This window comes from Ilyomonas limi, assembly GCF_005233845.1.
In the GTDB taxonomy this organism is placed as follows: Bacteria; Bacteroidota; Bacteroidia; order Chitinophagales; family Chitinophagaceae; genus Ilyomonas; species Ilyomonas limi.
In genome coordinates this window covers 230687-288357 of sequence record NZ_SZQL01000003.1, presented here as the reverse complement: position 1 = coordinate 288357, position 57671 = coordinate 230687, and the positions used below count along the sequence as shown (strand labels likewise).

Sequence of the window (57671 nt, the reverse complement as noted above, 5' to 3'; positions counted from 1 at the left end):
ATCGGTACACAATCCTCTTCCGTACATCCCGGGTAAACAGTAGATTCGTAAATAACAATATCACCCACATTTAATGCTTTACCTACTGTTTCACTTGCTTTCAGCAAAGGGATAAGATCCGGTTTTTTAAATGCATCAATGGGTGTTGGTACAGTTATAATATAAATATTTGCATCTAATAAATCTATTGGATCGTAAGAAAACTGTAAGCTACTGGTTATCTCTTCTTCCTCTAATACCATAGACTCCTCCGCAACTGGCAGCAGAACATTTTCTGCTGCCAGTATCTTTTTTAACTCTTTCCGATCAGCTTCCTGAGTCCTGTCGTACCCAGTTCTCAGCTCCTCTATTCTATGTTTATCAATATCAAAGCCTGTTACCCGATACTTTTTTGCGAACTCCATAGCGATGGGTAAACCAACGTATCCAAGCCCGATCACGGCTATTTTATAGTCTTTTACCATAACATTTTGTTTTTAAAATATGATAATGTTTATTAGAGTAAGTAGCACAGTTAATTTTGATTATGGTAGGCTACTCTTCGTTAAGATTACTTTGCATATATGTTATACATTTAGCTTATTACTTGCGCAGTTTAGCAAGTTATTACTGGTAATATAAAGAGTATCATTCCGCCAAAACAGGGTGTATAGAGATCTATTTCCAGAATAACAGGTGCATTATATATAATGCAATAAGTTAGGTACTATAGCTTGCTATTAGGATGTTCAAATTGTAACAATCACTTTAGTTTTCTCATCTGCAGGCACTTTCTCAATATGTGATTTTTGCACCTTTGCCGTCATAGTATATCCTAGCGAAGGAAGTACTACTTTAACAGAGTGGTTCATTACTGCAATTACTTTTCCTTCTATAGATAATAATGGTCCATCTATAATTCTTACTCTATCATTTATATTCACTTCCGCTTTTTCCAGTTGCACATTTTGGTAATCATTCAGGAAATGTTTAATAACTTCTATTTCTTCCTCTTTAATAACCGCAGGTTTGCCAAGCCAATGCACCAGATTCAACACCCCTTCCGTTTGTTTTACTTTCAGGTGATCTGCTTCTGTTACTCTTATGAATACATAGGAAGTAAATAGGGGTTCCTGTACCATTTTTTTGCGGTCACTCCATTGCCGGCATACTTTATTTAATGGGCAGTATTCTTCTATGCCTTTCTTTGCCAATAAATGTGCTACTTTCTTTTCCCATTTCGGCCGTGTGTAAACTGCATACCATTTTATTTCTTTATTCATAAGGATTTAATCGTTTTTATTTTTGACAGGCTCCGCCCAATCCAGTCACAGGGAGCTTTGTGTACCGAGTAATTTTTAAACAATAAAAAACAAATGATAACAACTGATTTCAGTTGTAGCAAAATGCTTGTACTATATATAACTGGCCTTTACAACTTCTACAAGCATTTTAATAAACTATCAATCTAAAACAAGCAAAGGTTAATTTCTCTTTTATTAACTAAACAAGTCTATATGGTTTCAGACTATTTTACCTAATCCTTTAATAATTATATTTTTTTTGTTTTCTACATAGCTATAACCATAGCTATAACCATTATTATATCTGTTGAATCCCTTAGTATTTACACCGTTCAGAACGATGGCTATATTTTTTAAATTTTTTACCCGGCTATACTTATCTAATTTCTGCACAAACATTCTTGGTGTAATACTCTGGCGTATGATATATAAAGTAGCATCGCACAAGGGGGATAGAATGCTTGCATCCGTTACCGGATTCATCGGCGAAGTATCTATAATAATATATTCAAATGCGCCTGCCAGGTAAGTAAATAAGTCCTCTATTTTACCATTTAACAACAATTCTGACGGGTTGTTGGTAGCAGGACCAGACGGTATAAGAAATAGATTAGGGCTATATTCAGTTCGCTTAATAATGGCTTCTATTTCCTTTTCTCCTTTTAAGTATTGACTGATACCCTCTGTTTCTGCCATATTAAGCATACTGGCCAATGCTGGCCGGCGTAAATCTATATCTACTAATGCTACTTTCTTATTCGCTAATGCAAGGCTCATAGCTAAATTCACTGCCACAAAACTTTTTCCTTCTGCAGATATTGATGATGTAATCAGCAATCGCTTTTTACGAGCGTTAATGCCCAAATAGCCTAGTGCAGTACGTAATTGCCGGAACTCTTCGGCAATAAGGCTACTGGCATCCTCACTTACCACAACAGGCGTTTTAAAATCGCTTTTTACCAACTCTCCTACAATAGGAACAGATGTATATTTTTCAATCTCATTTCTGGAAGAAATATTGGTATTAAGAAAGCCTTTCACTTCTATATACGTAGCTCCAGATCCTACAGCTACAACAAGTGCAATAAGGTAAATAGTCAGCTTATTTGGGCTTACCGGGTATTTAGAAGCGATGGCACTATCCACGAGCCGGCTGTTAGCTACTGCAGAAGCGTAGGAAATAGCTGCTTCTTCCCGTTTTTGCAGTAAAAAAGTATAAATATTGTTTTTAATTGACTGCTGCCGGCTGATCTCAAGTAATTTCCGTTCTTTTGACGGTATGCTACTCAACATAGAAGTGTATTTGCCATTAGTAGTTTCCAGATCTCGTTTACCAGCTATTAAGCCCTTGCGCTGGCTTTTTATGTTGTCTAATATGCCCGGCTTTATTTTGCTTATCTGGTCGGTTATTGAAACCAGTATTGGATTATTTTCCGGAGCAATTTTTTTTACTTTTTCATACTCCAGTTCTGTATTGTATAGTTTCTCCAGCAAGTTGGATAATACAGGGTCGGTAATACCAAAAGTAGAAGGGACGATACTGCCTTTACCACCTTTGCCCAAAACGTAATTTTCAACCTGGTCTAATACTGCCAACTGCATGTTGAGGTCGCCAATCTTTTGATCATTTTCTCCAACATTTTGTAAAAATTGCTTTCCCTGCGCATCTATGTCCACTATCTTATTTTGTGTCTTAAAATGCTGCAAATTTGTTTCTACAGAATCAAGCTCTTGCACTACGTACTGCAAGCGGTTTTGTACAAAAGCAAGTGTATTGGCAGCCAGTATATTCTTCTCTACGACAGCTGCGCGGTTATAAGCCGCAATCAGTTCATTTACAATAGCTTTTCCCCGCTGCGGCAGCTCGTCTTTAAAACTTATATTCACTACTGTAGAAAGCTTGTTTGAGGCTGAAACCTCCAGGGTCGCCACCAAATCATCCGCCACATACTCAACTGGCACAAGCGAAAAATATAAGGTGTTAGCAGTGCGCGATGGCTGGTGCCCGTAGTTTGGATTGGGCATAAACTTCAATACACCATAAGGGCTGTTGACCCACTGTAGCAGCGGGTAAGCAGTATGGTTAATAACCACCTGTTGCTTGCCGGCATTATAAGTAAAGTTTACTTTATTAACTGCTTCGATCGAGTCCGGGTATTTTGCCACTATTTGAACAGGGGAAGCGATATAGGCAGAACGATCTGTAAATCTTCCTTTTTCACTGACAGGTGCATACAGGTGCAGTTTTCTTACCACTTCCTGCGCTAATGTTTGCGATTTAATGACTTCAATTTCATTTTCCACCAGTTTTTTAGAGCTGAACACATCAAGCGATTCAATCATTTTGGAGTCGTCCATACCTTTCTGTTCATCTTTAATGATAATCGTTGCTTTCAGCTCATAAACCGGTACCTTAAACTGCAAGTATAACAATGCACCTGCCCCGCAAAGTATAAGTAATACTAAGAACAAAGGCCAATAAGAAAGGTATTTTAATAATAGGGGCCGAAGCAGGTTATCCTGCGGTTGTTCGGACTCTAATATATTAGGCTGCATTGACAGTTTATTTAATTTTATTCGATTTAAAATGGGTACACAGGTGCACTTAGCTTATTATCTTAGTACCTCTATATTTTAAGAGCTTTTCCTCAGGTTGTATAATTCTTTATACTTTTTATGGGTTAGTTTACAATAATGCGATCAGCTATAATGGTTAAAAATGACAGTCCACTTAATATAATAGGCAGCAATTGCCTGCTTTGACTTACACTTGTCACTTTATTTTTATTGGGCTCTACATATACTACGTCATTCGATTTTAAATAATAATAAGGTGAGCTAAGCAAACTTTCTGAATTCAGGTTTAGCCGCTGTACTATTTTTTGTCCGTTTTCTTTTCGCAACAACAGTACATTATCGCGCTTTCCATATATAGTCAGGTCGCCAGCCATGCCAATAGCTTCTAACAAGGTTACCTGCTCATTTGGTATAGTAATAACACCCGGCTTACTTACTTCTCCTAATACCGTAACATGAAAGTTTAAATACCGTATAGTTACAACCGGGTTGAACAATAATTTCTTTTCTTCTAATTTATGTGTTATTAAATCTTTAAGCGCTTCTTTAGAAAGGCCTGCAACACTAAGAGTGCCCAACATTGGAAAATCAATATTTCCATCCTGGCTTATAAGATAGCCAACTGCTTGTGACAGGGTACTACTGGAGAGATCGCTGGAACTGGCTGGTGTATTAGCTGCGTTAAATATAGTTGTTACTTCTGGACTTAAGCTGCTTACCGATATACTCAATAAATCACCTTTCTGAATCACCGGCTCCAGGCCATCCACTAATGCCGGCAGCACTGTATCTGCTATATTATTAAAATAAACTGCCTTTTTTGTGTTGACACAAGAAGTAAATAAAAATACGAACACACATGGCAATACAATACCTGAGAAAAAAAGACCTCTTTTTTCCATTGACTTGATTTTGAATATTGCATTTATTCAACGACTGTTGACTTGATTATTTCTCAATAGGGGTGGCAGATAAATTAATTCTTCTTGTCTTTAATTCCTTGTTTGTGCTTTAGGGTTCCTTTATACCTGAAAGTTTAGGTGCCAGCTATTTGTGCGCGAGTTTTCAGTAGGTTGGAAACTGTATCTCGGTACTATAAAAGTACATAACAATATAATAACAGATACTAAATGATATTAAAAAAACATTAAAATCCCAAATAGAGAACCAAATACTAATCGGAGATAAATATTATAATAAAATTTGCCAGATTGGCATTTTCATTTCTATTCTGAACAAAGAAGGGGCTAAATCAATTACTGTATATGTAAGCTCAAAAAGCTTCAAAAATAAAAAGCAGTTACGAAGCACATTTCATAACTGCTTTTTATTTTGCCAAACAAATAATGTATAATTGCTTTTGGGTATTAGTTTTTGATCCTGCTACCCAACAACCGCATACCTACGTAAGCATTCACCATTTTACTGTCGCCCAGGGCAGTTAATAGATTGGACGAGCCAACGACCAGTTTGCCTATGCGCAAACCTACACCGGCATCAAAGCCGGTCATATTATTCACCTGCACAGGCACATACAGTCCTGCAAACGGCGTTTCTATGCGGGGCGTAAGTATTACACTGTTTGAAGTATTCATCTTATATACATCGTTGCTGTTGGCAAGCGATAAATGAGTGGCAAGATTAATATAAAAACCTTTGTTGAAATGATAATCTACTTCCGTCATCAGCGTAGTAGGAAGGCTTACTTTGTACCTGCTGCTGTTGTTTGCATTCGTGGGTATAAAGAGTGCCGGGTTGGCATCAAAAGCTGCTTTAATATTATCAATATCTGTATTTAAAGCATCCAGATTGAATTGGTCGGAACCAGTAATGCCGGCGGTATAGCTTCCGCTGCGTTTGGGGTCGCTTTTAAAATGAATGCTACCCGCATCGAGCAATGCCACCGAAGCTCTTATTTTATACCTATTTTCGCTGCGTTTGCAGCTGCCATCAGCCAGTTTATAACGTTCGCTATTGGGGCGATATTCGTAAGATAATCCAATGTCGATGCCTGCACCTGTACCATTAAATTTCGTCAAATCGTTAACCGATAGATTGCCTGGAGAAGCACCCGCAAAACGGAGGTTAATATCTCCCGAAGCATTACCAGCAAAATAGCTGTCTTTAGTAATATCCTGACTAAGGATGGCATTGAGGTTGTGCGCACTAATAGATGCATTGGAAATGCCACCCAGGTATTTAAGGCTGATGCCACCTTTGAAGAAATGGTTGTCACTTTTATACAACACATTTGCCCAGGTGACACCTGCTTCCATCCAGCCGGTAGCAGCTACCTGCATGTTGTTGTTGGTAATGTTGAGCGAAGCAGGTGCATCATCGCCTTTGATGGATTGCAGCAAAGTGCCATCTATGCTGCGCAGGTTGCCAAACACCCGGTAGCGTGTGGTAAATGCAAATGCTGTTTTGCTGTTGATGCTAAATAAAAGCGACGGCCCTAATATATCCACATTTACCAGTGCGTTGGCGTTGCTGCTGCCATACAACTTATTCAGCACTTCATCGCCGTTGAAGTTTTTGGTAAGGGAACTAAGCTTGTACGAAGCAGCATCGTTGTACACCGAAGCATTTAATTGCACTAGATTAAAATCCCAATGGTAGCGGCTGTTTGCGGCATACGCAGGATTGAAAAACACGCCATTAACGCCGGCGTAATTGCCAGAGCGGCAGCCAATAAATGATTGTGCCTGTACGATGGTAATAATAAGTAACAAAGCAGCGAGTGATAGCATTGGTTTCATAGTAATATGGGTTTAGCGTGATGAATAATGTTTAAGATCGAGATCTTACCGGCTGAAGGCCGGCGTTTATTTAAGCGCCGGTTCAGCCTTTGGAGAAAGGGTTAGGGCTTCCCATTCTTTGAATTGTATATGAAGCAATAATCTGCGTAACAACAACTCAAAAGTAGCCAGGCTGTAACTTGTGTACAATGTGAGAATATCGGATTTAAAAAGGGTGTTTTTCACGTGTGTTTGTGTGGAAAAAGCGGTTTGGTGGAATGAAATAATTTGGGAAAATTGTAGGAGGAATTAAATATTTAACCTTTAAAAACAAACAACTATGAAATTGCAAAAGTACAGTATAATGTCACTTTTAGGCTTTGGTATAGGAGCACTTACAGGTTTGCTTTTCAGCTTAACCGCTTGTAAAAATTCTAATTCTGATTCCATAGCTGGAAAGCAAACTGATGTAGATACTAATTTCACTTTTGGAACAAAAAATACAGTGTCAACGGATGATCAAAAAAGAGAGTTTGAAAAGATTTTAGGACAACCTGTTGATCCCGTAGAAGTGAAAAACCTAGTAATAAACTTTCGTAAAATTTATTGTAGTAATAGTACAACGGATAAACAGATACCTTATGCCGTGTGTTTTACCATAAGCGAATTAAGAGCGTTATTTCATCTGATAGATTCCGATTTAAATAATATACCGGTTGATAAGCGGGGCGTTGCATTCATGATTGGTTTATATCCGCAAAATGAAACAAGCTATAGAAAGAATAGGGCTACAATTATAGCCGTGGCTACAAAGTTTGAAAAAAGTGGTACACAAGAAGGTAGAGTTACTACTTTAGATAACGAAGTCATTCATTTGCTTAAGCCAAGTATACCAGTGACTATAGCAAATACACGTGCTTATGATGTTGGTCATATTTATCCATGATTATAAGTCAATTCTAAATGCAGCCTTTACTTACGCCATACTTTATTGCAGAGTGTATTGCTTTTTTATGTAGTTTATTGTTATTTACAAAAAACGTAGATAAGTATTTCCGTGTTTTTACATTATATTGTTTTCTGGTAATTGTTAATGAGACTCTTTCTACATTACTTATACAAGACTGGCATTATTCTTCTAATCATGTGCTTAATAATTTTGCAATTTTGGTGTTTTTTTTATTTTATCTTTTTAGCTGCTATAAGGCACTTCTATCTGTAACGAAAAGAAAATTTATAAATGGCTTAATGGTACTGTTTTTATGTAGCTGGTTGATTGAAGTTTATATAAATTCGATTTATGTGTTAGTTGATTATACATTAATATTCGGATGCATTTTAGTTGCAGTTGCTGCTCTTCTTTATATGATACAGCTTTTGAGCAGCTTGGAAGTTGTGCATCCTTTAAGACAAATGTTTTTTTACGTTGCGAGTAGTTACTTATTATATACCATTCCTTTAGGGATCATATTTGTGCTTCATAAATACTTTGCTTATATTAGAACTCCAGTAGAAAAGGATTTTAGATATTTCTTTTCTATCATTATGAATGTCTCTAATTTATTAATGTATTTACTGTTAAGCATTTCTTTTATAATAGCATGGCAGCAGCAGAAATTATCAAAATAGTTTTCTTTGCATCTTTACTTGCGGTTTTGCTGCTATTGTTTTTTATTATGATTATTGTTCAATATAGAAATAGGTACAACCATTATATACAGGAAAAGTTAGAATTACAAAGCCAATACAACGAAGCCCTCCTACAATCCCAGCTCGAAACCCACGAATCCACGCTTCACCAGATAAGCGAAGAACTGCACGACAATATTGGGCAGCTACTCAGCAGTACCAAGATGCTGCTCGATGTTACCGGAATGAATTTAAACAATACCCCCGATACGTTCAAAACTGCCGAAGCCACTTTGAACAAAGCCATCCAGGATTTACGCGCTTTATCAAAATCCCTCAATAAGGAATGGCTGCACCAGTTTAACATTGTAGATAACCTGAAAGCTGAAACAGAGCGCATTAATACGGCAGGTACTATCCATATACAATACACTACGTCTGCTACTTATTTGCCCCTACAGCCAGAGGCGCAGGTGATGCTCTTTCGCATTGTGCAGGAAGCATTGCAAAACAGCATCAAACATGCACACGCGCGCGATATTGCCATCCAGACTTCATCTACTGATGAACGCATTATAGTAACTGTAGAAGACGACGGCATTGGCATTAATCAGGACGGCAAACCTTTAACCGGCGTGGGTATTCTCAATATGCAACACCGCACCAAACTGCTGGGCGGCACCATTGCCTGGAACAGGCTACCCAACCGGGGCACACAGGTGCTCATTACCTTGCCTGTACAACAAGAAAACAGGTAAAAGATAGATGACGGCAGTCTACATAAGGGCATCCATTTTAAACTTTAAATCTAATTGCCTATTGTCTCTTGTTTCTTTTCCCTTTTCTTAGGCATCTTTTTTGAACATAGCTTAACTGCTTCATTATTAAAAATTTACTTTTAGCAAATTTTATTAAGCTATGGATCCGGTGCCGCCTCTCCGTCTTAAACAAATTTCATTTTATCTGCTGCTTGTTGCTTTAGGCGTTTTAATACTTTTTAAACTTTCGGCTTTTATTCCGGCCTTTTTAGGGGCAGTTACCTTTTACGTCATTATGCGCAGGAGCATGATGAATATGGTATATAAACGCAAGATGAAAAAAAGCTTGTCTGCCACTATTCTTATTGTTGTATCTGTCCTTGTGGTGCTGGTTCCATTGTGGGTTTTTACTACGCTGGTAGGGCATAAAATTACGGACGTTGTTAAGCACTCCAATCAGGTATTAGCTGTAATACAGCATTTTTCTGATACGATGAAAGCAAGATACGGATTGGAAATATTATCGGTCAATAACATTGATAAGGCAGGTAATATGATTACTACGATGCTGCCCAATATATTAGGCGCTACTTTTAATACACTTACTTCTGTGCTGCTAATGTATTTTATGCTTTATTTTATGCTTACGCAATGCAAAGAAATGGAAGCAGCCCTTATCAAGTACATACCGCTTAAGGATGAAAATGTGATATGGCTGGGTAAAGACCTGCAGGAGCTCACTTTCAACAATGCCATAGGTGTGCCGCTCATTGCCTTTGCGCAAGGCTTCGTAGCATTGACAGGATACCTGATTTTTGGCGTTCCTGACGCCTTGTTTTGGTTTGTGCTTACGGTATTTGGCTCTATGCTGCCTATTATTGGTGCAGCAGCAGCTTACGTGCCGCTGAGCATATTATTGCTGGCGCAAGGCCCTGCGTGGAAAGGCATTGCCGTGCTTATTTATGGGCTGGCAGTAGTGGGGCTTACCGATAATGTATTCAGGTTTGCACTGCAGAAAAAGCTGGGCGACGTACACCCGCTGATTACCATTTTTGGCGTAGTGCTCGGCATTAATTTATTTGGTTTTATCGGGCTTATTTTTGGGCCTATTCTTATCTCCCTTTTTGTACTCCTGGTGCGTATTTATGTTAATGAATTTGGTAGTAAGCAAACCAAACGTTAATATCATTTCAGCCTCTTTTCATCCTTATTTAATCGTTGTACCTTTGCAGTCTCACAATAAAATGGTTGTTTTGAGCATTAATATGTCTAAACAACCATTTTTCTAATATCAACTAAATAAGAAAACATAATGCGGAGATTTGTTTTATTGTGTTCCATTTTCCTTTGTTCCTTTACCACAAAATCTACTACAGAAACAGGACCTAATGATGGAAAACATTTTCCTTCTTTATTGTCCGGTAGTACAGCATCTGCTGCCCACAGCCTGGTAGATTCGTTGTACACCAACATTCATCTTGACGAGGCTGGTCTTGGCCGCGAAGCCTTTTTTAAAGCCTATCAAGGCTATCAATACCTGCTGAGCAAAAACAAACTGACTAAAGAAAACATACTTACTATTTGTGATTATACGCAAAGCAGCAGCCAAAAACGCCTGTATGTAATAGATCTCGCAGCCGGCAAGCTGTTATTTAACACTTATGTTGCACACGGACATAATTCCGGCGGCACCATGGCCACCTCCTTTTCCAATGTAAATAGCTCCAATAAAAGCTCAGAGGGCTTTTTAGTAACTGCCGAAACTTATGTTGGGCATAATGGCTACAGCATGCGTTTTGACGGAATGGAGAGAAATTTTAACGGTAATGTGCGCGACCGCGCTGTGGTAATGCACGGCAGCGATTATGTGAGTGCAGAGCGTGCTGCCAATGGCGCTATGATGGGACGCAGTTGGGGCTGCCCCGCTGTTTCGCGCACAGATTGTAACCAGATTATTGATAAAATAAAAGGTGGAAGTTGCTTTTTCATCAATACCAGCGATCCTGTTTATGCACATAGCTCCTCTATATTGAATGCCCGTTTTGAATGGCCGTCTTTAACAATGCCGGAGCTTCCCTTGCAGGAAATAACAGTGGCTCCTCAGCAGTAAGCGGTAAACGTATTTACAATAACAAGTCTTTATATAAGCGCACCTGAAAGGTGTGCTTATATATTTGCCGGTTGAAGCAACCATCGTCATTGCGAGCGAAGCAACCGGTGGGTAGTTTAGAATCACTATCGATAGTTAAATTGGATGTTTATAATAAAGTTAGTATTCATCATTACAGGGTCATTATGATTTTACTATAACCCAGAGATTGCTTCGCTTCGCTCGCAATGACGGACATAAATCTTAAAAATTTACTCTACCACCTGCATCAGTGTGGCAAATGATACCAGGCTGCCCTCCCACTTTTCAAGGCTTTGATGCTCTATTTGCGGCAGGTACAATTCCAGGTAGCGGTTGTAATCGGCTTTACTTTGCGCATACAACTGCAGTGCATAAGTAGGTCCTTCCGAATCATCTGTTTCCAACAGCTGTACCAGTTGATATTTTTCAAAGCATCCGCTCTCCATAGCATATGGTAAATAAGTTTCGTACATCCAAAGCAGCCATGCATCGTGTATCTGCCACTCAGCCTGCATCGTGATGTTATAAATGAGCATCGGTATTAGTGTTTTTTTGGTTAATATCTTTTATCAATGCAAAAGAAAAGTAAATGAGCATTAGCAACACTGCAATAATGATGCTCCAAAGCAGCCAGGTATGTATGTGATTATCAACATTGGTTTTTGTACCGGCAGGCACAGTAATTTTTTCAATACTTTTTATGGCTAATACACGAGTGCCAGCACGAATGCTATCGCTAAAATACTGCAGGTCGTAAGCCGGCGTGTTTAAAGAAGAATCGCCGAAAAACAAGCTGTACTTTTTTCCGGCATCCAGATAAGCAATCACAGCAACAGGCAACTGGTAAACAGCTAATTTATTTATCCGGAGTGGTGTATTATCGAGATTGTTAATCACCAGCAACAATGTATTTGTTTTTACATGCATGTTGATGGTGATACTGCTATCGCGGGAGGTTACATTGCCTGACGCCAGCAGTGCATTATCAGAGCCATCATACAAAGTAAACGAGCGGTTGAAAAACTTTGCTCCGCTTAGCGAAAACCGGAGCTTATTAATCTGGTAATATTTACCAAACAGCAGTTGTATATAACTTTTTTTATCACTGCTGTCGTGCTGCATGATGGCAGGCTGTGGAAGAGCGTCAAAACTGTTATTAGCAGTGGTTTGCTGCTTTAAAATATAGGAAATCTCTTTACCTGCATCGTCTTTTATCCGTATGTCTCCAAACTGCGGCTGACACTCCGCTACAACAGCCGGTGATAAAGGAATGGTATAGAAGCTGCTTTGCTGCACACTATCAAGCGTTGCTTTATAGCGAAAACTTTGAGCTGTTGCATAAAAGCAAAACATGCTTAACATTGCCATTAATACAAAGCTGTATTTATGCACCTTGCTTCTTTTCATCTTCAATAATAATTTTTTTCAATCGCTGGTACATAAAGGAAATAATAAGCAGCAATACACCTAAGCAAAAGAAAGCAGCTATTTTGCCAGCTATAGGTATATTACTAATGTCGTAAATAAACAATTTGAGTAAAGTGATGGAGAATAGCGAAAGCGATATAATGCGCAAAGTTTTATACTGATGCTTCATACCCAGCCACATAAAGCCAAAGGAGCATAAGCCCCACAATACGGGCAGCACTACTTTTACAAACACCCGATCTATCTCTGCAGCATTGGTATGTGCAAATAACAGATTGTTCATTAGCAGATACACTTCTGCACTTAGATAAGCCACTACAGTGCCGCACAAGAGCCATGCAGCTATATTTTTTTCTTTGTTTTGCCGCGTAACATTAGTTAATCGATATATGATGATCGCCAGCAGCAATGCACTTATCCAATGCCCGGCAAAGAGGTAGCTGTATGCACTGTTCTCTTTTAAGAATAATACATTTTGTATTTGCACGGTAGCAGATAGTTGTGTAAAATACAGCATAATACAGGCAGCTAATACCGCCACCCGAAAGCGATTGCTCCAGGTAAAGCGGGTAAACCGCTTAGTTATTAAAAACAGTAATAAAACAAAGGAAAAAATATATAGCTGTATATACAATAAGGCAATGTTGGTAAAAGGAAAACGATGGCTGAACTGGTAGTTTGTTTCAATGATTCCGCCTATAAAAAGCAACGCAATAGCAATAAAACGAAACGTATTTGCCGGTACAAAATCGCCGTACTTTTCGATGTTGGTTTTATGCAACAAAAAGAAAAACAGGTAAGAAGCAGCCGCAGTATATACAGCCGTAATAAACCCTCTATTGATTATAACAGGAAGTAAAGAGGAATTATCGGATACCGGATAAAAAGAAACATACACATTTACCCAATCCATCAGCAGGCTGATGAGCATAGCAGTATAAACAATAAGCGAAGCATACCGTACAATAGATATGTTGGACTTGATGTACAGCCAGCAAAGCAGCACTGCTTCTGATGCCCAGAATAAAGTAATAAAATGTCCATGCAATTGCAATGGTGCCGTAAGTGAAATGAACGTGAGCGTGATGCCAATAAGCAGGTATAAAATATTTTTATCAAGATTGTTTTTCTTAAATAAAAAGTACGTTGCAGCAAGGTTAAACACCGCCATTACTGCACTGAATAAACCATTGTAAGCAGTGGCGTTCATCTTGTTTAAACAATACAATCCGGCACTAAAAAATAAACAGGTATTCAACAATAAAATACCAAAGTCAAAAGCCAGAAACTGCTTTCGTTCTTTGATATTGTTGGCAATATTGATGGCAAAAAATAACAGGTAAAAAATAGCTGCAAACAACAACCCATTGGCATATACACTTTTGTTTGTTGTATCGGGTAAAGATGCCAGCCAGGAGCTAAAAAGAATAACGGTAAAAAGAAAGGCAGTTACATTTAATATACGCCACGTTTTATTGTAAGCAATAATGAGTAAGCCGGTATTGAGTATAAGCAGATAAATAAATAAAGTAACATAATTGCCGCTGCCATTGCTTACCAAGAAAGGTGATGCAAAGCCACCCACTAAAGCAATAACTGCCAGCTCCTGCCGGTTGTACAGTAATGCCAGCAATACTGCAAATGCCGTAATTACCAGCAGTATGATGAATGCTACCGTTTGAGAAAACAAATGAAACTGCTGGTATGCCAGTGTGATGGTAAAATACAATACAGCCAATCCACCACCAGCCAGTACCGAGCTAAAAGCATGATAATTTTTACGCAGCCGATGTGCCACACCTATCAATATACCGCCGCATACAATGCCAATGCTCACTCTTCCTACAGCGCCAACCCAGTTGTTGTCTATGGCAAACTTTACAAAATAGCCAATAGCCAGCACCAGTATGGCAATACCAATTTTACTAACTAAGTTTTCGCCAATAAACTTTTCCAAATCCGGGTTGCGCTCAAAGAAAGTAGGCTTGGGTGGCTTAGGTGGCGCAATATTGCCTGTTGCTTTTGATGATACTACAAACTGCTCTTCTTTTACTGGCAGTGGCTCTTGCCGGGTGTAAACAACCTCTGGTGCGGACGTATGTTCGGGTTCTTCTTTAGGCAGCCAGTCTTCTTTTTTGGAAGTTAGGGATGGATCGGTTACGACCTTAAAGCCGGAAGCCCATTCTTCTTCTGGTTCCGGCTGAATAATAGGTGGTACTTGCTTTTTTTCTTCGGCAACAGTAGCGGCAGGAGGTAGGGCAATCTCTTTTCGTAAGTGTATTAGTTCCTGCTCTAATTGTTGCAGTTTACGGCTTGTACTGCTTTTAAAAGACAGCAGTATAATTAGTATAATAACCAGCAGCAATACAACAAGGATCATCATGCGTTATATGTTTTGGTGCAAAAAGAATAGCGTTTACCAACAGCTATCGCTTGCCTGAATTTCCTGATAAACATACAATTAATAACGCATATTTCCCTATGCTTGCTTTATACTATCTCCACATATATCGGGCAATGATCGCTGTGCTTGACATGTGGTAAAATCTGCGCGTCTTTTATGCTTTCTTTCAGGTTATCTGTAACGCTAATGTAATCTATACGCCAGCCCTTGTTTTGTACTCTTACCGAAGGAAAACGCTGACTCCACCAGGTGTAATGATGCAATTTATCGGGATGAATATGCCGGAAGGTATCTATGTAGCCACTACCGAAAAAGTTGGTGAGCCAGGCTCTTTCTTCGGGCAAAAAGCCGGAGTTCTTTTTATTGCCTTTTGGGTCGTGAATGTCTATTTCTGTATGTGCAATATTGTAGTCGCCGCAAATCACCAGTTGGTGTTTTGTTTGGCGTAAACATTCCAAATATTGATGAAATTCATTCAGCCATTGATATTTGTATTGCTGCCGTTCGTCGCCACTGGTACCGGCAGGAAAATACGTACTGAATACACTGATATTTCCAAAGTCGGCGCGTATAACCCTGCCTTCATAATCGCTTTGCTCAATCTGGCTGCCGTATTCGATATGGTCGGGTTTTATTTTGGTAAAAACAGCCACGCCGCTATAGCCTTTTTTTTGTGCCGGATACCAGAAGGTCTCGTAGCCTAATTCTTCTATTTTGGAGCAATCCACATCGTCTTTACAGGCTTTTATTTCCTGCAGGCAAATAACCTCTGCAGGGTGCGTAGCCAGCCACTCAATAAAGCCTTTGTTGATAGCCGCACGAATGCCATTGACATTATAAGAAATAATACGCATGAATAACCATTTTTGAGCGGACGAAAATAAAATAAACGACAATGCGGAAAATTGATTTGTTTTAAAATTCCGAAATTTGAGGTATGGCAATGACGAAAGAAGAAATATTGGCAACCATTAAAGAAAAAGTATTGAGCATAGTACCCAATGCCAAAGTAATGCTGTTTGGTAGCCGTGCCCGCGGCGATTGGCATGAGGAAAGTGATTGGGATATTTTAGTGTTGACGGAGCAGGAGGTAACGCATGAGCTGAAGGAGGAGATTCATGAGGCTGTTTGCTCTTTTGGTTTAGATAACTTCTTCTGGATTGATACTGTTGTTAATACAAATGAATGGGAAGAACATCCAGGCTGGTACTCCTTATGGCTTTCAACAAAAAATGACCTTGTTGCATTATGAGTAGAAAAGACGCTGCTATACAGTTAAAATTTCAACAAGCGAAATCGGCACTTGCAGAAGCAGAAATTTTGCTACAAAACAGATTTTATAATGGGGGCAGTTAGCCGTATGTATTATGTCTGCTTTCATACAACATTAGCATTGCTGCTTACTAAAGATATAACACCTAAAACACATAAAGGCGCCTTAACAGAATTGCATAAGGATTTTGTGTTGGAAGGTGGGTTTGATAAAGCAAAAGCAGACTCCTATAAGACTCTGATGCAAGAAAGTCAAGAAAGTGATTATGGTGATTTTATGGCAATGACAAGAGAAGAAGCAGACCAATTGTTACTTTCGGCCAAAGAGTACATTAACTACATCACTTCCCTCCTTACTTCGCCCTAAACACGGGGTAACGCAAATAATCCGGCTCCATATATGGCGAATGGCGGAATATAAAATCTAATTGTGCTTCTGCATTATTGGCAAATGCAGTATCCATTTTTTTCTTTTCTTCCAAAGCTGCTTTTATAGCAGGATGCGATTGCAAAAAGTTAGCGGCCGTTTCTTCAAACACGTAATCTGAAAAATATTCTTTTTGCCCCAATATCGCATCGAAAAAGTTCCAGGTAAAATAGCTGTCATCAGCAGTTGGTTCAAGTGTTTCAACCAAAAAACGATTGGCGGTTTGGTTCAATGGAATATAATAATCGCCTTTACGGAAATGAATAGTATCGGTGTGTGTTGAAGTAATAACATTCGTATTAAAATGGTGCCCCTCAAACGGGCGCGGTGCTGCTTTATAATCTTCTATTTTATACCATTCTACGTTAATGGTCGTATCGTGTGCAAGCGGTGTCATTATTACTTTATTTGCTTTCAACCTGTCTATCACTTTCCACCAGCCTTGCGGTATAATGTAGGCTTTAGGTTTATCAATAAAAACATCGGCTTTATACTCGTTGTAAAATGGAATTGCTTTGGTAAAGGGCTTATTTCTATCGTAATATAATACCTGTAAGCCTGAAACGCTACTCCTTCTTTTGTCGGCTTCGTAACCTTTAAAAACAATCTGTGATGGCTGCGTGCTATCCACTTTCCAATGCAAGGGAAACTGTGTTTGTATAATCATCTTTTGCTTTGCTTCCTGCCTTAGTTGCGTAATGGCTGCACTGTTAGCTGCCGTAAATTCTATAAAGCTTTTCATCAGGGCAAGGATCGCTTCTACACGTTGTTTGTAAGGCTTTAGCATGTGCGTTTCGGGCATGAAAGCAAAGGTGTTCCAAAGTGCTGCATAACCGCTGCTGTAGCGCGGGCTGTCCCAAAATTCCGCCCAGCCAACATCGGGTGTGTTATCGCCAAAATGATTGACATATGGCACCAGATCATAACCTTTTGCTTTCATCATATTGTAAATTGCAGGCTCCATCGTTTTATTCAAATATTCACCTAAAATGCCACCTAACTTGTTACGCTGCGAAGAAAGCAGCGTAATAATATGTTGATAATCGGCACCATTGCTTACATGATTATCTATCTGAATATCGGGATCGAGCAAATGGAAAATATGGGTAAAAGCCAGCGCGTTTTTAGAATCGCATTTAATGAAGTCTCTGTTCAAATCTAAATTCTCTGCATTGCCGCGAAAGCCGAATGCTGCCGGTCCGTTTTGGTCAACCCGGTAGTTTTTGCTCCGGTTTAAACAGCCACCAATATTATACACCGGAATGATGGCTAACACCACGTTATTTGGTAGTTTGTATTTGCCTTCTACCATATCTCTTACGAGCAGCATGCTGGCATCTATGCCATCCGGTTCGCCGGGGTGAATACCATTGTTAATAAACAGCATGCTTTTGTTTTTTGCTTTAACAGATGCGATGTTGAAATCTTTATCGTCACTCACCAAAATTAAGTGCAGCGGAAAACCGGAATCGGTTGTATCCATCGCTTGCATGCTTACAATAGAGGAAGCCGCATCCAGCTTTTGCCACCAATTTATAATTTGAAAATAAATGGGTGTTTGTGTGCCGCCGGATTGTTCGAACAAAGTAGTGGTGTGTTGTGCCTGTGACGAAAGAAAAGAAACAACAAAAAACAGTATAAAAGAATAGCGCATCCGGAAGTAGTTTTTGTAAAAGTATAGCAGACGGCTATAGTTATAACAAATAGTTGTATTGGCTTCCTTTATCTACTATTAAGTTTGCATAAGATAATTGATGGGTGTTATATGAAAGAATCAGAACGTATTATTCCTGCAAAAGAACATGTGTATCTTGATGGCCCGCACAGCCGTGGTTATGAGTTTGTTTTTCTCTTAAAAGTAATGTGGCAGTTCTTTATCGGCATCCGCAAACTGCATTTCGAAAATCCCTGTATCACCGTATTTGGCTCGGCGCGGTTCAAAGAAAATGATCCTTATTACAAAGCCGCCCGTGAGTTTGGGAAACGTATTGCGCAGCTTGGATTTAGTACGATGACGGGCGGTGGTCCCGGTATTATGGAAGCTGCTAACCGCGGCGCTTTTGAGAATGGCGGTACTTCTATTGGTTGCAATATTGTGCTGCCGCACGAGCAAAAAGAAAATCCTTACCTGCATAAGTCTATTACGTTTGACTATTTTTTTGTCCGTAAAACACTACTCATCAAATATTCTTATGCTTTCATCATTCTGCCCGGTGGCTTTGGTACGATGGATGAATTTTTTGAGACACTTACATTGGTGCAAACCAAAACCATTACGCAGTTTCCTATTGTATTATATGGAAAAGAGTATTATAAAGAACTGATGGAAGCCATACAGGATATGGCAAAAAGGGGCACCATTTCACCGGCAGATATGAATCTCGTATTGCTCACCGATGATATAGACGAAGCAATGAATCACATCCGTACTTACATTACTACCAATTACAAAATTGTGCCACGCAAACGTTTTTGGTTGTTGTTTGAAAATGGTAGGCGGGCATAAATGAATTGATGAGATGACAGTTGAAAAACGTTGATTGATAATCTTATAAATTATTAGCATCCAATTATCATTTTGCCCTGCCAACTTGCTTCGTTACTTCTCCCCGCTAACAATTACTTTTGTTCTCATTACTAATTTTTTATTTTATTGTTGAAGATGATTAACAGAAAGGTAGCGCCTCCTATACAAGACCCCGTTGCGTTTGATTTGCAGCTAAAGCCTTACGATTACTATACGTTGGATAATGGCACGCCGGTATATGCTGTAAATGCCGGCGCGCAGGATGTACTGCTGATAGAGCTTGTTTTCTTTGCCGGTAACTGGTATGAGCAGCAAAATCTAGTAGCCGCTACGACCAATTTTTTATTGAAAAATGGTACGAGACAACGTAGTGCTTTTGACATTAATGAACATTTTGAATTTTATGGCGCATACCTCAACCGGCGCTGCAACAGTGAAACAGCTACACTCAGCCTGCATTGTCTTAGCAAGCACGTAAACGAACTGCTGCCGGTAATTGGCGAGTTGCTTACCGAAAGTATTTTTCCCGAAGAAGAATTAGATATTTATAAGCAAAACCAAAAGCAGCGACTGCAAGTCAATTTGAAGAAATGCGATTTTGTAGCCAACCGGCTAATAGATGAATATCTCTATGGCTTTAATCATCCGTACGGGCGCTATACTTCTACCTTGGCGTATGATGAACTGGAGCAGGAACAATTGCTGGATTTTTTTAGGCGTTATTATACTAATGGCAGATGCCTCCTTTTTGTAGCCGGCAAGCTGCCCGATGATATAATACCACAGCTTAACAAAAGCTTTGGTACATTGCCTTTTAATAAAGAATCATTGCCTCATTTCAACCATCCGCCACATCCTGCTGCCGAAAAAGTGGCGCGCATCATCAACGATGAACAGGGCGTACAAAGTGCCATCAGGCTCGCTACGCCTTTCCCTAACCGTCATCATGCCGATTATCCCAAAGCGCAGGTACTCAACAGCATTTTTGGGGGATATTTCGGCTCGCGCCTCATGAGCAATATCCGCGAGGATAAAGGCTATACTTATGGCATTCACAGCCATATAGAAAACCATATACAAACAAGCGCCTGGGTAGTAAGCACCGAAGCGGGAAGAGACGTAACCAAAGCCACCATTAAAGAAGTGTATCACGAAATGGAGCGCCTGCGTAATGAGCCTATTGGCGAAGAAGAACTGTACCTCGTGCGCAACTACATGATAGGCACCCTGCTTGGCGATATTGATGGACCTTTTCAGATCATCAACCGCTGGAAAAATTATATTTTACATGGATTGGAGCGAGACTATTTTTATAAGAGTTTGGAGGTGATAAAAACCATCACTGCGCAGGAACTGCAGGCATTAGCCAATAAATACCTGCAGCCCGAAAAATTTTATGAGTTGACTGTAATATAAAATACATGCGTTTTATAGGTAAAATATTAGTAACCGCCATGGCAGCATTAATTGCCTCTTATTTGCTGCCGGGCGTTACAATCCACAGCGGTATTACTGCTATTATTATTGCCCTGGTGCTGGCATTATTAAATACGTTTATAAAACCAATTTTAATTATATTAACCATCCCGGTTACTGTATTTACATTTGGCTTGTTTTTGTTGGTGATTAATACCATTATCATCAAATGGACGGCTTTTTTGGTAGGGCCAGGCTTTACCGTTGAAAACTGGTGGGCAGCTTTTTGGTTTAGTATCTTATTATCTATTGTTACGTATATTATTGAAGTGCTTATAGGAGATAAGACCAGGGAGCGAAGAAGATGACAGTTGTTGGATGACAGAGCAAAAAACTGCAGATTTTTGTGCTGAAAGCTGATACCTTAAACTGCGTATGAAAAGATATATTACCGGATTTTATTTTTCTTTACCTGTACAATTGTTCCTGCTGCACTTCAGGCGCTACCAGGTATTGCTCATATTCTGGTATGTATTGTTTGCTACGGTAGATGGCAATTTTTTGCAACCTTATGGCGCCGATACGTTGTACCTGGCACCGGAATATTGGGGCAGCGTTAATACTTCGAGTATGACACTTACCGGCTTTGCTATTGGCATTTTTGTTATGAGCTGGAATATTACCACCTTTATTTTGCACACCAAACATATCCGCTTTCTGGCTACTACGGCACAGCCTTTTTTAAAATTCTGTATCAACAATGCCGTAATACCGCTCGCCTTTCTTATTTTTTATTTTATAAAAGCCATTAAGTATGATGCCTACGAAGAACTGATACCTGCAGGCAGAATCGTTGTATTGATGAGCAGTTTTTTGGCAGGTTTTATTATAGCCATTTTCATTGCATTTGGTTATTTTTTTGGTGCTGATAAAAATATTTACCGGCGCTTAAGGGCTACCATTACCAAAGCCAACGAGCAGTATTCTACCGCTATTCTCCAAAATCCATTGCCGCTTTACAGAGGTGAGATACGCGTGCTGTGGTTCTTCAGTGCCAGCCTTGGATTGCGTAAGCCGCGTGATGTGCGCCATTACAGTGAAGAGTTTTTAAATACCATCTTCAAACAGCACCACCTTGCAGCGGTACTGGCAGTGTTGCTGGCCTTTATATTCCTGGTAAGCGTTGGTTATTTATCAGACAGTACTATTTTTCAGATACCCGCTGCTGCAAGCATTACTATATTTTTTGCTATCCTTATTGGCGTAGCAGGCGCATTTTCGCTCTTTTTAAAGTCCTGGAGCATACCGGTTATTATTCTTTTATATCTTATCATCAATGCACTTAACGATAGCGGTGTTATAGACCTCCGCAACCGGGCGTATGGCATTAATTACAATAAAAACCTGCCTGCACCTGCTTATACCAAAGAAGCTATAGAAGCTATGGCTTCACCTGCCAATATGGAAGCGGATAAACAGGCTTTTTTACAAACATTGAATGCCTGGAAAGCGCGGCAAAAAGAGGATAAGCCGGTAATGTTTCTCATTGATGTAAGTGGTGGCGGTAATCGGAGTGCTGCTTTTACCATGAATGTATTACAACGCCTCGATAGCGTTACGCACGGCACTTTAATGCAGCATACCATGCTCATCAGCGGCGCTTCGGGCGGCATGTTGGGCGCTACTTATTTTCGCGGTTTGTATTTTGAAAAAGTAAAAGGTAGCAACATCAATCTTCAGAACCATCAATATGCCGAGAATATCTCGCGCGATTTGTTGAATCCGCTGTTCTCTTCGTTCATTACAAGAGATATTATGGGTCCGGCTGCCACATTCAATGCGTATGGATATGAGTATGTAAAAGACCGTGCCTATGCCTTTGAGCAAAAGTTCAACCACAATACCAAAGGCGTGTTGAACAAGCGGCTTGCCGACTACCGCGATGCTGAAATGCAGGCGCAGATACCCACCATTATTTTCAACAGCACCATCAGCCGCGATGGCCGCAAAATGATTGTAAGCACGCGCCCGTTGCGCTTTCTGATGCAGGCATATTTTGATACTACGAAGGTATCGGCCAAAGAGATAGATGGGGTGGATTTTGTTTCTTTTTTTAAAGATAGAAATCCGCTTAATTTGGGTGTTTTATCGGCATTGCGCATGAATGCTACTTTTCCGTATGTACTGCCAAGCGTGTGGCTGCCCAGCGACCCGGTGATAGATGTACTGGATGCAGGTTTGCGCGATAATTTTGGGCAGGAGACCAGCTTTCGTTTTGTGAGCGTTTTCAAGGATTGGCTGGAGCAAAACACCAGCAAGGTAATTGTATTGCAGATACGCGACCGGCAATCGGGCGATTGGGACCGCCCGTTTGAAAACAACAGCCTGTCGGGTTTTATAACCAAGCCGCTGATGCTGATGCAATCCAATTGGTTCAGAATACAAACGTACTACCAGCTTGGGCAGTTGGATTATTTGTCGGAGAGCATGGGTCAGCATTTTTACCGGTTCAGCTTTCAATATATTCCTTCAAAAAAAGATGCCAGCGCCTCCCTTAGCTTTCACCTCACCGCCTCGGAAAAAAAAGATATTGCTGCTTCGCTCAACAGCAGCATCAACACCGATACATTTAATGAAATAAAAAGATTAATGGAAAATAAATAGTTTTGAAACTACAGAGGCTCCGGAGTAAACCACAGCGGATTTTTCTATCAATTTCATCAGCAAAAAATAGAAAAATCATCATGTAAAAGCTACTTTTCCTGCTGCGCCGTCGCAATCAATACCGCGCCGCCAATGATTAAAATACTGCCTGCTACTAATTGCCAGGTTAGTTTTTCTTTTAAAAACAGCGTGGCAAAAATAACTACAAATACCAGCGCGCCGCGGTCTATAGAAGTAACCGCGCCCGCGTTTCCCTCCTTTAAAGCGCGGAATTTAAACAGCGAAGACAATGCGGTAGCCACACCGGCACCGGCAAGAAACAGCCAGGCTTGTTTGTCTATTTTGCCTACTTCATTCTGATTGCCCTTGTATAAAACCGGGCTCCAGGAAACGATAAGAATAAGTACAGATTGCAGAGCAAAAGCAAGCACCGGATTTACATTTTTTACACCGGCCTTGGTAAGTATAACCGAAACGGCAGCCATGAGCGCATCGAGAATGGCGAAGATTAACCACATAAATAAGCTGTTTTTTAACTGATTGATTACTTAATACAAAACAATACCAATGTTTATTTATGCTTCAATTAATACCTTTACAGCCTTTTATCACAAGGAATACCATGAGTTTTGCCGATAAATATGAAGCCGTCATCGGGCTGGAAGTACATGCGCAGTTAGCTACTGCCAGCAAGTTATTTTGCGGCGATAGCACCGCATTTGGCGCAGCGCCCAATACGCATGTAAGCGCCATTACGCTTGGCCATCCCGGTACTTTGCCCATGACCAACAAAAAAGCGGTGGAATATGCCATTAAAATGGGACTTGCCTGCCACTGTGAGATAGAGCGCTACAACTACTTCGCCCGCAAAAACTATTTTTATCCCGATTTGCCCAAAGGTTACCAGGTATCGCAGCACACCACGCCTATTTGTAAAGGCGGATATGTGATGATTAAAACGGAAACTGGCAACCGCGATATTCAGCTCAACCGTATTCATCTTGAAGAAGATGCGGGCAAAAGTATTCATGATATTGAGGAAGACTATACCTGCGTGGATTATAACCGTGCCGGTACACCGCTAATAGAAATTGTAACCGAGCCCGACCTCCACACTGCCGATGAAGCATACCAGTATGTGACCGAAGTGCGCCGCCTCGTGCGCTGGCTGGGCATTTGCGACGGTAATATGGAAGAAGGTAGCTTGCGCTGCGATGCTAATGTTTCGGTGCGGCTGAAAGGTGAAACAAAGCTGGGTACCAAGGTGGAGGTAAAAAACCTTAACTCCATCCGTAATGTGAAAAGGGCAATTGAATACGAGATTACGCGCATGATTAATCTGCTGGAAAAAGGCGAACGCATTATACAGCAAACACGCAGTTTCGATGCTTCCACCGATACTACGTTTGCCATTCGCGATAAAGAAGAAGCGAACGATTACCGCTATTTCCCCGAGCCGGATTTATCGCCATTTCATCTTTCGGAATCGTTTATACAAAATATACAGGAAGCACAGCCTGCATTGCCTTACGAGTTGCAGGAAAAATACAAAGTGGCAGGCTTAAGCGAATACGATGCAGCGCAGTTGTGTACCGAAAAAGAAATAAGTGATTATTACAACAAAGTAATAAAACACACTACCCATTACAAGGCGGCTGCCAACTGGATAAATGGCCCGCTGCGCCAGCATGTGAATGATGCAAAGATTACATTTGACCAATTGCAGCTTTCGCCATTACAATTAGTTGCACTTATACAAATGGTGGAAGATGGCAAGGTAAACTTTTCGGTGGCTTCGCAACGTATATTACCCGTGTTGATTGGCAATGAAGAGCTAACACCACTGGAGGTAGCTACTGAGATGAACCTATTGCAAACGAGCAACAGCAGCGAGATTGAAAATTGGATAGATGAAGTAATAAAGAACATGCCCGATAAAGTAACCGAATATAAAAGGGGCAAAAAAGGCTTAATTGGTTTGTTTGTTGGAGAGGTAAAAAAAAGGAGCAAAGGCAAGGCAGACCCAAAAGCAGTAACCGATTTACTCCAGCAAAAATTAAACGCTTAGCATTTAAATTTAGAAGCATAAAGGCACGAAGAAAAAGGTCACACAAAGGTTATTCATATGCTTTACTATTCTTTATGAACCTTTGCGCCTTAACGGTTAAAAAATTAAACAACACAATCACTTTGCAATAATGACGAAGAACATACTTATAGCGGCCATTGCAGGCATTAGCCTGATGGCCTGCAAGCAACACAATGGCAATGGCGAATTTACTGTAAACGGTAAGATTTTGCATGTACAAAAGCAACCTGTCTATTTAAGCCACTTACCGTCCGACGGCAGCGAGGTGCAGATTGTAGATTCTGCTACGCTTGGTGCTGATGGCTCGTACAAATTAAAAACTATTGGCAAAGAAGAGGGCCTGTATTTTGTAAGCGTTCCCAGCGGGTTACAGGCTTTATTCATCAACGATAATGACGATATTACGGTGAATGTTGATTCGCTCAATGCGCGTCATCCCGAGATAAATGGCTCTGATGCCAGTACCAATCTGTATAAATTTATTACCACTTTTATACAAAAAGATTCCTCTATAGGAGCTGCCTACCAGCAGGCACAGCAGGCACCGGATAGTGCAAAGCAAATGGCTGTAAGCAATGTGCAGGGACAGGTAAAACAACTGAATGATTATATTAAAAAAACGGTTGCTGAAGCGAACAGTCCGGCTTTGGTGCAGTTTGCATTGGGCCAGGCTGCCAATATGCAAACAATGTCTTTTGACGATTTGTACAAGCTGGCCAGCGATGCTTCTAACCGGTTTAAGGAAAGCAGTGGATTAGCTACCCTGAAGGCAAGATTGCAAACGGCTATAGAAGATGCTAAGCCTAAAGCTTACCCGCTCGTTGGCAAACCGGCACCCAATCTTACCATGCAGGATGTAACCGGTAAGCCGGTAAGCATCAGTGATTTTAAAGGCAAGTATCTGCTGGTGGATTTTTGGGCAAGCTGGTGCGGGCCTTGCCGGCAGGAAAATCCTAATGTAGTAGCCGCATATAACCAATATAAAGACAAAAACTTTACAATTCTTGGCGTATCGCTGGACGATGATAAACAAGCATGGTTAGAGGCGATAAAAAAAGATGGATTAGTATGGCACCAGATGAGCGACCTGAAACAATGGGCAAGCCCGGCGGTAGAAACCTACCAGTTTGATGGTATTCCGTTTAATGTATTGATTGATCCGCAGGGAACTATTATAGCCAGCAGTTTGCGCGGGCCAGAACTGGAAGCAAAACTGGCGGAAGTGCTGAAATAAGCATTGATAAAGGACAAAGGAATGTATAGAGGGCTTTATTGGGAACTATGTAAAAAGGGTTCTTAGTAAAGCCTTAGCTTTTTAACTTTATCTATAAGTCTCTTCTTTTAATCCTGTCTGCTATTATTACAAGCTTATTCATTCCAATACTTCCCTAACTTGCCGCATATAATTATTATAACTTTATACACCCATGAAAACAGTATTAGTAACAGGCGCCACTGGTAATCTCGGCACAGCAGTAGTCAATAAATTTTTAGCAGAAGGTTATCGCGTAATTGGCACTGTAAATAAAAAAGCACCAATAAATACTCCTTTTGAGGCAATGTATGTTGACCTTAATGATGAAGCAGATACCGAAGCATTGGTAGATAGTATTGTTGAAAAATATGGTGCTATAGATGTGCTCATAGCTACTGCAGGCGGCTTTGCCATGGGTAATATTCATACTACTAAAAGCAGTGATCTTACCTTTCAATACCAGCTTAATTTTGAAACGGCATATCATGCAGCTAAACCCGCATTCAGGCACATGCTGCAGCGCGGTAGCGGGCGCATTTTTCTTACCGGCGCACGCCCGGGAGTAGAAGATAATGGCGCTAAGGATGTGATGGGGTATGCCCTTTCCAAGTCTTTGCTACAAAAGCTGGCAACAATGCTAAATGAAGAGGCGAATGGAAAAGACGTGGTTACCAGCCTTATTGTTCCATCTATCATAGATACGCCAGCCAACAGAAAAGCAATGCCCAATGCCAACTTTGATGCATGGGTAAAGCCGGAAAGGATTGCAGATATTATTTACTTCTATTGTACCGAAGCTGCTGATGCCATCAGGCAACCGGTTATTAAGGTATATAACGGGTCTTAAGTAAATAGAAGCGCATTAAGCAAGTTTATGTTTGACTTCAGACTAAAAGTTTTTTATACAGTTGCAAAGCGCTTAAGCTTTACTAAAGCGGCTGCCGATTTGTTTATTACACAACCGGCAGTTACCAAACATATACAGGAACTGGAACAATACTTTAAAGTGCAGTTGTTTGAGCGGCAGGGAAACCAGATTAAACTAACACAGCAAGGGCAGGTAATGCTGCAATACACCGAGCAATTGTTAACCATCTACCGGAAGATGGAGTTTGATTTAAACAGCTTCTCCGATACACACAAAGGGGTATTACATCTTGGTGCAAGCACTACTATTAGTCAATACATTATACCTGCTGCACTGGCGGAGTTTCATAAGAAATATAAAGATGTAAAAGTAAAGTTGCTGAATGGTAATACGGAACAAATAGAACATGCACTGCTGAACAACGATATTGACCTTGGTTTAATTGAAGGTAAATCGAAAAATGTAGGTATAAAATATACGGAGTATGTAAAGGATGAAATTGTACTGGTGAGCAATATTCATCATCCGTTAGCAAAAAAATCACATATTACTCTCCATGAGTTAAAACGCATTCCACTGCTTATAAGAGAAGCCGGTTCGGGTACATTAGATGTGATTGCCTATGCGCTAAAAGGTGTCGGACTCCATTTTTCTCAGCTTAATATTGAAATGGAATTAGGTTCTACAGAAGCTATTAAAACCTATCTCCGAAGTTCCAACTGTATGGCATTTCTTTCTGTTCATTCGGTTTTTACCGAATTGTCTAACCATGTTTTCCGTATTATTGATGTGGATGGGTTAACAATTGAACGCTTTTTTTACTTTATTGAAAGGCAGGGTACATCCGAACAGTTAGCTCATTTGTTTATCACTTTTGCCAAGCAGTATAACTTAAAGTAATGACCCATTACTTTTATCAATTTCCTTTCCCCATACTTCTGTTTCACTTTTGCAATGTGAAATCTTCTATTATGGAAGAAATCACATGCGCAGCATGAAACACAATTTTCAAAAAGGCAAAGTAATTATAGCAGGCGCCGGTCCCGGCGATCCGGAACTGCTTACGGTTAAAGCTGCACGCTACTTACAAAAAGCAGATGTTGTACTAACAGACCGGCTTGTAAGCGATGTGATTATGGAGGAGTATGTAAACCCGCAGGCGGAGGTTTTGTACGTTGGCAAACAATGCAGGCGCGGCGCATCTACACCACAGACGACCATTAATGAATTAATGGTAGATTATGCGTTGCAGGGTAAACTGGTAGTAAGATTAAAAGGTGGCGATGTATCTATCTTCTCCAATATTTTAGATGAACTTCAAACGCTGGTTAAGCATAATATTCCTTACGAAGTTGTGCCCGGCATTACTGCTGCCTCGGGTGCAGCGGCATATAGCGGCATTCCTTTAACTGCAAGAAATTATGCTACTGCCGTTCGTTTTCTTACCTGCTATAAAACTGAGGTTATTTCTGATGCATATTGGCAGGAACTTGCAGCAACATCGGATACTTTGGTTTTTTATATGTCGGCAGAAACTGCCGATCATGTGGTTGCAAAACTTACGGCAAATGGCATAGCCGAAGATAAATGGATAGCAGTAGTGGAACAGGCAACCACGCCTTTGCAAACAATATATACGAGCAACTTGTATGAGTTTGCGGCAAAGCAGGGCAGCAAAGTATTCAAATCTCCTTCGCTGCTGATTATAGGCAAAGTAGTTCAACTGCATCAGCAATTCTATTGGTTACAGAATAAAGAGACAACGCAGGAATACTTTGCTCCGGTTGAAGATAAAGCAGCGACCTACCCTAAAGCAGAACGGGCATAATTAACAGTATAAACAAGCATTATGTTAGCATCACCTAAATTGAAATTGGTTGAAGAAATAGTTTCAACGTTTACTAAAGAAGAACTTTTTTGGTTGAGCGGTTATATAGCCGGGAAATATTCAACCACCAATCAAACGAAAGCAGTTGCACCTGCAAAGCCTGTTGTTAATAAGCTTACTATTACTTACGGCACCGAAACAGGTAATTCCAAAAAGCTGGCTTCTGAATTTGCAGCGAAGGCCAAAAAAAGTGGTATTAATGCAAAACTGGTTAGCCTCGATCAATATCGTCTCAATGATTTACCTAAAGAAGAATACCTGCTTTCTATCATAAGCACACAAGGCGAAGGTGAGCCACCTGCTGCTGCAAAAAAGTTTTACGATCATATACACAACAACGGCTTCAGGCTGGATAAACTGAAGTATGGTGTATTGGCGCTGGGTGATACTTCTTACCCGCTGTTTTGTAAAGCAGGCGAAGATGTTGACCTGCAATTAAGCAAGCTGGGCGGTGAGCGCATAGTTCCTTTGCAAAAGTGCGATGTGGATTATGAGAGTGAGGCTAACGATTGGTTTCAGCACGTATTGCAGCAATTGAATAATACGGAGGACACTATCAGCATACAAGCTGCTCCTGTTGTTGCAAAAAAATCAAGCGGCAAAAAGATTTATAATGGAACAATCTTAACTAATATCAATCTTAATGACAGAGGTTCCAACAAGCAAACGCATCATATGGAGATTGCCGGGGATGAGATTGAATATGTACCGGGCGATGCTTTGGGTGTTATCCCCGAAAATCCTCAATCAGTGGTTGACTACATTATTCAATTACTGCAGCTTGATGATAGCAGCACTTTTACTTACAAAGACGAGCAGTTTACAGCTCCGGAATTATTAAAGAAAAAGCTGAATATTATTTATTTACCTGAAAGAGTGGTTGCAAAATATGCCAGCCTTGTAAGCCAGGATATTCCGGCTACCAAAATGGGTTTGCTGGATTTGCTTAGGATTTATCCATTAAAAGATACAAATCAGTTTCAGCAGTTAGTTGACATCTTAGAGCCCATTACACCACGCCTATATTCTATTTCCTCCTCGCCCGAAGCACACAGTGGCGAAATACATCTTACTGTTGCAAAAGACCATTTTGCAGTAAATGATGAGCAAAAATGCGGCTTATGTTCTGGCTATCTTACCGGCTTACCCGAAGAAACGGCATTTGAGTTTTATATTCATAAAAACGCACAGTTCCGCTTACCCGAAGATGATAAAGACATTATCATGATTGGGCCGGGCACCGGCATTGCGCCTTTCCGTTCATTCCTTGCACACAGAGATGCTACAGGCGCTTCCGGGCGTAACTGGCTGTTCTTTGGCGACCAGCATTTTGTTACCGACTTTCTTTATCAAACAGAATTACAAAACTGGCTGGAAACCGGCGTATTAACCAAGCTAAATGTTGCGTTTTCAAGAGATCAAAAAGAGAAAGTATATGTGCAGCATAAAATGCTGCAACACGGCAACGAGCTGTACCAATGGCTTACCAGCGGCGCATCCGTTTTTGTGTGCGGAGCCAAAGAGCCAATGAGTGTAGATGTTGAAAATACATTATTGCAGATAGTTGAACAATTTGGCAACAAAACAACTGCAGATGCTATACAGTTTTTGGAGCAGTTAAAAGAAGAAGGCAGGTATTTGAAAGATGTATATTAATCTATAAAAAAGCGTATTACGCAGCTAATTTTGTTTACAATAAAGTAAACAGAAAGCTGCGTACTTGCAGTATCTTTATCAGTGATAATTAATCTTATGAAGCTGATGAAATTTATTGTGGTGCTGCTGCTTTCTTTTAGTATATCCCATGCGTTTTGCCAGTACGAGGCCATACAGCCGCAAGGCATTTATACCTCCGATTTTAATATTGATGATACCCCGCGTCTCATCACCTATTACATGCCTTTGAATTGGGGTAAAAAGGATTCTTACCCTTTAATAGTGATACTGCACGATGCAAACAGCAATGCCCAAAATACTATCAAAAGTTTAGGAGATATCATTCATGCAAAAGCCGATTCGGGTGATTGCGTAGTACTCTATCCCGATGCAGTTGCAGGGCACTGGAACAGCAAAACAGGCGCGCCTCTTCCTGCTACCGACAGCATTAACGATGCAGGTTTTATCTCTATTATGGTAGATTTTTTTATACAGCAATATAAGTGCGACCCAAAGCAATTATATGTTATAGGTGTTGGTAATGGCGGCGATATGGCTAAGCTATTAAATTGTTTTATTGCGAATAAATATGCAGCTATTGCCAGCATCAATGGAGGAGATAAAGCAAACCCTTGCCCGAACAGCCCTACAGCCAATAGTTTAGAAATAAATGCGCCGCCAAAAGATGCTATTAAACAAGCATTGGATTTTGTGGTGCAGCATGAAAAGCAGTAATATGATTGCTATTATTGTCAATGTTCTTTGCTAACAGTTTTTTGCCGGAGTTCTCCTCCGGCAAAGGCAGGAAAATTTTGTTATAGGTAAATCCATACGTTAGAGTTTGCCATGCTGGCGAGGGAAGTATCTGTGCTTTGCCATAAATGTAGGTATATTTTGAGAGTGATTTTTCTATTAATCTCAGATGCTTCATGCCTCAGCATGACAAGGGTGAAGAACGATTAATAAATCGAATCTTATAAAAGCAAAGGTTCGGAATCTATAAAGAACCCCGAACCTTTTTATCCTTTGTGAACCTTCGCACTTAACGTTTAAAAGCTATTCAAAAAATCACCGCAGCACCATATTCCTATCGGCATCCAATCTTATCAAAATAAATATTAAAATAGTAAAAGTAAGCAGCGAGGAGCCACCATAACTCATCAGCGGCAACGGAATACCCACAATAGGGAAAAGCCCGATAGTCATACACACATTAACCGCAATATGCAAAAACAAAATACTGGCTACGCTGTATGCATATACCCGGCTAAAGGTACTTCGTTGTCGCTCAGCCATGTTTACAATACGCAGCAACAAGAAGAAGTAAATCAGCAAAAAAACAAAGCAGCCGACAAAGCCAAACGCTTCACCCAACGAAGTAAAAATAAAATCGGTATGCTGCTCCGGCACATACTTGCCGCGCGTTTGCGTGCCCTTTAGGAAGCCGCGCCCAAATAAGCCGCCCGAGCCAATAGCAATTTTGCTCTGGCGCACATTATAATCGTCCGGCTTTATTACAACTCTGTTTTCGCTTTCGGCGGTTTGGGCAGCTTTATTCTGGCTGCAGTCGTAATCTTTGCCTACCATGCTGTAGATACGCTGGCTTTGGTAGCACTGAAATACATTATTAAAAATATAAGGCACTGCAAATACCGATATGCCTACGCAGGTGAGCCAAACAAAAATGATAAAAAACAAATAGCTAAGCCTGCGTTTTATTTTTTTAATATTGAAATAAACCACTGCACCGGCAAATAAAGTAAGCGCAATGAAGAGCGTGAGCGGCTGCAGTACCAGCGTAGCCACCACCAAAGCGCCAAACGAAAAGCCTACTACCAATATCCAGCCGGGCAATCCCTCGCGGTACATTACAATAAAAAAAGCAGCATACACCAGCGCCAGCCCGGTTTCGTTTTGTGCTACCGACAACACAGCCGGCAGCATGGCAATAGCGCCAGCCACTATCTGGGATGAGATTTTAGTAAAATCTATGTCTTGCCGCGACATATACTTGGCAAGCGCCAGTGCAGCAAATATTTTGCACAGTTCGGCAGGCTGCAGGTTGAAACCGCCGCCCAATGGTATCCAGCTTTTAGAGCCGTTAATGCTTTTACCTATTACAAAAGTGGCCAGCATCAGTAGTATGCCAAATGCATACAGCAAGTTGGCAAAAGCCGTATATAGTTTACTGTCGCTCAATAAAATAAAAGTGGCCACTACTACGCATATACCTGCAAAAAGTAGCTGCTTACTGTAGTTGGTTTGTCCGGTAAGAAAAGAAGACAGCCAGGGCTGATCGCTATTATACTCTACCATGAAGATACACATAATGCCTACGGCGAGTATAAACGCATACAGCCACACCGTTACCCAATCTATGCCTTTGCTGATAGACCTGTTTTGATAAGTGCTCATTATTGTCTGTTATTGGGCTTTCTTTTATTGTTATCATTATTAGGTATGGCAGCCGGAGAAGTCTTTTGGACAGCCGGAGGCGGTGCATCGCCACTGTCTTTACGGTTGGGCTCAGCCTCGGGGTCAAAAGTTATCTTGCGGTTTTCCAGGCCATTGTCCAGTTTAATGGATGGAATGGTATCTGTTTGCAACTTAGCTGCCTTGGCTGCGCGCAGCGAATCTTTTACCTGATACCAGCGCCTGATGGCATCGGGTAGCAGGTTAGCATTAGCTACGCGGTCCACTTCTCTTTGCCTGCCGGCAGCCAGTGTGTCATTCAGGTATTTTTCCATCATCAGCGAAGCAATAGGACCTGCCCACGTAGCACCATAGCCGGCATTTTCTACTACTACCGCTATTGCAATTTGTGGATTTTCAACAGGCGCATACGCCACAAAAATGGAGTGGTCTTTACCATGCGGGTTTTGTGCGGTACCGGTTTTTGCAGCATAGTTGATACCCGGTACTTTAATATAGGTTGCCGTACCCATCAGCGTTACATCGTGCATGCCGCCCTGAATGGCAGCATACGACTCCTGACTGATGTGCGTAGTAGTGTGCCTGAGGCGGTATTTATTAAAGAAAGCTGTATCGGCAATCGTTTCATTCTCTACACTATCCACAAAATGCGGCGTGTAATAATAGCCACCATTAGCAATAATAGCCATCAGGTTGGCCATTTGCAATGGCGTTGCCAACATTCTATCCTGACCAATACCCAATGTTTCATTAAAGCAACTGCCCCAACGGTCGTTTCCATAATCTCTGGTGTACCGGTTAGTATCGGGTATATAGCCGCCGTCTTCACTTGGCAGGTCAACGCCGAGGCGCCTGCCATAGCCAAAGCTGTTCATATATTCCTTCCACTTGGCATAGCCTTTCTGCGGGCTGCCGTATACCGGGTTATCTACTGCCATGCGATATACTTGTACAAAATAAGAGTTACAGGAGTGTGCCAATGCTATGCGCAGATTGGCAGCATGCCCGCCGCCGGCGTGGGTACATCTTACAGCATGGCTGCAACCATAGTAAGCGCCGGGACAGGGATAACCGTAAGCAGGCGTAATAATACCTTCGTCAAGCGCTATTAAACCACCCAGTGGTTTGAAGGTGGAGCCCGGTGGATATTGCCCTTTGATGGCACGGTTGTACAAAGGCTTTGCTGTATCGAGGAACATGCGGCTGAAGTTTTTTCGCCGCTGTGCACCGGTCAGCTCGTTGGGGTCGTAAGTGGGGCCCGAAGCCATTGCAATGATGCTGCCTGTCTTTGGATTGAGTGCTACTACGCTGCCGATTTTATTAGTTAATAACCTTTCTGCCAGTCGCTGTACTTCAATATCCATGCTGGTGTACAGGTTGCGTCCGGCAATGGCAGCCGTGTCAAAAATGCCATTTTCGTAAGAGCCCACAAGGCGGGCGTGGTTATCGCGCATAAAACGTTTTACGCCACGCTGTCCCATCAAGATTTTTTCGTAAGTCAGTTCCAGACCAGCGCGTCCCGCATAGTCGCCCATTTCATAACCTTCGCCTGCATGCCTGCGCAAAAAGTTGCTGTCTATTTCACCAATATACCCCAGCACCTGCGCTGCTGCATGGTAAGGATAGCTGCGTACTGGCCTATCCTGCAATACAAAGCCATTAAACTTATACATGTCTTCGTTTAGCCGTGCATATTTTTCGTTGGACAGCAGTGGCTCGAACACGCTGGGTTTGTAGCGCGAGTTCTTATAGATGCAGGTCAAAATCCTTTTTTTAAATTCAGCAGTATCAATCCCAAGAATGTCACACAGCGTTGCAGTATCAGTTCCCTTTATTTCGGAAGGCGTTACTACCAAATCGTACATCACCGTGTTTTCGAGTATTGCCCGCCGCTTGCGGTCGTAAATAATACCGCGATCGGGATAGACTACTTTGCGATAAATGGCGTTGTTCTCTGCCTGCAGCCGGTATTCGGATGAAAAAAGCTGCAAATGCAGCAATTGAAGCGTAATGATAAGAAAAACAGCTACAAATATTATTTGAATAATCCTGTTCCTCGATTGATTATAAACCCGCATGTGCTAAAAAGGATGTAAAAGATATATGGTACAAAATACCATTACAAAATTGCTGTTTCGCCAGAGAATTTAAAGATGGCTTCACAAAAAATTATGTAAAGATTTTTATTTGTACAAACGGCATTCCTATACAAAAAAGTATTATAGGGAAAATGTTTAAAGTTTAAGGCTGGGGAGGAAAAGTAGTAGAAAATGCCTCTGGTCTGTTATTCAAAAAGTCCTCCCATGCGTTAATTTGATTATTGCGTTTGCCAGCCTTGGCAAAGCATCCATTGTTTTTAAAAACAGCGCCGTAGTAGTATTACCCCCAAATACCTGCTGAATAAGCCTACCCGCTAACAATCTTTTGGAAAAACGTGCTTTCCATTCTTTGGCATATTGCATCTCCATTTGCGGACGATTGACCTTTTTTTGCAGGAATAAATCAATATTGAGGAATGCCAGTAAAGATGCGTGCATTGCCATACTCATACCGTTGCCGCAAAGTGGTGCAATCAGTCCGGCAGTATCGCCGAGCATGAGGATTCCATTTTCTACCTGCGTTTTTGGTTCAAAAGAAATTTGCGAAATAGCCAATGGCTGCTGGTATAAAAAAGCAGCTCCTGAAAAAATGGCTTTTAGTTGCGGATTTTGCGACAGCAATTCTCCTTCCATTTGTGCAATGCTGCTGTTGTGTTTTTTAAGATTGGCAGCCGTGGTTAAATAGCAAAGGCAGCATTTATCTTCTTCAATTTTTGATATGCCGCAATAACCGTTTTTAAAGTTGTGCAATGCAATTACACTATTTGGGTGCGGATGTTGAATATGATATTTAATACCAATATAGTTATTGAGCTGGTTACTTTTTTGCAGCGTAAAAGCGCGTTTCCATTTTACATCCAGATTGCTGCGCTTGCCATAAGCGCCGCACGCAATACGCGCAGTAAAATTGCCTGCTGATGTAAGAGCAGTAAAGCGGTCATTAGCGAATTGTACATCCTGCACTTTTGTGCCGGTTTTTACTACTGCCCCTTTCTTCAAAGCGGTTTGGTACAGCAGGTTATCCAGTGTGAAACGGCTTATGCCAAAGCCTCCCAAATCTAATGGGAATGGATACAGATTGCCTATTACATCGGTTAAATGCAGTGTATTGATTTGGGGCAAATGATACTGCTGCAACGGCACGCCCAAACGTTGTAAAAAAGGCACACTTTCGTTGCTGATGTACTCGCCGCATACTTTATGAAAAGGATATTCCTCTTTCTCAAACAAAATGGTTGCATAGCCCGCACCGGCGCACTGAATGGCAAGCGATAAGCCGGCAAGACCACCACCGATAATGACTACGTCGTATAAGGTTGTATCATTCATGCCGGTAAGTAATCAAATAGCGGAATGCCCATTGCCATTGAATTTGGTAGGATGGAACATGAGCTTGCACAAACACTTTTTTCCATTCTTTTTTAATAAAGCCACGTGCTACGCTCAGTGGTGCATCGTTCTTTACTAAATAGGATTTCGAAAATAATTGTGTAAGCCATTTGATAGAATAGTACGCTAACGGATGCCGTTGCAAATCATTTATAAAAAAACCAATTGCAGATTGATGTTGCATCCATTGTAATTGCTGCACCAGTTCTTCATTAGTAAAATGATGACAGAATAAACTGGAGAAAATAATGTCTGGTTTGGCATCAAAAGTTACATGGCGATAATCGCTGCAAATCCACTCCGTACAAAGTGGTAAAGTCTTGTTCTTTTTTGCATAAGCAATGCATTCTTCTTTTATGTCAATGCCGGTAAAAGCAACCTGTATGTTTAATTTTTTACACCATTTATAAATAGCCTGGAGATTATCGCCGCCACCACAACCTATCTCGCATACATGCAATTGCTGCTGCCCGTTGCGCAGCAGATTAAAGCCCTTAACTGTAATGCGATGGCCGCCGAGTAAAGCATTAATCACATCCAGTTCGCGCATGTTTTGTTCAATATCGGCAAATGGAATAGCATCGCTATCCAGCAATTCTTTTTGATATGAGCGGTGTTTTAAATTCATTATGCAATCACAGCAGTAAATGTTTCCATAGTCAGTCCCGGACCAAAAGCAACGCCCAAAGCGTGGGAAGACTTTCCGGATTGTTGTTTTGCCTGCCGGCAAATTTTATCCAGCACAAAAAAGATAGTTGCCGAGGACATGTTGCCATACTGCCGAAGCACTTCGCGCGCCGGTTGCGTATTTGCCTCATTCAAGCCCAATTGCTTTTGAATAGTATCAATAATTTTTCTGCCGCCGGGGTGTATGCACCAATGAGCAATATCTTTTTTAGTAAGGCGACTTTGCTGCAAAGCTTCCTCCACCAATGCCGTAATATCTTCCTCTATCAGTTGTGGAACATAGCCGCTTAGCGTCATCAAAAAACCTTTACTGCTTATTTCCCATGCCATATCTTTAATACCCTTAAAAGCAATAGCTGAATGAAAGTTGGTGACAGTAGCAACAGGTTTTATACTTTCATCATTACTCATTAGCAGCGCTGCGCTGCCATCGGCGAAAAGCAAACTGCTGGCGGCATTGTCTGGCGTATATTCCTGTTGAAAATGCAATGTACATAACTCTGTAGCAACAATTAATACATAGGCTTTTGCATCGGTATCACATATCATTTTACCCAGCTTGAGGGCGTGTACACCCGCATAACAACCCATAAAATTAACGGAGGTGCGAAATACATTAGGCGATAATTGCAAGGCTTCTACGAGTTCCAAATCAAGCCCCGGTGCACTCATACCGGTGCAGCTTACGGTAATTAAATGTGTAATGGTTATCGCTTCTTTTATGTTTTTTAAACAGCGCTGTGCTGCTTTTGAAGATAAAGGCAACGCATGTTGCTTATACAACTCCATACGTTTATCCAATGGAGTGTATTCATTACTTTCTATATTAATAAACTGCCATTGTTGTGGCGGCTGGCTAAAATCTTTCAGCACCGAATAACGGTTTTCGATGCCGCTATAGTGATACATAAAAGCCAGCTTGCGCCTGTCTGTTGCATTGAGGTTGTAAGCCTGTTGCATAAACTGCAGGATATCTTTTTGCCGGTGGCAGTATTCGGGTACTGTGGTTGCTATGGAAATAATATTAGCCAATATAGTTTAATATAAATAAGGTGATAAAGGCCAGATTGGTACAGCCTGCAGCGAGCCAATTCATTTGCATCGTATGTTTAAAATCGGCAGCCGCCTTATGCTTCCATACTTGCGTTACCCAATAAAAAAAATAAATTAATACAGGTATGAAAAAGATTTGCAGCAAAGCAAAACGTACCAACTGCAGTGTGTACTGAAAATGGACAAACAATAAGCCAAAAGCAATTACATACATAGTTGCGCAAAAAACAAAAGTACCCCTGATACCCAGCAACATACTGATGGTTTGCACGCCATCTTTGGCATCAGCTTCGTGCTGATATACCTGTGTGATGGGATAAAAACCGCCAATTAAAAATGCTGCTGCCAGGCAGGCAATCCACGGAAAAGGTGTGGTTGTATTGGTATTAGCGCCGTTGTACACCATCCAAAAAGTAAGTGCACCCTGGTTGATAATGACCGTAAGATAACCCCCTACAGCAAAGCGCTTCAGTCTTATTTTTCGGTAGCTATACAATCGCGAACAAATGATATAAATAATAAAAGCAATTGCAAACGGAACGCTGATAATAAATGACAACAATGCTGCTGCAATATCTAATACAACAGTGGTATAGAACAATTGTTTTGTTGGTTGCATTGGATGTTCAATGCCACCAATGCTGCTCTCATCACGATCCATATAACTATTGTAGCCATTGCTGGAGGGATATAAAAACAAGTGCAGTAAAATAAAAATAAGTATTGCTTTAAACAGATTTACCTCCGGCACCATGCTCAGTGCAAACCAGTACACCGGCATGAGAAAAAATGAAAACGGCAGACGCAGCAATTGTATGGTGGAGCGGTGCAGCATAGGCTTGGAAGTGAAGATAAGAAAGTTGTTGGAGGTTAAAGCATTTAACATCAATAGAAGGTAGGAAAAGCTTCTGATACTTTTGTGTAAATAAAACAAACGATAAGTGCTGGAGGCAAAATTTCATTGCCGCGTAAAAAATTAATCCCATTAATGAATACAGCTATTGGCTTTCATCGTTCATGGATACTGTCGGCGCTGTTATCGGAACTTCATTGGCATTGCGTATTTGTATTTTTTTCGGAGACAATACAAACCCTTTTTTATATTGCTGTTATTCGGGGGCTAGCTGCAGTATTTGCTTTTTTTATTGCTTAAAATAAAACAGTCTGGATAAGAATACAATAATTAGGGGTGTTTATATTTTTTACAATTTCATATATGCACTGTTCGCTTTTCCCGCCGGCATTATAGCCGATAAAGTGGGATTAAGAACTATTTTATTACTGGGCTTTTTTTGTTTGTTTGTGTATATGCAGGCTTTTTCATAAATACTAATATGTACTTCTTTTTCGGGTTATTTTTTAGGTATGGTGTATATGCGGCTGCAACAGGCGGTATTTCAAAAGCATGGATTACCAATATCACTGATAAAAAGGATACTGCAACTGCCATTAACACTTTCCCGGCGTTGCAAAGCATTTGTACAATGCTGGCAAGCTCGCGTACCGGGTGGGTTTATCTGGCTTCGTTTGGCGTCGGTGCTGCTTTCATGATAGCCGTATTGTTACTTTGCTCGTAGTAATCTACTTTCTCCCTATTCCGGCACCAGCCATTAAATTTCAATTGCAGCGCAGGAGTATATGATTTTATCTAAAAAAACACCTTTTTTATCCCCGGTTTTATAACAAAAAATAAGCATATAACACTGCCAATTTACTTCTTAAAACCGCTTATTTTCAGTAACTTCGCAGACCTGTAAAGAATTAGTTTTTACAGCCAGATAAGACCGTTATGAATGAAGAAACTTTAGTAGCAGAAGAAGCGCCGCAAACCAAAACCTACGGCGCCGATAGTATCCAGGTATTAGAAGGTTTGGAAGCCGTGCGTAAGCGCCCGGCAATGTATATAGGTGATGTAAGCGTAAAAGGGTTGCACCACCTTGTGTACGAAGTAGTAGATAACTCCATTGACGAGGCCCTTGCCGGCTATTGCAAAAACATCGTTGTTACTATTCACGAAGACAATTCCATTTCCGTACAGGACGATGGTCGCGGTATTCCCACCGGCATCAATACCAAAGAAGGCCGCAGCGCACTGGAAATTGTAATGACCGTGCTGCACGCTGGTGGTAAATTTGACAAAAACACCTATAAAGTATCGGGCGGTTTGCATGGCGTGGGCGTAAGCTGCGTGAATGCCCTGAGTACTACCTTACATGTAACCGTGCATCGCGATGGCAAAATATTTGAACAGACCTATCACGAAGGCAAACCTGAATATGAGGTGCGCGAAATTGGGGTGAGTGATAAAACCGGCACCCGCGTACATTTTTGGCCGGATTATTCCATTTTTCAGGTAAGTACTTATAGTAAAGACATCCTCGAAGGCCGCCTGCGCGAGCTGGCCTACCTCAACAAACGCATACAAATTGTTTTAAACGATTTACGCGAGAAAGATGAGCATGGCGTTACCTACAGTAAAACGTTTTACAGCGAAGGCGGTATTATGGAGTTTGTGGAAATGCTGGATAAAAATGGCAACCGCAACTCGCTCATTGGCAAGCCGCTGTATGTAGAAGGGCTTGATGTTAACTCTAATATAGCAGTAGAAGTTGCCCTTACTTATAATGATGATTTTAAAGAGCATATCTTCTCTTACGTAAATAATATCAATACCATCGAAGGCGGTACGCACGTTACCGGTTTTCGCCAGGCATTAACGCGTGTGTTTAAAACATATGGCGATAAGCAAGGCCTGTTTGAGAAAGCGAAGGTGGCAGTAGAAGGCGATGACTTCCGTGAAGGCTTAAGTGCTATCATATCTGTAAAAGTACCGGAGCCGCAGTTTGAAGGGCAAACAAAAACAAAGCTGGGTAACAGCGATGTAAGTGGTGTAGTGCAAACTACGGTTGCCCGTGCACTGGAAAATTACCTGGAAGAGAATCCAAGAGAAGCCAAGAACATTATTAGTAAAGTAGTGCTGGCAGCGCAAGCCCGCGTAGCGGCTAAAAAAGCCCGCGAAATGGTGCAGCGTAAAACGGTATTAAGCGGTAGCGGACTACCCGGTAAATTGGCCGATTGCAGTGAGCGTGACCCCGAAAAAACAGAACTCTACCTCGTGGAAGGTGACAGTGCCGGCGGTACTGCCAAGCAAGGTCGCGAAAGAAGCTTTCAGGCTATTTTGCCCCTGCGCGGTAAAATCCTCAACGTGGAAAAAGCTATGGAGCATAAGATTTATGAGAACGAAGAAATCCGCAACATCTTTACTGCAATGGGTGTAACGGTGGGTACTCCCGATGACCCAAAAGCGCTCAATATCAGTAAGCTCCGTTATCATAAGCTTATCATCATGACCGATGCTGACGTGGATGGATCGCACATTGCCACGCTGATTCTTACTTTCATTTTCCGGTATATGAAAGAACTGGTGCAGCAAGGCTATGTGTATATCGCACAGCCGCCCTTGTATTTGGTAAAGAAAGGAAAAGAAGCACATTACGCTTACAGCGAGGAGCAGCGTAAAATGTGGATTGAGCGTTTAGCCAACGGCCGCGAAGACAGCGTAGGCATACAGCGTTATAAAGGCTTGGGCGAAATGAATGCCGACCAGTTGTGGGAGACTACCATGGATCCTGCACGCCGTACTTTAAAACAGGTAACACTGGAAAGTGCTGCCGAAGCAGACCGCGTCTTCAGCATGTTGATGGGCGATGAAGTGGCACCCCGCCGCGAGTTTATAGAAACGCACGCACGCTATGCTAAAATAGATGTATAGCTATTAATTAGATTTTACTATTGAATATAAAGCCCCGCCGCAGGCGGGGCTTTTATTTTTTGTGTAAATAAATTAATGCATTGTTTACTTTGCCGTTGTTTGCATCAACTGATATTGAAGAATAGCAATGTGCAATAAAACCATATTTTATTTACCCGATATTCATTCACTTTTACCCACAACCGGTTTTCTCTTAAAATCACTTTCTACATTTATTTTGTTGTTTATCTTTCGTGCCTCAATTATACCAATTCGTGAACAGATTTTTGCTTCTTTGCCTGCTGACCGTAATTATACCATTTTATGTATTTGCACAAAAGAACAATGCCGGTATTCAGTACTTCATTCATAAAACAGCTTTACCTGTAACTATTGATGGTGCTATGGATGAAGCTGCCTGGCAAAATGCTGCCGCTGCCGATAGTTTTTATATGGTGCTGCCTATGGATACCAGTATGGCACAGGTAAAAACGGAAGTACGCATGACCTATGATGACCGTTATTTATACCTCATTGCTATATGTTACAATGCTTTGCCCGGCGCGAATATGGTGGAATCGTTGCGGCGCGATTTTAACTTTGGAAAAAACGATAACTTTTTAGTGTTTATAGATCCGTTTGAGGACCAGACCACCGGCTTTTCGTTTGGTGCTAATGCTGCCGGCGCACAGTGGGACGGCACCATGTACAGCGGCGGCTCGGTGGACCTAAACTGGGACAACAAGTGGCTGTCGGCAGTTAAAAACTACCCTGACAAGTACATATTTGAAGCAGCTATTCCTTTCAAAACATTGCGGTATAAAAGAGACATGCTGCATTGGGGCATCAACTTTAGCCGCAACGATTTAAAGACTACCGAAAAAAGCAGTTGGGCACCTATGCCAAGGCAGTTTCCTACGGCATCGCTGGCTTACACCGGCACGCTGGTGTGGGATGTACCGCCGCCCGATCCGCACAGCAATGTGTCTATAATTCCTTATTTCCTTACCAGCACTGCTAAAGATTACACCACCAACAAATCATCGGGCATACTGGGGCGCGAAGGTGTGGATGCAAAAATAGCTTTTTCTACCGCACTCAACCTCGACCTTACGGTGCATCCCGATTTTTCGCAGGTAGAAGTGGACCAGCAGGTAACCAACCTAAGCCGTTATGAGCTGTTTTTCCCCGAAAAAAGACAGTTTTTTTTAGAAAACGGCGACTTATTTGGCAACTTTGGTTATACAGATGTTCGTCCTTTTTTCTCAAGAAGAATTGGCTTGAATACACCCATTAATGCGGGTGTACGTTTGAGCGGCAAGATTAATAAAACACTACGCATTGGCGTTATGGATATGGAAACGGCCGGTAATGAAGAAATTGCTTCGCCTGCACAGAACTATGCGGTAGTTTCGTTACAGCAAAAGGTGTTTAAGCGCTCCAATATCGGGTTTATTTATATTGATAAAGCGGCTATTAATTACCACCCCACCGGCAGCGATAGTTTAAAGGGCGTTTACTCAAAATACAACCGCAACATGGGTGTGGAGTATAACCTGGCCTCTGCAAATAACGTATTTACGGGTAAGGCGATGATACTAAAATCTTTTACGCCGGGTAAAAGTGGTGACGACCTAACCCATGCTGCCAATCTGCAATACAGCAGCCGCAAATGGTTAATTAACGGTCAGTATGAGTATGTAGGTAAAAATTATACTGCCGAGGCTGGCTATGTGCCACGTACTGGTTTTATTAAGCTTAATCCTTCTATTTCAAGGTATTTCTTTCCTAAGCGCGGCGCTATTCTTACGCATGGCCCGCAGCTTACACTCAACTATTTTTTCGATACCAAATTTCATCGTACCGATTATGAAAATGTGCTGGCCTATCTCTTTACTTTCCGTAGCAAAAGCACATTGTCGCTTATAGGTCAAAATGATTATGTGCGGTTATTACGACCATTCGACCCAACCAATACCGGCAAAGATTCGCTGCTGGCCGGCAGTGAGCACCGTTATTCGCTTACCGGCTTCGATTATGTATCGGCACCGCAACATACTTTTACATATGCAGCTTCTATGCGGTACGGAAGCTACTATGCCGGCGGGCATATATTCACTGCCGGCGGTACACTTGGCTACCGCGTACAGCCGTATGTAAATATTAATATGTATGTGAATTACAACAACCTGATACTACCGCAGCCCTGGGGCAATGTGCATTTTTGGTTGATTGGTCCGCGCATAGATGTAACATTTACCAATACGCTGTTTTTTACTACTTTTTTCCAGTATAATCAGCAGACAAATAATGTGAATATCAATACACGTTTCCAATGGCGCTACAAACCTGCTTCTGATTTGTTTATTGTTTATACCGATAATTATTTCCCTGCACCTTTTGCCGTAAAAACAAGAGCCCTGGTGCTAAAGCTGAATTATTGGTGGAATTTGTAGAAGGTGTTAAATACAAGTATGTTACCGTTTGGCTTTCCCTTTAATTTTTACTCTAACCTAAGCGGATATACTAATGTGCAACCATTGAATAAAGATTAAATGCGCTTAAATATACATTAATTAACAGCATGTAAAATATAGTTATATTATTATCTATGTATTTTCGCTGTAACTCTTGTACAGTTGGAATAAAAATCTGACGTTCTAAGACTCCGTTATTCAATATACAAGCAAGTACAATCGTTTTACGTTAGTTGGCTACAAAGTATTTGTTCATCAGCTAATTCAGCGCAGCTTGTTTTAGTAGCTGATTAACTGCTTATTCAAAATAATATCCAATTCATCCGGTTATCTAAAATTCATGATAATGAAACTGAAACATTGTATTACTGCTTTACTCCTGATCGCAGCAATTAATTTTACACCCACAAGAGTAAATGCGCAAGTTGAATTTGGCGATGAAGGCGGCGATCCGGATACCAACGTGCCCTTCGATGGCGGCATCGGCATCTTAGTGGCTGCCGGTGTGGCGTATGGCATAAAGAAAAAATACGAACACAATAAAGAGCAGCAAGCAGAGAAATAAGCTTATTCAGCGGTATTGAAAAAGTAATTGCAGGGATACTTTTCCAAATTCACTTTTCCAGTTTACTATTAGCCTTACTGTAAGTAGTGCCCCAAAAGAAGCCCGCCATAAGCGGGCTTATAATATGTTTATCAGGAGCCTGGATTAGTAACATTCCTGCTATTTTAGTCTTTATATCTCTTCACAAAATTGCCTTCATAACCCCTTTTTTCATCATCGCTTTATTTATTACTTCCTGCGCACGCCGCAAAGCAATGGCTGTTGGCTGATGCAATACACGCCGTAATGAGCCCATATCGTCGGGTAGTATGTCCCATACGCCCGACCGGTGCCAGGGTTGCATGTGATCCCAATCAGGACGGTCAATTATTGGATACCAGCAAATGCCCCATAAGGGTAGTCCCTCCCGCAACAGCTTAGCACAGGACGCTGCAACAAAAGTTAGCCATTCGGGGCGGTGTACGCCGGGATGGCTGGTTTCGGTAAGTACAAACGGACGGTTATAGCGTTTGTAAGCCTTATACATTAAATCGCTTAACGGTTGCCACCGCGGATCGTTGTTCTCATTCCCCCATGGTAAAAACTGGCCTGTATCGGCAACCCATTGATTGTTATGGTAATAATTAAAGCCCAGGATATCCAGGTATTCCGGCTTGCCGCCTAGTTCGGGGCACATAAACCCGCAAAGCATCTCGGTTACCTGAAACTGAAGCTCGTGCAATGCAGCCGCCTTTTCTATACCTTCTTCATCAGCATCCAGTTCCGGTACAATGCTCGTGAGCGGCTCAGTAGTAAGTATGCGCACATCGGGATCTTCCTCCTTCATGGCTGCTATACCTTCTATATAAGCTTGCATCAGGTGGTATTTTACCTCCCAACCCTGCCCTACGCAATATGGTGAAGTGCCACGCACATCGCCGCCCAGCCAAGATAAAAAGCTGACTTCATTGATAGGCGTAACAATCAGTGTACTTTCGGTATCAATAGAACGGTAGAAGCGAACAAAAGCCCGGCATAACGCCGAAAAGCGTCGTGCAAAATGAGGATGCAACGGTGTGAGATCGTCGGGGAAGCCAAAGTGACAGATATCCCATACCTGCTGTACGCTTTGTGCTTTGGCACACTCCATCATATAGCCTACCGTACTCCAGTCGTACTGGTATGGGCGTTGCTCTACCTGACTCCAGCGGATACCTTCTCTTACCGTTTTAATATCGAATAAATCCAACTGCCGATAATCTTCCTTCAGCATTTGCAAATGCCCGGTGAGGGTTAAAAAATCTACCCTGTTGCCAAAAGCATTTAGTTTATCGGTACACTCATATCCGCCCATCCAAAACGAGGCGAACGGGCTTTGATGAAGGGTATATTCATCATTCATCAAAACAGTCATGATGTTGAAGATTGTTTTACTTTCAAAAATGTACTACAGCGCTATCATTGGCTTGCTTACAGTAATTATAAGTAAGCCAATGCTCATTTATTACTCAATGCTTTACACTTTCGAACTGTTGTTATTATTTTTTATTATAATTTTTATTATGGTGCAGTAATAGAAACCTTATGACCATTTACTCCATTCACCGGCATCGGCATATGCTGTTCTTCGGCCTGCACCAGCTTTTTAAACAGCGTTAGCGACTGCGCCACTACCTGGTCCATATTATAATATTTATAAGTGCCTAAGCGGCCTGCAAAATAGGTGTTGGGCGTAGCAGTTGCCAGCAACTGGTATTTTTTATACATCCTTGCATTTTCCTGTGTGGGAATGGGATAATACGGATCGCCTTCATCTTTTGGATACTCATACACAACAGACGTTTTCGGATGCTTTTGCCCCGTGAGGTATTTAAATTCGGTAATACGTGTGTATAAATGCTCATTAGGATAATTAACCGTGCCCGTGGGCTGAAAGTGTTCTGCATCCACCGTCTCAAACTGAAAATCGAGTGAGCGATAAGGCAGTTTGCCATAGCAATAATCGAAGAAGCTGTCTATTGGCCCAGTAAAGATGAGTGCCTTATGCGGTATCATGCCTATTACTTCTTTATAATCAGTATTTAGCATGATTTTGATGTTGGGATGTGCCAGCATCTTTTGAAATAGCTGCGTATATCCATGCAGCGGCATTGCCTGGAACGTATCGGTAAAATAGCGATCATCTTTGTTGGTGCGGGTTGGCACGCGCGCTGTTACCGATGCATCCAATTGCGAAGGATCGAGTGCCCATTGCTTGCGCGTATAACCCCTGAAAAACTTTTCGTACAACTCCCGTCCTACTTTACTTATTACTACATCCTCCGATGTTAAGATCCGGTCTACCGGCTCTGCCTTCGACTTTAAAAAGGCATCTACTTCATCCGAAGAAAGATTTAGCCCGTATAGCATATTAATCGTATTCTGATTAATAGGAATAGGCACCATCTGTCCATCTACACTCGCTAATACGCGATGCTCATACGGGCGCCATTGTGTAAACTGTCCTAAATATTCAAATACTTCTTTGGAGTTGGTATGAAAAATATGCGGGCCGTATTTATGTATTAAAATGCCATCGTTGTTGTAATAATCATACGTATTGCCGCCAATGTGGTCGCGCTTATCTATAATTAATACTCTTTTATTGGCTTTGCTGGCAAGTCTTTCTGCCAGTACACTGCCCGAGAAGCCGGCACCTACAATCAGGTAGTCAAAGCCTTGCTCGTTTTTTTCTTTCCTTTTATAATTATTGGCAAAAAGTGCCTGCTTTGCCACCAGACGGTCATTAATCAGTTCCATCATCTGCTGCCATGTATTGTCCCACGAATTATTGGCAAGAAATGCATCCGACTTGGCCAACCAGACTGTTTTATCTGTTGCCGCCAATTCCTTTTTGGCCTGTTGTATAAACTCTTCGGGCGAATGAGTTATATGCACCAGTTCTTCCACACCATAAGGATGCACTACATCTCTGATAGCAGTAGAAATAACCGGGATACCGGCAGCCATGTATTCCGGCGTTTTGGTAGGGCTGATGTATTTGGTAGATTCATTTAGCGCAAAAGGTATAATGGCAATATCCCAGCCGCTCAGGTAAGCCGGCAATTCATTGTACGACTTACCACCTAAATAATGTATGTTGTTGTATTTAGGCAAGGTTGCAGGATCTATTTTCACTACCGGACCAATCAATACAAAATGCCAGTCGGGCTTTGCGGCAGCCACTTTTTCAATCAAATCAATATCAAAACGCTCATCTATTACCCCATAAAAACCCAGCCGTGGGTGCGGAATAGCTGTCTGGTCGGCAGGCTCCTCTTTATAATTTCTTGCTTTGGCAAAATGATTTTTATCTATACTGCTCGGGAAAGGATAGATATGTGCATGCTGGTCTTTTTTTGCTTCATACAGGCTGTGCCCGCCGGTAAATACCAGGTCGGCTTTACCCATTAGTTCTTTCTCTAATTCTTTAAGCTGCGGTGGCGCAAATTTGAACGAAGACAACTCATCCATGCAATCATATACCGTAAGCATGGGCGTAAAATGATTGCTGAACTGCAGGGCCATAGGTGTATAATACCAAAACAGGTAACGGCTGATGCTCCGGTCGCTGAAAAGGCGGTTTAATATACTTCGCTGCCTGCTTGCCACATCACCATGAGCACCTTTTTTTAAATGCGGTACCACTACCCACACTTTCTCCTTGCTTTGTTGAATAACATAATCATCATCGGCATCGGTGTACATAGGTTCTTCTATGTAAAAAACACGGTAAACAGAGGCGAACCTGCTGATTAAATGTTGTGGACGCTGATAAACAAAGTTCCATCTGAGATGTGCAAAGCAAATAACATCCATAGAGTGTTTTTCTGTTTTTTAGGTTATATATAAAAATAAAAGATACAAATCCTGCTGATAAGGTAAAACTTAAACCGGCCAGGGGTAATATTATAGTATTCCTAATAATAGTGCCATTTTTTAACATTGATAATGCGTATTTTATATAACGTAAATATTAATATATTGTGGACACTGTGTATTGTGGCATGGCTTGCAGGCGTTTTGCAGCCTCCATCTTCAATAAGTGTACCCGGCGACAAGGGGGTAAACACATTAAAAGGCTTTGTTAGCTTCAAAAAGCCAAGTACGGTACCAACAAAATATAAATTAAGAGTATGTTTTAAACGGGTAGGAATATCACAGGTTGTATTCGGGGCAATTTTTTTGTGTAGTTTAATACTACAATCAAATTCTGCATTTGTCATGCTGACGAAGGAAGCATCTGAGCTTAGTCATAAATCAAAGTTTATCTAATGATGGTATATTTATACTGCACAGATGCTTTGTACCTCATCATATCGATATAAGAATATATAAAAAATATTCAGAACAGTAAGGTGAGATATTACATCACAACTGTTGCCAGACAGAAGCTTCCTATTTTAAACTTCCATCGGTGAGCGTCCTCGCCTGCAGGAAAATAAAATACAGTTGGCGGTGCATTAAGCATCTTTCATCAATTGCAACTGATCAAGTTCATTCGTGATCAGGTCAACTTCATCTTGGCCGAGGCTTATCCGCATTGTTCTGGCATTTTCCTTTGCCTGCTTTGTATTGCGTGCACCAACCAGTGCAATGGTAATGCCCGGCTGTGTTATTGTCCAGCGCAAAACAAGCTGCCCGAGTGTTGCCCCTTTAGCGTCAGCTATAGGTTTAATTTTTTGCAAAAAGGCATCGGTGCGGCGCAGGTTTTCATCTTTAAAAAAGTACAGGTTGGCGCGGTGGTCCCCTTCTGCAAACTGGTAACCCGGCTTCATCTTGCCGGTAAGTAAACCCCGTTCCAATGGGCTGTAAGCAAGGACAGATTTATTATGCTCTATACAATAGGGTACCACATCTTTTTCAATGTCGCGCTTTACCATACTGTAAGGCACCTGATTACTGGCAAGGCGTATGTATTTACGGGCTTCCATTAGTTGCTCCACATTGTAGTTGCACACGCCTGCTTCCCGCACTTTACCTTGTTTTATCAGCTCAGCTACAGTTTCCATCGTTTCCTCTATGGATGTGGTTTTATCAGGCCAATGAATTTGGTACAGGTCAATATAATCGGTACCAAGACGGCGCAGGCTGTCTTCACATTCTTTAATAATGCTCTCGCGGCCGGCATATTTGTAAATGTCAATGTCTTGTCCCTGGTTGTTTTTACTTTTAAAAGCAAAGTCGCCTTTCGCCACATCCCATCGCATGCCATATTTGGTGAGTATTTGTATTTCATCGCGCGGAATGCCTTTAATGGCTTCGCCTACAATTTCTTCGCTTTCTCCCTGCCCGTAGATAGGGGCTGTATCTATTGAAGTAACACCTTCATCGTACGAGGCACGTATGGCAGCTATGCTCTCCTTACGCTCGTTGCCACCCCACATCCAGCCGCCGGCTGCCCAAGCGCCAAATGTAATAGCCGACAATTTAAGGTCGGTAGTTGCTATCTGTCTGTATTGCATATTGGGTATGTTTTTAGTTGATCGTTAAGGGTTTTTTTGAACCATACAATCACGAATGATGTAAAGGTTCGCTAAGATTTATTTACTATTTTTTGTGTTGTTTTGTATTTTCTGGATTTTGTGGTTCAAGTTATTCTTTTTCCTGTAAATATTTCAATATTGCCATTGCATCCTCTTCTTCATATTTATCCAAAGCAGCCTGATAAGTATCGTGCAGGGTATTGGCAAGTGGTGTTGTAATGCCGGTGTTTTTGGCAAGGCGCAGATCTTTTGCATAATTTTTTACCGAGAAAGCCGGTGCATAATTACCCGATAAAATAACCGGCGTTTTGGCTTTGGTAGTACCATTGGCACAGCCACCTTCGTTTACAATGGTTAGCATGTCTTTAGCATCTATGCCATGCTGCTGTGCAAACAAAACCGTTTCTGCCAGCCCTTGCATATTAAAGCCAACCAGCAGATTGATAGCCAGTTTGGCCACACCGGCACTGCCATAATAGCCTAAGTGCATTACCATTTTGCCAAGACAATCCAGTATTGGTTTTGCGCTGTTAAATACGGTTTTAGGACCGCCGGCAAGTACAATTAATGTTGCATCTTCGGCGGGTTTTACACTGCCCGATACCGGTGCTTCTAAGTAGGCTATGCCTTTGTTATTACATTGCTGCGCTACCTGCTTTGTGGTCTCCGGCGAAATAGTACTGGTGTTAATAATTATTTTACTTTGGTTGGAAATAGCAGCTGATAACAATCCATCTTCACCATTAAAAACTGCTTTTACTGCCGCATCGTCCGATACCATTACAAACACCACTTCACAGGATTGCAACAGTTTTGCAGGGCTTTCTGCTGTTTGTGCACCTGCATCGGTCAGTTCTTTTTCTTTACCCGTAGTGCGGTTGTAAACGGTTAATGGATAACCTGCTTTCAACAGGTTTCTACACATGGGTATCCCCATATTGCCAAGGCCTATCCAGCCTAAAGTTGTTTTGCTCATGATAAAAAGTAAAGCGTTATAAATAAAAAGATATTGCTGCTGATGCCCCCGTTGCGTATGCAGTTGCGGCTGTCTGCAGAAGTTATATGCTGATCATGATTTTTGTGCAACAAAAGACGGACAAGTATTTATAAAAATAAATATTAAATGTACACGCAACTTCATACAAGCGTTTTAGAAAAAATGATTGTAGTACAATATAATAAAAACCGTTGCATTGCTGATAGCGGGTACAGGCAAATACCTGTTGCCTTCAAAACCACAACTGGAAATTCAAAAGATACTTTGTTTATAGAGGCTGTTGTATGTGCTCTTCTTTTCGGCCGTAAAAAGCAGCATTACTCACTTATACAGCACACCTAAACATTATAAAACTTATACAAAAATATATCCAACTATTTATAAATAAGAAGACGCTACCGCATTACTTCTGTATTTACCATACCTATCTGATATTACTTTCACTTTCTGCTATTTTGCCAAACGTAACCAGCTTAAAATTATATGCAATAAAAAGGAATACTTCTTTATTTGAGGCTGCTTACAATTTTTAGCACCTTATTTTTGTAGCTTATGATGACAGCAGAGCAGCAGCGGTTAAAGGTAAATGCAGGCAAGCAGGTACCTCTGGAACAATGGGGACCTTATTTATCAGAAAGAGAATGGGGCACCGTACGCGAAGACTACAGCGAGAACGGCGATGCCTGGAATTATTTTCCATTTGATCATGCCAACGGTCGCGCCTACAAATGGGGCGAAGACGGGCTTGGTGGCATTTCTGATTATTTTCAAAACCTATGCTTTAGTGTGGCGCTCTGGAATGGCAAAGACAAAATTTTGAAAGAGCGCCTGTTTGGATTGGGCAACTACGAAGGCAACCATGGCGAAGATGTAAAAGAATTGTACTATTATTTAGACAATTTGCCTACACACTACTACATGCAAATGCTGTATAAATATCCGCAGCAGGCATTTCCCTACGACGATTTGATAAACACCAACCGGCATCGCAGCAAGCTGGAGCCGGAGTACGAAATACTGGATACCGGCATTTTTAAAGACGATAAATATTTTGATGTTTTTATTACTTACGCCAAGCATAGTAAAACAGATATTGCCATAAAAATAGAGGTGATAAACCGAGGTAAAATACCGGCGCCCATTACTGTGTTGCCTACTCTTTGGTTTTATAACCGCTGGAGCTATGGTGGGCTGGAAACTAGACCGGTGTTGAAGGAAATAAATGAATACACTGTAAAAGCCACGCATGAACGGTTAGGCGATTATTACTTTTATTTTGGCAGACCAGATGACCGCTTTTTTACGGAAAACGAGACTAATACGCAAAAGCTGTTTGGCAAGCCCAATGCTACCGGCATTTGTGTAAAAGATGCTATCAACGATGCGGTAGTCAACAATAAAAATGTAGAAGAATTGCGCAAATCGAAGCAGGGCACTAAGTTTTCGCCGGTATATAAAACGGTGGTGCCTGCGGGTGGCTCAAAAGTGTTTTATCTGCGCCTATGCGATGAAATGAAGAGCTCGCCTTTTGCCAACGGCTTTGAGCAGGTATTTGCGCAGCGCAAGCAGGAAGCTGATGAATTTTATGCAGCCATATTACCAAATAATGTTTCTGCCGACCGCTTGCTGATACAGCGGCAGGCACTCGCGGGACTGCTGTGGAGCAAGCAGTATTACCACTACGATATTGAGCGCTGGATTTCTACCGGCGATGGTATTTCGCCCATCAGCTATCAACGGCAGCATGGGCGCAACCACGACTGGTTGCACCTGAAAAACCAGGATATTATTCTTATGCCGGATAAATGGGAATATCCCTGGTATGCGGCGTGGGATTTGGCTTTCCATTGCATACCCATGGCACTGATAGATCCGGTGTATGCGAAACACCAGTTGTTGCTTATTATGCGCGAGTGGTATATGAAACCCGATGGGCAATTGCCAGCTTATGAATGGAACTTTGGTGATGTAAATCCACCGGTGCAGGCGTTGGCTGCATTGGAAGTATATCGTATAGAAAAAAGGAATACGGGAGCAGGTGATATTGATTTTCTGAAGCGTATTTTTCAAAAACTCATCATCAACTTTACGTGGTGGATAAACCGTAAAGACCCCAATGGAAACAACATTTTTGAGGGCGGCTTTTTGGGACTTGATAATATAGGTGTGTTCAACCGCAGTATGCAATTGCAGGGGCAAATGGAACTGGAACAGGCAGACGGAACCAGCTGGATGGGCATGTATGCACTGAACATGATGGATATGGCTATTGAAATTGCCATGAACGACCCATCTTTTGAAGATACCGCTACCAAGTTTTTTGAGCATTTTGTACTGATCGCCGAAGCGCTCAACGAGCTGGGCATGTGGAACGATGAAGACAAATTTTATTATGATACGCTGGCAATGATTAATGCAAGCCCCATCCAATTGCGTATTAAATCTATTGTAGGGCTTACCTCGTTGTTTGCCGTTTCCATCATCGAAACGAATGTGCTGCAAAAACTGGATGATTTTCAAAAACGCATTACCTGGTTTGAAGACTATCGAAAGAAAAACAATAAGTTTTGGCCTAATGAAGAGCGTGCCGAGGAAAATAAAATATTACTTTCATTAATACCTAAAGAAAGATTGGTTGCTTTGCTGCAGCGTATGCTCAGCGAAACAGAATTTTTGTCGCCCGGCGGTATCCGCGCCCTCTCCAAGTACCACGAAAAGTATCCTTATTCTGTAAATATTGAAGGCACCGAGTACACCATCCAGTACGATCCCGGCGATAGCACGTCTAACTTTTATGGCGGCAACAGCAACTGGCGTGGCCCGGTGTGGATGCCCATTAATTATTTAATCATAGAGTCTATCAGTAAGTATGGCGATTTTTATGGTGATGGATTAACGATTGAGTATCCTACCGGATCGGGCAATTACCTCAATCTTAAACAAGTAGCCGGTAAGTTGATAGACCGCGTAGCCAGTTTGTTTGAAATAGATGCGCAAAACCAGCGCCGTTTGCATGGCAATTACAACTGGTTTTACAGCAAACCCGAAAACAGGGATTTGATATTGTATTTTGAATATTTTCATGGCGATAACGGGCATGGTTTGGGTGCGAGCCATCAGAGCGGCTGGACTTCGTTGATCGCATCGTTGCTAACAGAACAAGCACAAACAAAGCCGGGATATAAACAAGAAGAAAAAGTAGTGATAGATGAAGAGGAAGAAGTGGCCGAAGAAAAGGGAGTTTAATTGAAGTTTTTTGAACCGCGAAGATACACAAAGGTACTAAGGAGCACGAAGTACAGAAGCAATCTTTTGAATTAATGAGATAGATAGGGTTAAAGAAAATGAATGAATCCATTAGTATAACAAACCTTCTTTTATAGCCCACGGTTTAAACCGTGGGCTATAAGTAATGGTGAATCAAATTAATAGCAGTTTAAACCGCTTATTCTAAAATGAATTGCTATTTCTTGATGACAGTTCAACAAACTTTTACAGCAACACACCCTGCAGAAAAATATAAGCTACGCTGAAGTAAATAACAATGCCCGTAACATCTACCAAAGTTGCTACGAATGGCGCTGAAGAAGTGGCAGGGTCGGCACCTAATCTTTTGAGAACAATAGGCAGCATAGAGCCGGAGAGCGTGCCCCACAGCACCACGCCAATGAGCGAAAAGCCAATAGTAAAAGCAATCAGTAGCCAATGCTCGCCATATACATCTTTAATGATGCCATAACTCATCATAAAATGCCAGAGCCATATTCTGCAAAATCCAATAACTCCCAGGATAGCGCCCAGCAGCAGTCCGCTTAATATTTCGCGGCGCATTACACGCCACCAGTCAGCAATGGTTATTTCGCCAATAGCCATTGCCTGTATAATTAATGTGGAAGCCTGCGAGCCGCTATTGCCGCCGCTACTCATAATAAGCGGAATAAAAAAAGAAAGTACCAGTGCTTTTTCTATTTCGTCGGAGAAAAAAGTCATGGCCGTTGTAGTAAGCATTTCACTTAAAAACAATACAATCAGCCATACCACCCGTTTTTTAATTAGCTTGTGCAGTGCAATATCGAGGTAAGGTTCATCCAGTGCTTCGGTACCACCAATCTTTTGAATGTCTTCGCTATATTCTTCATCTGCCACCCAAAACATATCATCTATGGTTACAATGCCCAGCAGAATGTTGTTGTCGTCCGTTACCGGCAGTGCCACACGGTTATTCATTTTAAATACCTGGCTTGCCTGCTCCTGGTCGTCGTGTACGTTGAGTGCAATAATGCGTCCGTCTATCAAATCTTCAATACGCTTGTATGGCGGGGCTAAAATAAGGTCGCGGATACGCAGGTCATCAATCAGTTCACCTTCTTCATTTATCACATAAATCACATCAATGGTTTCGCTGTTTTTAGCCACTTTGCGTATGGTGGCAAATGCCTCTTCTACCGTTTGATATTTATATACATACACATAATCGGGCGTCATCAGCCTGCCCACACTGTCTTCGGGGTAGCCGAGCATCGAGAGTGTTATCTTTCGCTCTTCATGATTGAGCAGTTTAATGAGGTCGCGGATAGCCGCTTTGGGTAACTCTTCCAAAAAGTCGGTACGGTCATCAGGCGGCAGTTCGTTGAGTAGTTCGGCCGTTTTGTGCGGCGGCATTTTTTTAATGATTCTTTTTTGCGGGCCGATGTCTAATATTTTAAACACACCCGCAGCACGGTGCACCGCCATGTTTTCGATAATGACTTCTTCGTAATCTTCATAATCATAAATCAAATCAGCCACATCGCTGATGTTGAGATGATTAAGGAACTCACGCAATGGGGCTTTATCCTCACTGTTTATCAGTTCTTCAAACTGCTCATTGATTGAAATTTCTTCGGCTTCAGTGCTCATGTGCGCAAATTACTTTGTAGCTGTTAAATAAAGCATTGTGATATAGCTTATTTGTTTATTTTCGGCACTTACTTAACTAATCTGTTGGTTTATTATGATATTACCCTCTATAGACGTTACAGTTGCAGGTAACAAAGGCCGTGGTGTATTTACCAGCAAAAGAATACCGGCTGGTACGGTAATAGAAGTGTCGCCGGTGCTGGTGCTTACTGCCAAAGAACGCAAACAAATAGAAGGCACCAAACTGTACCATTACATTTTTGAGTGGGGCGAAAGCCGTCGCCAGGCCTGCGTAGCCTTTGGCTATGTAAGTATGTACAACCACGATTATACCGCCAATTGTGAGTATGAGATGGACTTTGAAGAGCAGATTGTAACGGTGCGCACCGTGCGGGACATTAAAAAAGGAGAAGAGCTAACTATTAACTACAACGCCAGCCCGAACGATAAAACAAAGGTGTGGTTTGATACGGAGGAGTAGCTGTGTTATGCGAGCGGCAGGGAAGTAATCTGTTGGTTGTAGTATAATTAAAACGGGCTATTAATAGTATTGATTTGGAGCTGTTTAGCCTGTCAGGTTAAGTATCCGGTATTGCAGTTAAGTTATTAACAATAATTCATGCATAGTACGGATTGCTTCTCTATCGCTTACGATAATGTAATAATTACACTGTATTTAAACATTTAATTATTACTCATCTTCCGCACCCTTCCATTCTCCAGCCTGTACTTTTCTCCACTTCCCTCACACACTGCAAAACCTTCTTTATCAAATTGCAACTTGCTTCCCCATTCGCTCATCCAGCC

Annotated in this window: 47 protein-coding genes (2 of these 47 running past the window's edge); 24 read left to right on the top strand and 23 right to left on the bottom strand. The window is 41.4% G+C overall.

Annotation, left to right across the window (positions count from 1 at the left end; translation table 11 throughout):
- The 5 genes from FC093_RS06160 to FC093_RS06140 all read right to left on the bottom strand — a co-directional run.
- Positions 1–464: the beginning of a nucleotide sugar dehydrogenase gene (locus tag FC093_RS06160; protein WP_137260871.1), read on the bottom strand. The gene continues 868 nt to the left of window position 1, outside the view; only the first 464 of its 1332 coding nucleotides appear in the window; the start codon lies at positions 462–464; the stop codon falls past the left edge of the window.
- A gap of 264 nt (positions 465–728) precedes the next feature.
- Complete coding sequence (locus tag FC093_RS06155; protein WP_137260870.1) at positions 729–1262, bottom strand: UpxY family transcription antiterminator; 534 nt, start codon at positions 1260–1262, stop codon at positions 729–731.
- Positions 1263–1502: 240 nt separating this feature from the next.
- A complete protein-coding gene (locus FC093_RS06150; RefSeq protein ID WP_137260869.1) occupies positions 1503–3839 on the bottom strand; it encodes a GumC family protein in 2337 nt (778 codons plus the stop codon).
- 125 nt (positions 3840–3964) lie between these two features.
- Entirely contained in the window at positions 3965–4762 is a 798-nt protein-coding gene (locus FC093_RS06145) for a polysaccharide biosynthesis/export family protein (RefSeq protein ID WP_137260868.1), read from the bottom strand.
- 465 nt (positions 4763–5227) lie between these two features.
- The gene (locus FC093_RS06140) at positions 5228–6619 is read right to left on the bottom strand and encodes a DUF5723 family protein (protein WP_137260867.1); all 1392 of its coding nucleotides are present in this window, start codon (positions 6617–6619) and stop codon (positions 5228–5230) included.
- Positions 6620–6938: 319 nt separating this feature from the next.
- Here FC093_RS06140 and FC093_RS06135 point away from each other — a divergent pair, with 319 nt between their 5' ends.
- The 5 genes from FC093_RS06135 (at position 6939) to FC093_RS06115 (ending at position 11095) form a co-directional block, all read left to right on the top strand.
- Positions 6939–7544: a hypothetical protein gene (locus tag FC093_RS06135; RefSeq protein WP_137260866.1), complete on the top strand. Its 606-nt coding sequence runs from the start codon at positions 6939–6941 to the stop codon at positions 7542–7544.
- Between the two features lie 17 nt (positions 7545–7561).
- Entirely contained in the window at positions 7562–8227 is a 666-nt protein-coding gene (locus FC093_RS06130; RefSeq protein WP_137260865.1) for a hypothetical protein, read from the top strand.
- On the top strand, positions 8200–8985 hold the full coding sequence (locus tag FC093_RS06125) for a sensor histidine kinase (RefSeq protein ID WP_137260864.1): 786 nt from the start codon (positions 8200–8202) through the stop codon (positions 8983–8985). The genes FC093_RS06130 and FC093_RS06125 overlap by 28 nt, the downstream gene beginning before the upstream one ends.
- Positions 8986–9145: 160 nt before the next feature.
- On the top strand, positions 9146–10168 hold the full coding sequence (locus tag FC093_RS06120; protein ID WP_137260863.1) for an AI-2E family transporter: 1023 nt from the start codon (positions 9146–9148) through the stop codon (positions 10166–10168).
- 129 nt (positions 10169–10297) lie between these two features.
- Positions 10298–11095 carry a murein L,D-transpeptidase catalytic domain family protein gene (locus FC093_RS06115; RefSeq protein ID WP_137260862.1) on the top strand — a complete coding sequence of 266 codons (798 nt, stop codon included), beginning with the start codon at positions 10298–10300 and terminating at the stop codon, positions 11093–11095.
- Between the two features lie 251 nt (positions 11096–11346).
- Here the strand turns inward: FC093_RS06115 and FC093_RS06110 are convergent, their stop codons facing one another.
- The 4 genes from FC093_RS06110 to FC093_RS06095 all read right to left on the bottom strand — a co-directional run bounded on the left by FC093_RS06110 (position 11347) and on the right by FC093_RS06095 (position 15802).
- Complete coding sequence (locus tag FC093_RS06110; protein WP_137260861.1) at positions 11347–11652, bottom strand: DUF4286 family protein; 306 nt, start codon at positions 11650–11652, stop codon at positions 11347–11349.
- Positions 11639–12523 carry a hypothetical protein gene (locus FC093_RS06105; protein WP_137260860.1) on the bottom strand — a complete coding sequence of 295 codons (885 nt, stop codon included), beginning with the start codon at positions 12521–12523 and terminating at the stop codon, positions 11639–11641. Before FC093_RS06105 ends, FC093_RS06110 begins: the two co-directional genes overlap by 14 nt.
- On the bottom strand, positions 12501–14927 hold the full coding sequence (locus tag FC093_RS06100; RefSeq protein WP_137260859.1) for a DUF2339 domain-containing protein: 2427 nt from the start codon (positions 14925–14927) through the stop codon (positions 12501–12503). The genes FC093_RS06105 and FC093_RS06100 overlap by 23 nt, the downstream gene beginning before the upstream one ends.
- Before the next feature lie 107 nt (positions 14928–15034).
- Positions 15035–15802, bottom strand: a complete 768-nt coding sequence (locus FC093_RS06095; protein WP_137260858.1) for an exodeoxyribonuclease III — start codon at positions 15800–15802, stop codon at positions 15035–15037.
- An 83-nt stretch (positions 15803–15885) separates the two neighbouring features.
- Here FC093_RS06095 and FC093_RS06090 point away from each other — a divergent pair, with 83 nt between their 5' ends.
- Positions 15886–16200, top strand: a complete 315-nt coding sequence (locus tag FC093_RS06090; RefSeq protein ID WP_137260857.1) for a nucleotidyltransferase domain-containing protein — start codon at positions 15886–15888, stop codon at positions 16198–16200.
- Positions 16201–16251: 51 nt separating this feature from the next.
- Complete coding sequence (locus tag FC093_RS06085) at positions 16252–16587, top strand: HEPN domain-containing protein (RefSeq protein WP_170971008.1); 336 nt, start codon at positions 16252–16254, stop codon at positions 16585–16587.
- Here FC093_RS06085 and FC093_RS06080 read toward each other — a convergent pair.
- Entirely contained in the window at positions 16574–18301 is a 1728-nt protein-coding gene (locus FC093_RS06080) for a M14 family zinc carboxypeptidase (RefSeq protein ID WP_137260855.1), read from the bottom strand. The genes FC093_RS06085 and FC093_RS06080 overlap by 14 nt on opposite strands.
- 111 nt (positions 18302–18412) lie before the next feature.
- Here FC093_RS06080 and FC093_RS06075 point away from each other — a divergent pair, with 111 nt between their 5' ends.
- From FC093_RS06075 to FC093_RS06060, 4 genes are all read left to right on the top strand, one after another.
- On the top strand, positions 18413–19153 hold the full coding sequence (locus FC093_RS06075; RefSeq protein ID WP_137260854.1) for an LOG family protein: 741 nt from the start codon (positions 18413–18415) through the stop codon (positions 19151–19153).
- Between the two features lie 156 nt (positions 19154–19309).
- Positions 19310–20590 carry a M16 family metallopeptidase gene (locus FC093_RS06070; protein WP_137260853.1) on the top strand — a complete coding sequence of 427 codons (1281 nt, stop codon included), beginning with the start codon at positions 19310–19312 and terminating at the stop codon, positions 20588–20590.
- 5 nt (positions 20591–20595) lie between these two features.
- Positions 20596–20958, top strand: a complete 363-nt coding sequence (locus FC093_RS06065; RefSeq protein WP_137260852.1) for a phage holin family protein — start codon at positions 20596–20598, stop codon at positions 20956–20958.
- 67 nt (positions 20959–21025) lie between these two features.
- On the top strand, positions 21026–23254 hold the full coding sequence (locus FC093_RS06060) for a hypothetical protein (protein WP_137260851.1): 2229 nt from the start codon (positions 21026–21028) through the stop codon (positions 23252–23254).
- An 89-nt stretch (positions 23255–23343) separates the two neighbouring features.
- Here the strand turns inward: FC093_RS06060 and FC093_RS06055 are convergent, their stop codons facing one another.
- On the bottom strand, positions 23344–23772 hold the full coding sequence (locus FC093_RS06055; protein ID WP_137260850.1) for an EamA family transporter: 429 nt from the start codon (positions 23770–23772) through the stop codon (positions 23344–23346).
- 59 nt (positions 23773–23831) lie between these two features.
- Between FC093_RS06055 and gatB the strand changes: the two genes are divergently transcribed.
- From gatB to FC093_RS06020, 7 genes are all read left to right on the top strand, one after another.
- Positions 23832–25322: an Asp-tRNA(Asn)/Glu-tRNA(Gln) amidotransferase subunit GatB gene (gene gatB, locus FC093_RS06050; protein ID WP_240743211.1), complete on the top strand. Its 1491-nt coding sequence runs from the start codon at positions 23832–23834 to the stop codon at positions 25320–25322.
- A 130-nt stretch (positions 25323–25452) separates the two neighbouring features.
- Positions 25453–26577, top strand: a complete 1125-nt coding sequence (locus FC093_RS06045) for a TlpA family protein disulfide reductase (RefSeq protein WP_137260849.1) — start codon at positions 25453–25455, stop codon at positions 26575–26577.
- Positions 26578–26770: 193 nt separating this feature from the next.
- Positions 26771–27445 carry an SDR family NAD(P)-dependent oxidoreductase gene (locus FC093_RS06040; protein WP_137260848.1) on the top strand — a complete coding sequence of 225 codons (675 nt, stop codon included), beginning with the start codon at positions 26771–26773 and terminating at the stop codon, positions 27443–27445.
- A gap of 27 nt (positions 27446–27472) precedes the next feature.
- On the top strand, positions 27473–28366 hold the full coding sequence (locus FC093_RS06035) for a LysR family transcriptional regulator (protein ID WP_137260847.1): 894 nt from the start codon (positions 27473–27475) through the stop codon (positions 28364–28366).
- A 94-nt stretch (positions 28367–28460) separates the two neighbouring features.
- Entirely contained in the window at positions 28461–29294 is an 834-nt protein-coding gene (gene cobA / locus FC093_RS06030) for a uroporphyrinogen-III C-methyltransferase (protein ID WP_137260846.1), read from the top strand.
- A 21-nt stretch (positions 29295–29315) separates the two neighbouring features.
- Positions 29316–31010 (top strand): diflavin oxidoreductase, encoded by a 1695-nt coding sequence (locus tag FC093_RS06025; RefSeq protein WP_137260845.1) that lies wholly within the window; start codon positions 29316–29318, stop codon positions 31008–31010.
- A gap of 96 nt (positions 31011–31106) precedes the next feature.
- Positions 31107–31745 (top strand): PHB depolymerase family esterase, encoded by a 639-nt coding sequence (locus FC093_RS06020; protein WP_137260844.1) that lies wholly within the window; start codon positions 31107–31109, stop codon positions 31743–31745.
- A gap of 333 nt (positions 31746–32078) precedes the next feature.
- On the opposite strand, the gene rodA is transcribed toward FC093_RS06020, so the two are convergent.
- From rodA to FC093_RS05990, 6 genes are all read right to left on the bottom strand, one after another.
- The gene (gene rodA / locus FC093_RS06015) at positions 32079–33425 is read right to left on the bottom strand and encodes a rod shape-determining protein RodA (RefSeq protein WP_137260843.1); all 1347 of its coding nucleotides are present in this window, start codon (positions 33423–33425) and stop codon (positions 32079–32081) included.
- A complete protein-coding gene (gene mrdA, locus FC093_RS06010) occupies positions 33425–35521 on the bottom strand; it encodes a penicillin-binding protein 2 (protein ID WP_137260842.1) in 2097 nt (698 codons plus the stop codon). Before mrdA ends, rodA begins: the two co-directional genes overlap by 1 nt.
- A 210-nt stretch (positions 35522–35731) precedes the next feature.
- A complete protein-coding gene (locus FC093_RS06005) occupies positions 35732–36871 on the bottom strand; it encodes an NAD(P)/FAD-dependent oxidoreductase (RefSeq protein ID WP_137260841.1) in 1140 nt (379 codons plus the stop codon).
- Entirely contained in the window at positions 36864–37559 is a 696-nt protein-coding gene (locus FC093_RS06000) for a methyltransferase domain-containing protein (RefSeq protein ID WP_137260840.1), read from the bottom strand. Before FC093_RS06000 ends, FC093_RS06005 begins: the two co-directional genes overlap by 8 nt.
- Entirely contained in the window at positions 37559–38650 is a 1092-nt protein-coding gene (locus FC093_RS05995; RefSeq protein ID WP_206106522.1) for a type III polyketide synthase, read from the bottom strand. Before FC093_RS05995 ends, FC093_RS06000 begins: the two co-directional genes overlap by 1 nt.
- The gene (locus FC093_RS05990) at positions 38643–39557 is read right to left on the bottom strand and encodes a UbiA family prenyltransferase (RefSeq protein ID WP_240743210.1); all 915 of its coding nucleotides are present in this window, start codon (positions 39555–39557) and stop codon (positions 38643–38645) included. Before FC093_RS05990 ends, FC093_RS05995 begins: the two co-directional genes overlap by 8 nt.
- Before the next feature lie 448 nt (positions 39558–40005).
- Between FC093_RS05990 and FC093_RS05985 the strand changes: the two genes are divergently transcribed.
- The 4 genes from FC093_RS05985 to FC093_RS05970 all read left to right on the top strand — a co-directional run bounded on the left by FC093_RS05985 (position 40006) and on the right by FC093_RS05970 (position 45464).
- Complete coding sequence (locus FC093_RS05985) at positions 40006–40248, top strand: MFS transporter (RefSeq protein WP_137260839.1); 243 nt, start codon at positions 40006–40008, stop codon at positions 40246–40248.
- A gap of 212 nt (positions 40249–40460) precedes the next feature.
- Positions 40461–42443, top strand: a complete 1983-nt coding sequence (gene gyrB, locus FC093_RS05980; RefSeq protein WP_137260838.1) for a DNA topoisomerase (ATP-hydrolyzing) subunit B — start codon at positions 40461–40463, stop codon at positions 42441–42443.
- Positions 42444–42697: 254 nt separating this feature from the next.
- Positions 42698–44878 (top strand): DUF5916 domain-containing protein, encoded by a 2181-nt coding sequence (locus FC093_RS05975; protein WP_240743209.1) that lies wholly within the window; start codon positions 42698–42700, stop codon positions 44876–44878.
- Positions 44879–45245: 367 nt separating this feature from the next.
- Positions 45246–45464 (top strand): PID-CTERM protein-sorting domain-containing protein, encoded by a 219-nt coding sequence (locus tag FC093_RS05970; RefSeq protein WP_137260837.1) that lies wholly within the window; start codon positions 45246–45248, stop codon positions 45462–45464.
- Between the two features lie 181 nt (positions 45465–45645).
- Here the strand turns inward: FC093_RS05970 and FC093_RS05965 are convergent, their stop codons facing one another.
- The 4 genes from FC093_RS05965 to FC093_RS05950 form a co-directional block, all read right to left on the bottom strand.
- The gene (locus tag FC093_RS05965; RefSeq protein ID WP_240743208.1) at positions 45646–46857 is read right to left on the bottom strand and encodes an amine oxidase; all 1212 of its coding nucleotides are present in this window, start codon (positions 46855–46857) and stop codon (positions 45646–45648) included.
- A gap of 146 nt (positions 46858–47003) precedes the next feature.
- A complete protein-coding gene (gene glf / locus FC093_RS05960) occupies positions 47004–49301 on the bottom strand; it encodes a UDP-galactopyranose mutase (protein WP_137260836.1) in 2298 nt (765 codons plus the stop codon).
- A 644-nt stretch (positions 49302–49945) separates the two neighbouring features.
- Positions 49946–50947, bottom strand: coding sequence for an aldo/keto reductase (locus tag FC093_RS05955; RefSeq protein WP_137260835.1), 1002 nt, complete (start codon positions 50945–50947; stop codon positions 49946–49948).
- Positions 50948–51077: 130 nt separating this feature from the next.
- Complete coding sequence (locus tag FC093_RS05950; RefSeq protein WP_137260834.1) at positions 51078–51944, bottom strand: NAD(P)-dependent oxidoreductase; 867 nt, start codon at positions 51942–51944, stop codon at positions 51078–51080.
- Between the two features lie 573 nt (positions 51945–52517).
- Between FC093_RS05950 and FC093_RS05945 the strand changes: the two genes are divergently transcribed.
- Positions 52518–55211 (top strand): MGH1-like glycoside hydrolase domain-containing protein, encoded by a 2694-nt coding sequence (locus FC093_RS05945; RefSeq protein ID WP_317129042.1) that lies wholly within the window; start codon positions 52518–52520, stop codon positions 55209–55211.
- Between the two features lie 246 nt (positions 55212–55457).
- Here the strand turns inward: FC093_RS05945 and mgtE are convergent, their stop codons facing one another.
- The gene (gene mgtE, locus FC093_RS05940) at positions 55458–56864 is read right to left on the bottom strand and encodes a magnesium transporter (RefSeq protein ID WP_137260833.1); all 1407 of its coding nucleotides are present in this window, start codon (positions 56862–56864) and stop codon (positions 55458–55460) included.
- Between the two features lie 94 nt (positions 56865–56958).
- Here mgtE and FC093_RS05935 point away from each other — a divergent pair, with 94 nt between their 5' ends.
- Positions 56959–57345, top strand: coding sequence for an SET domain-containing protein (locus FC093_RS05935; protein WP_137260832.1), 387 nt, complete (start codon positions 56959–56961; stop codon positions 57343–57345).
- Between the two features lie 203 nt (positions 57346–57548).
- Here FC093_RS05935 and FC093_RS05930 read toward each other — a convergent pair whose 3' ends face one another.
- Positions 57549–57671, bottom strand: the end of a protein-coding gene (locus tag FC093_RS05930; protein ID WP_137260831.1) for an acyltransferase. The gene runs 465 nt beyond the window's last position; the window shows 123 of its 588 coding nt (coding positions 466–588); its start codon lies beyond the right edge, outside the window; its stop codon occupies positions 57549–57551.

What these genes read in the sequence shown, in the direction of transcription:
- FC093_RS06040 (WP_137260848.1), top strand. Translation starts at nt 26,771, where the DNA reads ATGAAAACAGTATTAGTAACAGGCGCCACTGGTAATCTCGGCACAGCA.
- FC093_RS05990 (WP_240743210.1), bottom strand. Translation starts at nt 39,557, where the DNA reads ATGTTAAATGCTTTAACCTCCAACAACTTTCTTATCTTCACTTCCAAG.
- mgtE (WP_137260833.1), bottom strand. Translation starts at nt 56,864, where the DNA reads ATGAGCACTGAAGCCGAAGAAATTTCAATCAATGAGCAGTTTGAAGAA.
- gatB (WP_240743211.1), top strand. Translation starts at nt 23,832, where the DNA reads ATGCTTCAATTAATACCTTTACAGCCTTTTATCACAAGGAATACCATG.
- FC093_RS05955 (WP_137260835.1), bottom strand. Translation starts at nt 50,947, where the DNA reads ATGCAATACAGACAGATAGCAACTACCGACCTTAAATTGTCGGCTATT.
- FC093_RS06145 (WP_137260868.1), bottom strand. Translation starts at nt 4,762, where the DNA reads ATGGAAAAAAGAGGTCTTTTTTTCTCAGGTATTGTATTGCCATGTGTG.
- FC093_RS06025 (WP_137260845.1), top strand. Translation starts at nt 29,316, where the DNA reads ATGTTAGCATCACCTAAATTGAAATTGGTTGAAGAAATAGTTTCAACG.
- FC093_RS06075 (WP_137260854.1), top strand. Translation starts at nt 18,413, where the DNA reads ATGAAAGAATCAGAACGTATTATTCCTGCAAAAGAACATGTGTATCTT.
- FC093_RS05945 (WP_317129042.1), top strand. Translation starts at nt 52,518, where the DNA reads ATGATGACAGCAGAGCAGCAGCGGTTAAAGGTAAATGCAGGCAAGCAG.
- FC093_RS06065 (WP_137260852.1), top strand. Translation starts at nt 20,596, where the DNA reads ATGCGTTTTATAGGTAAAATATTAGTAACCGCCATGGCAGCATTAATT.
- FC093_RS06150 (WP_137260869.1), bottom strand. Translation starts at nt 3,839, where the DNA reads ATGCAGCCTAATATATTAGAGTCCGAACAACCGCAGGATAACCTGCTT.
- FC093_RS06095 (WP_137260858.1), bottom strand. Translation starts at nt 15,802, where the DNA reads ATGCGTATTATTTCTTATAATGTCAATGGCATTCGTGCGGCTATCAAC.
- FC093_RS05965 (WP_240743208.1), bottom strand. Translation starts at nt 46,857, where the DNA reads ATGACTGTTTTGATGAATGATGAATATACCCTTCATCAAAGCCCGTTC.
- FC093_RS06135 (WP_137260866.1), top strand. Translation starts at nt 6,939, where the DNA reads ATGAAATTGCAAAAGTACAGTATAATGTCACTTTTAGGCTTTGGTATA.
- FC093_RS06045 (WP_137260849.1), top strand. Translation starts at nt 25,453, where the DNA reads ATGACGAAGAACATACTTATAGCGGCCATTGCAGGCATTAGCCTGATG.
- FC093_RS06005 (WP_137260841.1), bottom strand. Translation starts at nt 36,871, where the DNA reads ATGAATGATACAACCTTATACGACGTAGTCATTATCGGTGGTGGTCTT.
- cobA (WP_137260846.1), top strand. Translation starts at nt 28,461, where the DNA reads ATGAAACACAATTTTCAAAAAGGCAAAGTAATTATAGCAGGCGCCGGT.
- FC093_RS06035 (WP_137260847.1), top strand. Translation starts at nt 27,473, where the DNA reads ATGTTTGACTTCAGACTAAAAGTTTTTTATACAGTTGCAAAGCGCTTA.
- FC093_RS06140 (WP_137260867.1), bottom strand. Translation starts at nt 6,619, where the DNA reads ATGAAACCAATGCTATCACTCGCTGCTTTGTTACTTATTATTACCATC.
- FC093_RS05935 (WP_137260832.1), top strand. Translation starts at nt 56,959, where the DNA reads ATGATATTACCCTCTATAGACGTTACAGTTGCAGGTAACAAAGGCCGT.
- FC093_RS06105 (WP_137260860.1), bottom strand. Translation starts at nt 12,523, where the DNA reads ATGAAAAGAAGCAAGGTGCATAAATACAGCTTTGTATTAATGGCAATG.
- FC093_RS06125 (WP_137260864.1), top strand. Translation starts at nt 8,200, where the DNA reads ATGGCAGCAGCAGAAATTATCAAAATAGTTTTCTTTGCATCTTTACTT.
- FC093_RS06090 (WP_137260857.1), top strand. Translation starts at nt 15,886, where the DNA reads ATGGCAATGACGAAAGAAGAAATATTGGCAACCATTAAAGAAAAAGTA.
- FC093_RS05970 (WP_137260837.1), top strand. Translation starts at nt 45,246, where the DNA reads ATGAAACTGAAACATTGTATTACTGCTTTACTCCTGATCGCAGCAATT.
- FC093_RS06115 (WP_137260862.1), top strand. Translation starts at nt 10,298, where the DNA reads ATGCGGAGATTTGTTTTATTGTGTTCCATTTTCCTTTGTTCCTTTACC.
- gyrB (WP_137260838.1), top strand. Translation starts at nt 40,461, where the DNA reads ATGAATGAAGAAACTTTAGTAGCAGAAGAAGCGCCGCAAACCAAAACC.
- glf (WP_137260836.1), bottom strand. Translation starts at nt 49,301, where the DNA reads ATGGATGTTATTTGCTTTGCACATCTCAGATGGAACTTTGTTTATCAG.
- FC093_RS06130 (WP_137260865.1), top strand. Translation starts at nt 7,562, where the DNA reads ATGCAGCCTTTACTTACGCCATACTTTATTGCAGAGTGTATTGCTTTT.
- FC093_RS06055 (WP_137260850.1), bottom strand. Translation starts at nt 23,772, where the DNA reads ATGTGGTTAATCTTCGCCATTCTCGATGCGCTCATGGCTGCCGTTTCG.
- FC093_RS06060 (WP_137260851.1), top strand. Translation starts at nt 21,026, where the DNA reads ATGAAAAGATATATTACCGGATTTTATTTTTCTTTACCTGTACAATTG.
- FC093_RS06080 (WP_137260855.1), bottom strand. Translation starts at nt 18,301, where the DNA reads ATGCGCTATTCTTTTATACTGTTTTTTGTTGTTTCTTTTCTTTCGTCA.
- FC093_RS06070 (WP_137260853.1), top strand. Translation starts at nt 19,310, where the DNA reads ATGATTAACAGAAAGGTAGCGCCTCCTATACAAGACCCCGTTGCGTTT.
- FC093_RS06120 (WP_137260863.1), top strand. Translation starts at nt 9,146, where the DNA reads ATGGATCCGGTGCCGCCTCTCCGTCTTAAACAAATTTCATTTTATCTG.
- FC093_RS06110 (WP_137260861.1), bottom strand. Translation starts at nt 11,652, where the DNA reads ATGCTCATTTATAACATCACGATGCAGGCTGAGTGGCAGATACACGAT.
- mrdA (WP_137260842.1), bottom strand. Translation starts at nt 35,521, where the DNA reads ATGCGGGTTTATAATCAATCGAGGAACAGGATTATTCAAATAATATTT.
- FC093_RS06020 (WP_137260844.1), top strand. Translation starts at nt 31,107, where the DNA reads ATGAAGCTGATGAAATTTATTGTGGTGCTGCTGCTTTCTTTTAGTATA.
- FC093_RS05950 (WP_137260834.1), bottom strand. Translation starts at nt 51,944, where the DNA reads ATGAGCAAAACAACTTTAGGCTGGATAGGCCTTGGCAATATGGGGATA.
- FC093_RS06155 (WP_137260870.1), bottom strand. Translation starts at nt 1,262, where the DNA reads ATGAATAAAGAAATAAAATGGTATGCAGTTTACACACGGCCGAAATGG.
- FC093_RS06100 (WP_137260859.1), bottom strand. Translation starts at nt 14,927, where the DNA reads ATGATGATCCTTGTTGTATTGCTGCTGGTTATTATACTAATTATACTG.
- rodA (WP_137260843.1), bottom strand. Translation starts at nt 33,425, where the DNA reads ATGAGCACTTATCAAAACAGGTCTATCAGCAAAGGCATAGATTGGGTA.
- FC093_RS06000 (WP_137260840.1), bottom strand. Translation starts at nt 37,559, where the DNA reads ATGAATTTAAAACACCGCTCATATCAAAAAGAATTGCTGGATAGCGAT.
- FC093_RS05985 (WP_137260839.1), top strand. Translation starts at nt 40,006, where the DNA reads ATGTACTTCTTTTTCGGGTTATTTTTTAGGTATGGTGTATATGCGGCT.